Genomic DNA, 47,759 nt, shown 5'->3' on the forward strand with positions numbered 1-47,759 from the left:
ACACCCGGTCCCATTCCGAACCCGGAAGTTAAGCCCTTCAGCGCCGATGGTACTGCATGGGAGACTGTGTGGGAGAGTAGGACACCGCCGGACATTTTGTGAGGAAGGCCCCGCCGTTCACGGCGGGGCCTTTCGCATTTCCGGGGTCAGTCCCAGTGGCCTGCCGCGGCGGCCTCCGTGACGTAGTCCTCGAACGGCCTGGGCGGCCGGCCGAGGGCCTGGTCGACGCCGTCGGACACCGTCGCCTCCCGGTCGTCGCGGATGTTCGCGAGGAGACCGGCGAGCATCTTCGCGGTCCCAGCGGGGACGCCGTTCGAGGCCAGCCTTTCGGCGAAGACCTCCGGGGTGACGTCGACGTGCCGGACCGTGCGCCCAGCGGCTTTGCCGATGAGCTCGGCGGCCTCGGCGAAGCTGATCGCCCGCGGTCCGGTCAGCTGGTAGGTCCGTCCGCTGTGCTTGTCGTCGGTGAGCGCGTCCGCTGCGACCTCGGCGATGTCCTCGGCATCGACGAACGGAGTGCGGCCGTCGCCGGTCGGCACGGCCAGGGTGCCGCTGAGGACCCACGGCTTCCAGAACGACTCGCTGAAGTTCTGCGCGAACCAGCCGGGGCGCAGGATCGTCCAGCCGACACCCGATCCGCGCACGGCCCGTTCGGCGGACTTGAGGGGATGGTCGTCGGCGGCCTCGCCCACCCCGTGGGCGGAGAGCAGGACGAGGCGCCGCACGCCGGCGGAGACCGCCTCGGTCACGAACGCGGGGATGCGCGCCTCGCGGTCCGGGACCGGCTGGAGGACGGGCTCCAGGAGGTAGACGGCGGTGGCGCCGTCGAGGGCGGCCGGCCAGGTCGCCGGGTCGCCGAGGTCGACGGTCACGTCGCTTCCCGTGCGGGACGCGGTGCGGACGGAATGGCCGGCGGCGCGCAGCCGCCGGACGATGCGGCGTCCGGTCTTCCCGGTGGCGCCGAGGATGAGTGTGGTTTCCATGGCTCCTACGCAACCGCATCAGGCGTAGACGATCCATGAGAGAACGTCTCGGATACCTTTGTCATCGTCTAGCGTGGTGCGGCATGGACGTCCTGAGCGATCTGCTGCATCGGGCGCGTGCGGGGGATGCGCTGGTCAGGCAGCTGGTCCAGCGTCCGCCATGGGCGCTGACCTTCGACGACACGGCTGCGCTCACGGTGGTCGCCACGCTCGGAGGCCATGCGGCGGTCCGGCTGGAGGGGTCCGCCGCAGCGCCGGTCCGCCTCGGCGCGGGCGACATCGCCCTCATCACCACGGCCGGCGAATACACGATCGCGGACGACCCGTCCACCCCCGCCCAGGTCGTGATCCGGCAGGGGAAGAAGTACCGGGCCGACAGCGGCGATCCGGTCGCGGGTGCGGAGTGGAACCTCGCTCCCCGCACCTACGGCGACGGGCTGCCCGGTGCCACCGTCATGCTGCGCGGCGCCTACGAGCTGCACGGCGACGTGGGAGGGCGCATCCTGGAGATGCTTCCCGAGGTGGCGGTCGTCCCGGCCGGACCCCGGACGCGGGGCGCGCTCGATCTGCTCGCCGCCGAGGTCGGCCGCGACGAACCCGGCCAGGACGCCGTCCTGCACCGGCTGCTTGACCTGGTGCTCGTCCTGGCGCTGCGGGCCTGGTGCGCGCGGCCGGAGTCGGAGCTGCCGTCCTGGTACCGGGCGCTGGCGGATCCGGCGATCGGCGACGCGCTGCGCCTGCTGCACGGGGACCCGGCGCGGCGCTGGACCGTCGCCGCGCTCGCCGCCGAGGCCGGGATGTCCCGCGCGTCGTTCGCGGCGCGCTTCACCGGGCTGGTGGGCGAGCCGCCGCTCACGTACCTCACCGGATGGCGGATGACCCTCGCGGCCGACCTGCTGCGCGACACCGACGCGACGGTGGCGGCGGTGGGCCGCGAGGTCGGCTACGAGGACGCGTTCGCCTTCAGCGTGGCCTTCAAGCGCGCCCGGGGCGTCAGCCCGTCCCGCTGGCGGCGCGGGACGGGCTGACCCGGTCGGCTGCTCGGGCGGGGTGTCAGGTGAGGACGTCGAAGATCGCCTCGGCGCTGTCGCGGTTCTTGTAGAGGTTCCAGGCCGCGTCGGCGAGGTCGTCCGGGGCGAGCGTCCCGACGGTCATGCCGCCGAGCCGTTCCGACTCCGCGAGGAACATGCGGTGGATGTCGCCGCGCTCGATGAGGCCGCCGATGGTGAGGGTGCCCGCGTACACGCCTTGGTCCGCCAGCGCGGCGTTCAAGGTGATCGCGTAGTTGCGGAGGGCGGCGGACGAGATCGCCAGGTTCCCGATCATCGGCAGCGGGACGACCGAGCTGAGGCCGCCGGCGAACAGCAGGGCGCCGTCCCCGCGCTCCAGCATGCCGGGCAGGACCGCGCGGACCGCGTCGATGGCGGGGTACACCCAGCCCATCGCCTCCTGGGCGGCGGGGACGTCCGTCTCCGTGATGGGTGCCGGGCGGGCGGCCGGGTCGGCCGCGCCGGGACCGTAGTAGAGGACGTCGATGGCGCCGTGCCGCGCGGTGATCGCGTCGAGGGCGCCGAGCAGGCCGTCGCGGTCGCGGACGTCCGCCGGGTGGGACGTCGCCTCGATGCCGGCGGACGCCAGCGACGCGAGGTAGCCGGAGTGGCGTGAGGCGTTGCGGGAGACGAGGGCGATCGCGTGCCCCTCGCGGCCGAACCGGTGGGCGATCGACATGCCGAGCCCGGGGCCGGCGCCGATGACGACGGTCGTCGCGGTCATGGTCGGGACCTCCAATAAGTTGAGGAGACCCTCAAGTTAGCCGAAAGTCGAGAGTTTCCTCAACTTCGTAGGATGGCGGCATGTCCAGGAGCAGGCCGGCGCGGGCCGACGCCGCGCGGAACCGCGAGAAGCTGGTGGCGGCCGGGGCGCAGGTGTTCGGGGACCGCGGCCTCGACGCACCGCTGGAGGAGGTCGCGCGCCGCGCCGGGGTCAGCATCGGCACGCTCTACAACCACTTCCCCGCACGTCAGGACCTCTTCGACGCGATCTTCCCCGTCCGGCTGGCCGAGCTCGACCGGCTCGCCGCGGCGGCGCTGGACGATCCCGATCCCTGGTCGGGGTTCGCCGCCTTCATCGAAGGGATCGTCGCGCTCCAGGCGGAGGACCGGGGGCTGAACGACGTGCTCGCGCGCCGCTTCCCGCCGGCGTCCGAGCTGAGCGAGGCGTGCCACCGCGGATTCGAGCACCTGGCCGCGATCACCGAGCGGGCCAAGGAGGCCGGGCGGCTGCGGAGTGACTTCGAGGTCACCGACCTGGTGCCGCTGATGTGGGCGATGTCCCAGATCATCCGCGAGTCGGGGGACGCGATGCCCGCCGTCTGGCGCCGGTTCCTGGGGGTCTACCTCGACGGGCTGCGCGCGGGCGCGGCGCATCCGCTGCCCGCTCCCGCGCTGTCACCGGAGGAGATGGCCGAGTTCATGGGCCGCGGCTGATCAGCGAGCCTGCTCCAGGGCGCTCAGGAGCTCCTGGACGGCATCGAGCTCGTCCTCCCCGAAGACACGGATGCCCTCGCGGCGCAGGAGGGCCGTCGTCACGCCGGTTCCGGGGACGGACGCGCCCGAGAACGTGCCGTCGTACACGCGGCCGCTGCCGCACGACGGGCTGCCCTCCTTCAGGAGCGCGATGCGGGCGCCGGCGCGCTCGGCGGCGGCCAGCGCGAGGCGGGCGCCCCGCAGGAACGCGGCGGTCACATCGGTGCCGGCCTCGGTGACGACCCGCGCGGTGCCGTCGAGGACGGCGCCGCCGTCGCCGCCGACGATCTCGGCGGGCGGCCGGGGGACCGGCAGCCCGCCCGACACCTCGGGACAGAACGGCACGAGCCGGCCCTCCGCGCGCCACCGCTCGAAGAGGCCGCCGCCTACGGGCTTGGCGGCCCCGTCGTATCGGACGGGCCGTCCCGCGAGGCAGGAACTGACCAGTATGCGCTCCACGCCTTTCAGCCTATGCGGGGACGCGGAGACGTCTTGCGCCCCCCTGATCCCCGGCGAATAGTTGTGGGCATCCCCCGTCGATTAGGAGCCCGGCATGGTCCTTCTCGGCCGTCGACTCCCGGAGACGCCTTCCGAGGGACGTCCCCGGGGCTCGGTCCTGGTGTCCTGGCTGACCACCACCGACCACAAGGTGATCGGATACCTGTATCTGACCACGTCGTTCGTCTTCTTCCTGCTGGCCGGCCTGATGGCGATGGTGATGCGGGCGGAGCTCGCCTCACCGGGCCTGCAGATCGTCTCCAACGAGCAGTACAACCAGCTGTTCACGATGCACGGCACGGTGATGCTGCTGCTGTTCGCGACGCCGCTCTTCGTCGGTTTCGCGAACGTGGTGATGCCGCTGCAGATCGGGTCCCCGGACGTGGCGTTCCCGCGCCTCAACATGCTGAGCTACTGGCTGTTCCTGTTCGGCGGCGCCATCGTTTTCGCGTCGTTCGTCTCGCCGGGCGGCGCCGCGGGTTTCGGGTGGACGGCGTACGCGCCGCTGAACAGCGCGCTGCGGTCGCCCGGAATCGGCGGCGACATGTGGATCATGGGGCTGGCGCTGTCGGGATTCGGCACGATCCTCGGCGGCGTCAACTTCATCACCACGGTCATCGGGATGCGGGCGCCGGGAATGACGATGTTCCGGCTGCCGATCTTCACCTGGAACGTGTTCCTGACGAGCCTGCTCGTGCTGATGGCGTTCCCGGTGCTGGCGGCGGCGCTGCTGTGCCTGGAGGCGGACCGCAGGCTCGGCGCGCACGTGTTCGACGCGGCGTACGGGGGCGCGCTGACCTGGCAGCACCTGTTCTGGTTCTTCGGGCATCCCGAGGTGTACATCATCGCGCTGCCGTTCTTCGGCATCGTCACCGAGGTCATCCCGGTGTTCAGCCGCAAGCCGCTGTTCGGCTATTTCGGGATGGTCGGCGCCACGATCATGATCGCCGGGCTGTCGATGTCGGTGTGGGCGCACCACATGTTCACCACGGGGCAGGTCCTGCTGCCGTTCTTCTCGTTCATGTCGTTCCTCATCGCCGTGCCGACCGGGGTGAAGTTCTTCAACTGGGTCGGGACGATGTGGCGCGGCCATCTCAGTTTCGAGACGCCGATGCTGTTCGCCGTGGGCTTTCTCGTGACGTTCCTCTTCGGCGGGCTGACGGGCGTCATCCTGGCGTCGCCGCCGCTGGACTTCCAGGTGCAGGACTCCTACTTCGTGGTGGCCCACTTCCACTACGTCGTCTTCGGCACGGTCGTGTTCGCGATGTTCTCCGGCTTCTACTTCTGGTGGCCGAAGATGACGGGGAAGATGCTGAACGAGGCGTGGGGGAAGGTCCACTTCTGGACGCTGTTCATCGGTTTCCACACGACGTTCCTCGTCCAGCACTGGCTCGGCGCGGAGGGGATGCCGCGCCGCTACGCCGACTATCCCAAGGAGTTCACCACGCTGAACCGGATCTCCACCGCCGGTGCGTTCCTGCTCGGGATCTCGACGCTGTTCTTCATCTACAACGTGTACCGGACGTCGCGCCGCGGCACGCGGGTGCAGGTGGACGATCCGTGGGGGTTCGGCAATTCGCTGGAATGGGCGACCTCATGTCCGCCGCCGCGGCACAACTTCACGTCCATCCCGCGGATCCGCTCGGAAAGGCCCGCCTTCGACCTCCACTACCCGAAGGCCCCCGAGGCCGCGCCGGACGAGACGGCCTGACACGGACGCCATGCCACGGAAACGGGGAACGTGAAGCGGTGGACGCCGACGCAGTGCATGCCCGCGCGCGGGGGTGGGGCGCGCGCGGGCGGGGCGGCTACTTGGCGATGCGGCTGACGGCGATCTGCGCGACGCGTACGGCGGCGGCCGGGTTGAGGCGGACGCCGCGCCAGGCGAGGCGGCCGTGCGCGGGGGCGACGATGAGCGCCTGGTTCTTGGCGACGCCCTTCATGATGTCGCGGGCCAGCTTCTCGGCCGTGTAGAGGCGCGGCGACGCCTTCGCGATGTCGCCGGTCGCGTTGCCGCTCAGCTGCGTCTCGGGCAGGTCCGGGTTGACGTTGTGCAGCAGCGGGGTGTCGACGAAGCTCGGGCAGACCACGCTGACCTTGACACCGCGCCCGGCGGCCTCGGCGCGCAGGCCGAGCGACAGGCCGACGACCGCGTGCTTGGTGGCGGTGTAGGGGATGCCGATCGGCATCGGGACGAGCCCGGCGAGCGAGGCGGTGTTGACGATGTGCCCGCGGCCCTGCTCCAGCATGATCGGGTACGCGGCGTGCACGCCGTGCACGACGCCCTTGAGGTTGATGTCGATCGCGCGGTTCCAGTGGTCGAGGGTGAGCTCCTCGGCCAGCCCGCCGATCGCGATGCCGGCGTTGTTGAAGACCAGGTCGAGCCGGCCGTTCTCCGCCTTCACGCGCTTGTAGAGGTCGGTGACGGCCTCGGCGTCGGTGACGTCGAGGGGGGCGGAGGACGCCTTGCCCTTGCCGAGGGTGTTCAGCTTGTCCGCGACGGCCGCGGCGCCGTCGGCGTTGATGTCGCTGACCACGACGGTGTCGCCGCGCGCCACCAGGGACGTGGCGATCGCACGGCCGATGCCGGATGCGCCTCCGGTCACGATCGCGATGCTCATTCTGCGCGCTCCGCTCGATGCGTCTAATTGGATGTTGTGTTCAATTGCGGGATTGTACGGGGTGGGACGGTCGGGCCGACACTCACCCGGCTACGGAACGGGGACCGCCGGCTCGTCGTCGCGCCCCTCCACCGTGAAGTCGCGCGGGTCGAGGCGGCGCGTCCGCAGCCAGTAGTTCACCGTCGACGCGGGCCAGGCGGCCCGGTTCACGCCGTTGCGGTCCAGGTACCAGCTGTCGCAGCCGCCGGACACCCAGACCGCGCCCTCCGACTTGCGCTGCACCCAGGCGTTGAACCGGTCCTGCACGGACGGCTTCACCGAGATCCGCGCCCCGCCCGCCGCGTCCAGCATCGCCAGGCACTGCAGGACGTAGCGGACCTGCGCCTCGATGATGAAGATCATCGAGTTGTGGCCGAGGCCGGAGTTCGGGCCGAGCAGCAGGAACAGGTTCGGGAAGCCCTTCACCGCGACGCCGAGATGCGCCTCGATGCCGTCCTTCCACGCGTCCTGGATCTTCAGCCCGTTCCGGCCCGTGATCCGCGCGTTCTCGAACGCGTCGGTGACGTGGAACCCGGTGCCGAAGATGATCGCGTCGACCTCGTGCTCCCGGCCGTCGCGCGTGACGATCGAGTGCTCGCGGACCTCGGCGATGCCCTCGGTGGTCAGCTCCACGTTGGGCCGCATCAGCGCCGGGAAGTAGTCGCTGGACACCAGCGTCCGCTTGCAGCCCATCGTGTAGTCGGGGGTCAGCTTGCGGCGCAGTTCGGGGTCGGGCACCTGGCGGGCGAGGTGCCACTGCGCGATCGAGCTCGCGGCCTTGAGCAGGCGCGGGTTCTTGAACCCGAGGACGAAGCTCTCCTGGAGCAGGTAGATGCCGTTGCGGTAGCCGCGCTGGAACCCCGGGACGCGCCGGAACAGCGCCTTCTCCAGCCCGGTCACCCTGCGGTCCGGCTTCGGCATGATCCACGGCGGCGTCCGCTGGAACACCGTCAGCGATCCGGCCCGCTTCGCGATCTGCGGGACGAACTGGATCGCGGACGCGCCCGTGCCGATCACCGCGACGCGCTTGCCGGTCAGGTCGTAGGAGTGGTCCCACTCGGCCGAGTGGAACGTCGTGCCCTCGAAGGACGCGAGGCCGGGCAGGTCGGGGACGTTCGGCTGGTGCAGCGGGCCCATGCCCGCCGCGAGCGCCCGCCCCCGGACGATCTCGCCGGGCTCGGCGCCCGCGCCCTCGACCGACAGCTGCCAGGTGTCGGTGGCGTCGTCGTACTCGGCGGCGGTGACCTCGGTGCCGAACCGGATGTGCTGCTCCAGCTCGTACTTGCCGACGATGTCCTTGATGTACCGCAGCAGCTCGCCCTGCTTGGGGAACATCCGGGACCAGTCGTTCTTCGGCTCGAACGAGTAGGAGTACAGCAGCGACATGATGTCGCAGGCGCAGCCGGGATAGGTGTTCTCCCGCCAGGTGCCGCCGACCTCGTCCGCCTTCTCCAGGATGACGAAGTCGTGCACGCCGGCCTTCTTCAGCCCGATCGCCATGCCGAGGCCGGAGAAGCCCGTCCCGATGACGACGACCTTGTACGGCCCGCCGCGTCCCGCCGCCGGCGTCACCACGGCGTTCCGGCGCGCGGCGGGACCGTCGTCCGGCCCCGCCGCGCCGGCGCCGTTCGCGCGGGCGCCGTTCGCCCCGGCCATCGCTCAGGCGGCCTTGGGCTCGTCGACGGGGCGCCGCGTCCCCGGCCGGTCCCAGATGCCGAACGCCTTCCAGACCCGCTTGTTCACCGGGTCGATGACGCCGAGCTCGGCCATCAGGTCGCGGATCTTGCCGACCGAGTTGGCGATCTCCGCCTGCGAGGCGGGGCTCTTGTAGGCCTGCCGGACGACGTCCTTGGGGATGTTGAAGTGCCGCACCATCGGCCCGGGCGGGGACAGCATGATCCGCGCCATCACGCCGAGCACGATGGGGGTCGCGAAGCCGAGGATCCGGCGGCGCGCCGGGTTCATGGTCGGGATCCGGTGCTTGAGGTAGTGGCGGGCGAAGGAGATGTGCCGCGCCTCCTCCGCGATGTGGATCTTCATGATGGTCTCTTCGAGCGGGTGCTTGATGTGCCCGCCCTTGAGGGACTTGCGCTGCACGTAGTCGATCGGGTCCTCGCCGCCCAGCACGAACACGAAGAACATCTCCGTGCTGACGAGCGGGATCCACGGCGCGGCCTGCGCGATGAGGCTGAGCGAGCGCGGCATGCCGCGGATCGGCATCTTCGTCCGGTTCACGAACTCCTGGAACATCATCCCGTGGTGACATTCCTCGGTCGTCTCGTGGTAGACGTACCGGAACTCCGGCCGGCCGTTCGGCAGCCGGTAGGCGTAGTTCAGCAGCCCGCGCTTGAGCAGGTTCTCGAACTGCAGGCCGATCTTCATGGCGGTGGCGACGCGCCACAGCCCGATCTGCGCCTGGATCTCCGGCGGCTGCGACCGGTACCACTCGGTTTCGCCGAGCCGGTCGAACTGCGGCAGCACCCAGCGCGGGTCGTTCTTGTCGACGACGAAGTCCGGGTCGTCCCACGGGATGTCGGCGTAGGCCTCCCAGTGCTTGTCGACCGACGCCTTGTTCAGGCGGTCGACGACGCCGAGATACGACTTCCTGTCCTTGACCTGCTCGCGGACCTCGTCGGCGAGTTCGGTGGGGGCTTTCGGCATGTGAGGCGCTCCCTCGGGGGTGGTGCGGCCTGCGGGGGCCGGGGGTGACTCTGCGGGGCTAGGAGGTGCCCGCGGCGGTGGTCGCGGGCCGTTGCGGTGGCGCGCCGCCGGTCTCGCCGTCCGGTGCCGGTGCGGGCGCGGGTTCCGGTGCGGGGGCGGAGGCGGGCGCGAAGTCGGGGGCGGGGCCGCCGGGCTCCGGGACGATCAGCCGGGCGATCTCCTTCACCTGGCGGAGCACCGCGGCCTGGTTGCCGCGCGCGTCGTCGTCCAGGGCGTTCTGGATCGACAGCCCGACGAACATCGCGAACAGGCCGCGCAGCATCGTGTCGGTGAAGTCGGGCGGCAGCGTGTTCGCGGGGAACAGCTTCTCGAAGGTCTCGGCGATGGTCTGCAGGATCCGCTCGTTCAGGTCGACACAGAGCGGGCGCAGCTCCTCGTCGGTGCGGGCCGCGACCGCCAGCTCCATCAGGGCCTTGGCGGGTCGGCCGCGGAAGACCTCCCAGAGCAGGTCGAGCGCGCCGGTGACGTCGCGGCGCTCCTTCGGCAGCACCGCGAACGCCGTCTCGTACGCCATGCGCTGCGCCTCCAGCAGGTGCTCCAGCGCCGCGGCGACCAGGATCATCTTGGTCGGGTAGTGGTGCTGCTGAGCCCCGCGCGAGACGCCCGCGCGGCGGGCCACCTCGGTGGTGGACGTGCCGGACCAGCCGAGGTCCACCAGGCACTCCATGGTGGCCTCGAGGAGCCGGGCCTGCGTGCGCGACCGGCGTTCCTCCTGGGTCCGGCGCGTACCGCTGCTGTGGCGCCGGCGCCGGCGGCTGCTCACTGACACGCCTCCGACGGTACGAGCACACTTACAAGCAAGCAAGCCTGCTTGTATGTTGCCCGCATCACAATTGGACAACGCGTCTTATTGATCTTCCGGCGGGGACGTACCCCCAGTGGGGTACCCGGCCCGGCTCCGCTGCCGCCCCCGTCGTACGCGCGGGCGCGCCGGTGCCGCCTCCGGGGTAGGCGCGGTGCCTCTCGCTGCCGGACGACGCGGGCCGTACCGGCGCGTGACGATCCCGGCCATGGGAAACGCGGCAGAGGCAAGACGAACCATCGGCGAGGCGGACGCGGCAACGGGCGGCGCCCGCACGGAACGGCTCACCAAGGTCTACGGGACCGGCGACATGGCGGTGCGCGCGCTCGACGAGGTGAGCGTGGCGTTCCCCGCCGGGCGCTTCACCGCCATCATGGGCCCGTCCGGCGCCGGCAAATCGACCCTGATGCACTGCGTGGCGGGCCTGGAGGACGCCACGTCCGGGAAGGTCTACGTGGGCGACGAGGAGCTCGGGGCGCTCTCGGACCGGCGCCTGACCCGGCTGCGGCGCGAACGCATCGGGTTCGTGTTCCAGGCGTTCAACCTGCTCCCGACGCTCACCGCGAAGGACAACATCGTCCTGCCGATGACGCTGGCCGGCACCCGTCCCGACCGGGAATGGCTGGACACCGTGGTGCGGGTACTGCGGCTGGGGCAGCGGCTCACGCACAAGCCGTCGGAACTGTCCGGCGGGCAGCAGCAGAGGGTGGCGCTGGCGCGCGCGCTGGTCACCCGTCCGCAGATCGTGTTCGCCGACGAACCGACCGGCAACCTCGACTCGCGTACGGGCGCCGAGGTGCTCGACCTGCTCCGCGGCGCCGTCGACGACCTCGGCCAGACGGTCGCGATGGTCACCCACGACCCGGTCGCGGCCGGCTACGCCGACGCGGTCGTGTTCCTCGCGGACGGGCGCGTCGTCGACGTGATGGACGGGCCCACGGCCGACCGGGTCCTCGACCGGATGCGCGGGCTGGGGGACCGGCCATGACTGGGCTCGTCTTCAAGGAGCTGTGGGGTCGCAAGCGCCGCATGGCCGGCTCACTGGTCGCGGTGTTCCTCGGCGTGACGTTCCTGACCGGCACGCTGGTGCTCGGCGACACGCTCGCGTCCAGCATCGACGGCTACTTCTCCGGCGCCTACGGCAGGAGCGACGTCAGCGTCCGCAACGCCACCAAGGTGAGCGACGCGCCGTGGGGCGCGCGGGGCCAGATCGACGCGTCCGTGCTGGGGAAGGTGCGCGCGGTGGACGGCGTTGCGAACGCCGAACCCGTCATCCAGGGCTCCGGGCAGCTGCTCGCCAAGGACGGCACGACCATCCCGTCCCGCGGCCCGAGGACCGCCGGGAACTGGCTGAACGACCCGAAGCTGAACCCCTACCGGCTCGCCGAGGGACGCGCGCCGCGCGCCCCGGACGAGGTCGTCATCAACAAGATGTTCGCCGACGAGGGCAAGCTGAAGGTCGGCGACCGGACGGCCGTCCTCACGCCCGAGCGCGTCCCCGTGACGGTCGTCGGGATCAGCAGGTTCGGCTCCGAGGACGCGTTCGGCGAGACGTCGTTCACCGCGTTCAGCCTGGAGGGCGCGCAGCGGTACGTCGCGAAGACCCCCGGCCGCATCAGCGGCGTCTCGATCCGCGCCTCCGGCGGGGTGAGCCAGGACGAGCTGGCCGCGCGCATCCGCCCGGTGCTGCCCGCCGGGACCGAGGCCGTCACCAACCGCGCCCAGGTCGACGAGGGCATGACCGCCGTCCAGGACGGCTTCCTCAAGACGTTCCGGATCGTGCTCGGCGCGTTCGGCGGGGTGGCCCTGTTCGTCGCGGCGTTCAGCATCCACAACACGTTCGCGATCACGATGGCGCAGCGGACCCGCGAGTCCGCGCTGCTGCGCGCGCTCGGCGCGGGCCGCCGCCAGGTCCTCACCGTCGCCGCGATCGAGGCGCTGGTGATCGGCGGCGCGGCGACGCTGGCCGGGCTCGCCGGCGGGTTCGGCTTCGCCGCGCTGCTCCGGCTGCTGTTCACGACCTTCCGGATCGGGATCGCGATGGAGGGGCTCACCGTCTCCGCGACGACGCTGCTGGTCGCGGTCCCGGCCGGGCTGCTGGTGACGCTCGTCGCGGCGCTCGGGCCCGCGCTGCGGGCGTCCCGCGTGCGGCCCCTGGCGGCGCTGCGCGAGGTCGCAGCGGAACCGTCCCGGGTGTCCGACACCCGCGTGATCGTCGGCGGGGTGTTCGCGGCGGTGGCCGCCGGCACGGTCGTGCTGGGCGCGTCCGGCGGGCAGGTCGCGATGGCCGCCGCCGGCGCGGTGCTCGGCCTGGTCGCGATGGTCGTGCTCGGGCCCGCCGTGGCGAAACCGGCGGCCGCCGTCGCCGGCGCCCCGGCCGCGCGGCTGCGCGGCGTGCCCGCCGCGCTGGCCCGCGGCAACGCGGCGCGCAGCCCGCGCCGCACCGCCGGCGCCGCGACCGCGCTGATGATCGGCGTCGGCGTCGTCACCCTGCTCACGGTGTTCGTCGGCTCGCTGCGCGCGTCCCTCGAGGACGGCGTCGCCGGGTCCTTCACGGGCCCGCTCGTCGTGGACGGCGGCGGCAACGAGACCGGCGGCTTCGCCCCGCGCCTCGTCGACGAGGCGGGCCGGCTGCCGGAGGTGCGCGGCGTCGCCGGGCTCGGCACCGGCGGCATGCGGGTCGGCGGCCGCGTCGCGACCGTGTCCGTCGGGGACCCGTCGGCGCTGCGCCGGGTCCTCGACCTGGACGTCTCGCAGGGCTCGCTCGCCGGCCCCGGCACCTTCGCGGTCTCCAAGAAGATCGCCGACGACCGCGGCTGGCACGCCGGCTCCCGCGTCGGCCTCACCTTCGCCGACGGCGCCGCCCAGCAGGTCACCGTGGGCGCCGTCTACGACCGGACCGACCTGACCGGCGACTACCTCGTGCCCTGGACGATCTGGGACGCCCACACCGAGCAGCCGCTCGTGACCAGGGCGTTCGTCGACCTGAAGCCCGGCGCGTCCGTCGCGGCGGCGCGGCGCGCCCTCACCGCGCTCGCCGGGCCGTACGGGGCGCCCGAGGTCGAGACCCGCGACGCGTTCGTCACGGCGCAGACGTCCGACATGAACGGGTTCATCGCCGTCGTCTACGGGATGCTCGCCCTCGCGATCATCATCGCGCTGCTCGGCATCGCCAACACCCTGTCGCTGTCGGTGCACGAGCGGACCCGCGAGCTCGGCCTGCTGCGCGCCGTCGGCGCGACCCGGGCGCAGATCCGCTCGATGGTGCGCTGGGAGTCGCTGATCGTCGCGCTCTTCGGCACCGCCGGCGGGCTCGGCCTCGGCGTGTTCCTCGGCTGGGGGCTCGGCGCCGCGCTCGGGAACCCGTTCGCCGCGCCGCCCGTCCAGCTGGCGGTGATCGCGCTGGTCGGAGCCGTCGCGGGCGCGCTCGCCGCGATCAGGCCGGCCCGCCGCGCCGCCCGCCAGGGGATCCTCGCCTCGATCGCCGCGCCGTGATCACGCTCGCCGGAGCCCGCCCGCCAGGCCCTGCGGGGCGGGCTCCCGGGCGGATTCCGGCACCGCGGCGCGGATATTGTGTGTCCATGCAGGTCAACCAGTCGGGCAAGCTGACCAACGTCTGTTACGACATCCGCGGGCCGGTGCTGAAGCGCGCCAAGCAGCTCGAGGCCGAGGGCCACAACATCCTCAAGCTGCACATCGGCAACCCCGCCCCCTTCGGGTTCGAGGCTCCGCCGGAGCTGCTCCAGGACATGATCCGCAACCTTCCGGAGGCGCACGGCTACAGCGACTCCAAGGGCATCCTCCCCGCCCGGCGCGCCATCGTGCAGCGGTTCGAGGACAACGGCGTGACCGGCCTGGACGTCGAGGACGTCTACCTCGGCAACGGCGTGTCCGAGCTGATCGTGATGACCCTGCAGGCGCTGCTCAACGACGGCGACGAGGTGCTGATCCCGGCGCCCGACTACCCGCTGTGGACGGCGTCGGTGTCGCTGTGCGGTGGCACCCCCGTCCACTACCTGTGCGACGAGGCCGCCGACTGGGCGCCGAGCCTGTCCGACATCGAGGCGAAGATCGGCGACCGGACCCGGGCGATCGTGCTGATCAACCCCAACAACCCGACCGGGGCCGTCTACCCGCGCGAGGTGCTGACCCAGATCGTCGAGCTCGCCCGCCGCCGCAACCTGATCATCTTCGCGGACGAGATCTACGACCGGATCCTCTACGACGACGCCGTGCACGTCCCGGTCGCCTCGCTCGCGCCCGACCTGCTGTGCCTGACCTTCGGCGGGCTGTCGAAGAACTACCGGGTCGCCGGGTTCCGGTCCGGGTGGGTGGTGCTGTCCGGGCCGAAGGAGCACGCCGAGTCCTACATCGAGGGCCTGGACATCCTCGCCAACATGCGGCTGTGCCCCAACGTCCCCGGCCAGCACGCGATCCAGGCCGCGCTCGGCGGCTACCAGAGCATCGACGACCTCGTCCTGCCCGCCGGCCGGCTCGGCGAGCAGCGCGACCGCGCCTGGAAGCTGCTCAACGACCTGCCCGGCGTCAGCTGCGTCCGCCCCAAGGGCGCGCTCTACGTGTTCCCGCGGCTCGACCCGGAGATGTACCCGATCGAGGACGACATGCGCTTCGCCCTCGACCTGCTCGAACAGCAGAAGATCCTCGTCGTGCAGGGCACCGGGTTCAACTGGCCGTCCACCGACCACTTCCGCGTCGTCACGCTGCAGTACGCCGACGACCTCGAAGAGGCCGTCGGCCGCATCGGCGAATTCCTCGGCGCCTACCGCCGCTGACGGGCCGTCACGACCCGGACGCGGCGGCGTCCAGGCGCCGCAGCGCGCCGCGCACCACGTCCGGGTCGGTCGTCGCCCAGAACGGCGGCAGCGAGTTCTTCAGGAAGCCGCCGTAGCGCGCCGTCGCCAGCCGAGGGTCGAGCACGGCGACCACACCGCGGTCGTCCATCGACCGCAGCAGGCGTCCCGCGCCCTGCGCCAGCAGCAGCGCCGCGTGCGTCGCGGAGACCGCCATGAAGCCGTTGCCGCCGCGCGCGGCCACCGCCCGCGCGCGCGCCGACGACACCGGGTCGTCCGGGCGCGGGAACGGAATGCGGTCCATGATGACGAGCTGGAGGGAGGGGCCGGGGACGTCCACGCCCTGCCACAGCGACAGCGTCCCGAACAGGCACGTCCGCTCGTCCTCCGCGAACTGCTTGACCAGCAGGGACGTGGAGTCCTCGCCCTGGCACAGCAGCGGGTGCGACAGGTGGTCCTTCAGCTCGTCGGCGGCCTGCCGGGCGGCCCGCATCGAGGAGAACAGGCCGAGCGTCCGGCCGCCCGCCGCCTCGATCAGCTCGGTGATCTCCGTCAGGTACGCGTCGGCGAGGCCGTCCCGTCCGGGCTGCGGCAGGTGCCGCGCCACGTACAGGATGCCGGACTTCGGATGGTCGAACGGCGAGCCGACGTCCAGGCCCGACCAGATGATCTCCTTGCCGTCCTTGTCCGCGTCCTTGCCGTCGGTGGCGGTCTGCGCGAGGCCCTCGGCGGCCGTCTTTGCGTCCTTCGGCGCGTTCTCGCCGAGCGGCGGCAGCCCCCACTGCCGCGCCAGCGGCTCGAACGACCCGCCCAGCGTGAGCGTCGCCGACGTCAGTACGGCCGTGCGCTGCTCGAACAGCGTCGTCCGGAGCAGCCCCCCGACCCCGATAGGCGCGACGTGCAGCGCCGGCGGACGCTTTGGGCGCCCGTCCTGGACGAACGGCTTCTCCAGCCACACCACGTCGAACCGCTGCGACATCTCGGGCTGGAACGACTCCAGCATCCGGACCGCCGTGTCGTGCAGCTCCTCCAGGGACGACCGCGCCGCCTTGCGGGCGGCCATGTCACCGGGGTCGGCGTCCTTCTTCTCCGGCCCGATCGCCGTGACGCAGGCGTGCAGGGCGTCCCGCGTGGCCGCGAGCGTCGTGCCCAGCGCGGAGGGCAACACGTCCATGCGCCCCGCGGGCAGGTCCTCCAGCAGGACGGCGAGCCCCTCCGCGGACTCCTTGAGCCGGTCGGCGACGCCCTCCTCGACCAGCCGCCCGCAGCGCCGCGCCGCCATCTCCACGCCGGCCGCGCTCAGGTCGCCCGTCGCGACGGACGTCACCCGGTCGACCAGCTCGTGCGCCTCGTCGACGATCACCACGTCGTGCTCCGGCAGGACCTGGAACTCCTCCAGCGCGTCGATCGCCAGCAGCGCGTGGTTGGTGACCACGATGTGCGCCTCGCCCGCCTCGGCGCGGGCCAGCTCGGCGAAGCACTCCGTCCCCTGCGGGCAGCGCTGCGCGCCCAGGCACTCCTTCGCGGTGACCGCCACCTGCCGCCACGCCTGCTCGCTCACCCCGGGGACCAGCTCGTCCCGGTCGCCGGTCGTGGTCTCCTCGGCCCACTCGTTCAGCCGCTTGACCTGGCGTCCCAGCGTGGACAGCTGCTGCGGGTCGAACAGCCCGCCGCCGCCCTCATCCTCGTCCGGCGCGCCCGTTTGGACCCGGTGCAGGCACAGGTAGTTGCGCCGGCCCTTGAGGATCGCGAACTTCAGCTCCCGGCCGAGCAGCGGGTTCAGCGCCTCGGCCAGCCGCGGCAGGTCGCGGTCGACGAGCTGGCGCTGGAGCGCGATCGTGGCGGTCGACACCACCACGGTCGTCTGCTTCTCGACCGCGTACCGGATCGCCGGGACGAGATAGGCCAGCGACTTGCCCGTCCCGGTGCCCGCCTGCGCCGCGACGTGCTCGCCCGACGCGATGGCCTTCTCCACCGCGCCGGCCATCTCCACCTGACCGGGGCGCTCGGCGCCCCCGATGGCCTCGACGGCGGCGGACAGCAGGGTTGGCATGTCCGGAATCTGGGTGTCGCTGTCGGTCAGCAGATCAGGGGCGGGCACGTCGCCCAACGCTACAGCCCGCGGCGGACACCCGCGTCCGGACGCGGAGACGAGCACCGCGCGACCGGCCGGTCATCTCCGTGGCCGCCCCGCACCGGCCGGTCCGGGGGCGGTGCCGGGCCTGCGCGGGATCATCATCGACCTGTGGCCGGTCCGGTTAACGCCCTTTGCGGCGGGTCGGCCAAGATAGGGGCCGTGTCTGCTGAAAGAGAAGTCCTGACCTGGGAGTTGTTCGGCACCGCCGGACGTGAGCTGGCCCAGGAGATCGCCGCCAGCGGTTACCGGCCCGACCTGATCCTGTCCATCGCCCGCGGCGGGCTGTTCGTCGCCGGCTCCCTCGGCTACGCGCTGGACGTCAAGAACCTCCACGTCATGAACGTCGAGTTCTACACCGGCGTCGACCAGCGCCTCGACCTGCCGGTGATGCTCCCGCCCGTGCCGAACGCCGTCGACCTGTCCGGCGCCAAGGTTTTGGTCGCCGACGACGTCGCCGACACCGGCGCGACGCTCAAGCTCGTCCGGGACTTCTGCGCCGACCACGTCGCCGACGTCCGCTGCGCCGTCGTCTACGAGAAGCCGCACTCGACCGTCAAGTGCGAGTACGTCTGGCGGCACACCGACCGCTGGATCAACTTCCCCTGGTCGACCGAGCCCCCCGTCGTCAGCCGGCCGCAGCAGATCCTCGACGCCTGAGGTTATCCACATTCTCGGCGGCGCTTTCACCCTCCGGGCGCGGCTGCCAGTGTCGAGGGCATGACAGCACTGGTCATCCGCTCCGCTCAGGACGCCATCTCCGCCGTTCCCTACCTGCTGGGGTTCCACCCGTCCCGCAGCCTCGTCGTCATCGGCTACGACGGCCCGCACGGGACCTGCGCGGTCCGGCTCGACTTACTGGTTCCTGCCGGGGCCGGTGAACGCATCGCCGGGCTGCTCTCCGGCAACGGGTTCCGCAAGGCGCTGCTGCTCGGCTACGGGCCGGCGGACGAGGTCGAGGGCTCCGCCGGCTCCACGGCCGCCGCCCTCACCGCCGCCGGCCTGGACGTCCTGGAGTCCGTCCGGGTCTGCGACGGCCGCTGGTGGTCCCTCACCTGCACCGACGCCTGCTGCCCCGCCGAAGGCACGCCCTACGACATCTCCACCAGCCTCATCGCCGCGCAGGCCACCCTCGCCGGGCACGTCGCGCTCGCCGACCGCGACGAGCTCGTCCGGTCCGTCCAGCCCGTCGAGGGACTCGCCCGCGAGTCCATGCGCCGCGCCACCGAACGGGCCGAGAGACGCTTCCTGCGCTGGGCCCGGGAACCTGGGCCCCGGTTCCGGTCGCGGACCACCGAGGAGGGCCTCGACCACGTCCCCCGCGTCCTCGCCCGGGCCCGCGGCGGCACCCGGCCCACCGACGACGACGTCGCCCGGCTCGGCTTCCTCCTCACCGACCTGCGCGTCCGCGACGAGGCGTGGATCCGCATCGACGAGGACGCGCCCGCCGCCGACATCGCCTTCTGGCGGGACGTCCTCCGCCGCGTCGAGCCGCCCTACGTCCCGGCCCCCGCGTCGCTCCTGGCGTTCGCCGCCTACACCGCGGGCGACGGCGGCCTGGCCAACGTCGCCCTGGAGCGCGCTCTGGAGGCCGACCCCTCGTACTCCATGGCCGTCCTGCTGCGCAGCCTCATCGACGCCGGCATCCCTCCTGCCCAGGCCCGCATCGGCATGACGCCCGGCCAACTGGCGGCCGCCTACCACGACGAACCGACCCAAGAGGCCGGCTGACCCCTCGTTACCTCGCGACGCGTGGAGCGCGGGTGGTGTTGCGAGGGGACACCGGCTCGGGTTACCTAGGAGAATTAGGGAGTTACTTTGAAGGCATAGGCATGTGAGGGGGCCCGATGGCGCGGGCGGGGCTGAGCGCCGAGCGCGTGACGCGGGCGGCGGCGGAGCTGGCGGACGAGGTCGGCTTCGACAACGTGACGGTGTCCGCGCTCGCGCGCAGGTTCGGCGTCAAGGACGCGAGCCTGTACTCGCACGTCAAGAACGTGCAGGACCTCAGGACCCGGGTGGCGGTGCTGGCGCTCGCCGAGCTCGCGGACAGGGCCGCCGACGCGCTCGCGGGCCGCGCGGGCAAGGACGCCCTGGTGGCCTTCGCGGGCGCCTACCGGGCGTACGCGAAGGAGCATCCGGGGCGCTACACCGCGGCGCGGCTCCGGCTCGACCCCGAGACGGCGGCCGCCAGCGCCGCGGGCCGGCACTCGGAGATGATGCGGGCCATCCTGCGCGGCTACGACCTGGCGGAGCCCGACCAGACGGACGCCGTGCGGCTGCTGGGCAGCGTGTTCCACGGCTACGTGAGCCTGGAGGAGGCGGGCGGGTTCGACCACTCGCGCGCGGCGCGCGATGTCGACGCGTCCTGGCACCGGACCCTGGACGCCGTCGACGCCCTCCTCCGCCGCTGGCCCCCCACCTGACACCCCGACACGGGCCGTCTCGCACGGGCCGTCTCGCACGGGCCGTCTCGCACGGGCCGTCTCGGCACCGGGCGTCTCGGCGCCGGGCCTCTTAGGCCGGACCGCTTGGCCCGAGAGCCGGGGCCGGGCGTTCAGGGCCGGGCGGCTCGGGACTCGGGGTCTCGAGCCGGATGGCCTGGGCGGACGGGTCAGGGGCGGACGGCTTGGCCGGGGGTGCCGGGGTCGATGCGGCGGTCGCGGTTGCGCTCGTTCCAGGCGCGCATCCGCGGCGGGTAGCCGACGATCTGGACGTCGTAGGCGGGGACGCCGAGGTCGCGGGCGACCTTGCCGATGACCTTGGGGGAGCCGACGCGGCGGCGGGTCCACTCGCCGTCGTGGGCGACCGCGACCGCGGTGGTGTCGGTGGCGAAGGTCTCCGGCTCGACGTAGAACTCGACGCCCCGGCGGTCGCGGGCGAAGGAGATCAGCGCCTCGATGTCGGCGGCCGTGGCCTCGCGGTCGAGCTTGGCCACCGTCTGGCCGCGGTGCCGGCGGATGCCGAAACGGTCCCGGAACCTCATCGCCTGTCCTGTCGTCGGGCGGCCCCGGAGGGGGAACGGGACCTGTGGGGTGTCTGCGGACAACGAACACGCGGCGCGGCCGGGTTCCCGACACAGCGGCGGCGTCCCCGGCGAGCCGGGCACAGCACCCTAGACTGGCCGGGCCTGGGAGATCAACAGCGGGGGGTGTTGATGGACGGGCCGATCGTGGTCCGGCGGGCGGCCGCCGCCGTGCTCGCGGCCACCGTGTGCGGGGCGCTGAGCACCCTGGGCCCGGGGCCGCGGCGGGTGGGGCTCGCTTCGGCGTCCGCGCCGGCCGGGGGGACCGGGCACGCCGGCCGCAAGAGCGCGCCGCGCGGTCCCGCGCCGCCCGCCGCACCGGCGCGGGTGGACTGCACGCGGGCCAAGTGCGTGGCGCTGACCTTCGACGACGGGCCCGCCGAGGGCACGGGCCGGCTGCTGGACATCCTCGCCGCGCACCATGTGCGGGCGACGTTCTTCATCGTCGGGGAGCAGGCCGCGAAGTTCCCCGAGCTGGTGCGGCGCGAGCACGAGGCCGGGCACCAGGTCGCCGACCACAGCTACACGCACGCCGACCTCGGCCGGGCGCCCACGAAGAAGATCATGTCGGAGCTGACCCGGACCCAGGAGGCGATCCGGCGGGCGTCCGGGGTCACGCCGACCATGCTGCGGCCGCCGTACGGGTCGCTGTCGAAGCGGCTGACCGGCATCGCCACGCGGATGGGGATGGCGCAGGTGCTCTGGACGGTCGACCCGCTCGACTGGGAGCACCGGGACACGAAGTACGTCGAGCGGCGCGTGCTGAAGGCGGTCAAGCCCGGCTACATCGTGCTGATGCACGACATCCATCCGACGACCGTCGCGGCCATCCCGGCGATCATCGAGAGGCTGGCGGCGCAGGGGTACTCGTTCGTGACGGTGCCGGACCTGTTCGGCGGCACGCTCACCCCAGGGAAGGAGTACCTCCGGCTCGACTCAGGGGATCGTCAGGGTCTTCCCTGATGGCCCGCGGCGGGCGCGCCGCCGAGCATGGAGGCATGGACAGCAGTGACGCGGTGGGGCGGTTGCGGGTCTCGGACGCCGAACGGGACGCGGTCGTCCGGCGGCTCCAGGACGCGTACGCCGAGGGCAGGCTCGACCACGACGAGTTCGACATGCGCGCGCATCTGGCGATGACGGCGAAGACGCGCGACGACCTCGCGGCGGTGACCCGGGATCTGGAGCCGGTGCGGGGGCGCGCGGGAAGCGGTCTGGAACTCGCGGAGCCGACCGGGGAGGACCGGATGCTGGCCGCGGTGGCGCACGCGGTCGCGGTGCCGACGCTGTTCGTGGGCCCGCTGGTGCTGATGCTGGTGAGCGGCAAGCGCTCGGAGTACATCCGGCGGCAGGCGATGGAGGCGCTGAACCTCCAGGTGACGCTGCTGCTGATCACGATCGTGACGTTCGGCGTCGGGGGAGCGCTGTACGCGGTGACGTGGATCCTGTCGGCGATCGCGGCGGTCTTCGCGCTCGCCGGGCACGGCTTCCGCTACCCGTGGATCCTGCGGCTGGTGAAGTAGCGGCCCGCGGACGGCCCGGGCGGGTTTGTCGGCGCGCAGGGGCGGGGAAAGGTCAACGTTGGCCGCCCCGCCGGCGGCCTGCCCCGAGGAACCGGACCGCACATGATCATCGCCGTGGCTTTATTCCCCTCCCTACCTGTGATGACCCTAACGTCCGGGTTATGTGGACGGTACATGGGATCATGGATTAACTATGCAAGGGAGGGGTAGATGACGGAGCTTGCGCTCAAGGGCGATCACCAGCGGGCGGTGGAGGCGCTCAGGCGATCGTACGAGGCGATCCCGGCCGGCACGCCGGTGCGGCTGGCGAAGAAGACCTCGAACCTGTTCCGGTGGCGCGACCCCTCGGCGGCCCCGGGGCTGGACGTGTCCGGCTTCGACCGGGTGCTCAGCGTCGACGCGGACGAGCGGACCGCGCAGGTCCAGGGGATGACCACCTACGAGGACCTGGTCGACGCGACCCTTCCGCACGGGCTGATGCCGACGGTCGTCCCGCAGCTGAAGACGATCACGCTGGGCGGGGCGGTGACGGGGCTCGGCATCGAGTCGACGTCGTTCCGGGACGGCCTCCCGCACGAGGGCGTCCTCGAGATGGAGGTGCTGACCGGCGACGGCCGGATCATCACCGCGACGCGCGACAACGAGCACGCCGACCTGTTCTACGGCTTCCCGAACTCCTACGGGACGCTCGGCTACTCGCTGCGGCTGAAGATCGAGCTGCGGCCGGTGCGGCCGTACGTCCGGCTGCGGCACCTGCGGTTCGGGGACGCGGCGGAGCTCGCGAAGGCGATGGGCGAGATCACCGAGTCCGGGGTGTACGAGGGCGAGACCGTCGACTTCGTCGACGGTACGGTCTTCGGCCCGGACGAGCAGTACATCACGCTCGGCTTCTTCGCCGACGACGCGCCCTACACCTCCGACTACACCGGCCAGGGGATCTACTACCGGTCGATCCAGGAGCGCTCGGTCGACTTCCTGACGGTGCGCGACTACATCTGGCGCTGGGACACCGACTGGTTCTGGTGCTCGGGCGCGTTCGGCGTGCAGAACCCGACCGTCCGGCGGCTGTGGCCCGACAAGTACAAGCGGTCCGACGTGTACCGCAAGATGGTCGCCTACGACCGGCGCCACCAGCTCCTCGCGCGCGTGGAGCGGTGGCGCGGGCTGCGCCCGCGCGAGGACGTCATCCAGGACATCGAGGTGCCCGTCGAGCGGCTGCCGGAGTTCCTGGAGTTCTTCCACGACAAGATCGGGATGAGCCCGATCTGGCTGTGCCCGCTGCGCGCGAAGGAGCAGTGGCCGCTGTACCCGCTGGAGGTCGGCCGCCCGTACGTGAACGTCGGCTTCTGGGGGACGGTCCGGCTGCCTCCGGGCCAGATCCCCGAGTACCACAACCGGCTGATCGAGCGCGCGGTCGCCAAGCTTGACGGCCACAAGTCCCTGTACTCGACCGCTTTTTACAGCAGGGACGAGTTCTGGCGGTACTACGACGGGGAGACCTACCGGCGGCTCAAGGGGGAGTACGACCCCGGCGAGCGGCTGCTGGACCTCTACGACAAGTGCGTGCGCGGACGCTGACCGGCGTCCGCGGTTTCGGGGGGTGTGCCCCGGAGGGGCCGGCGGTCGACCACCGTCGTCCCGTCCGGGGCGAAGAGACAGGAGGATCAAGATGACGCTGGCCAGGGTCTTCGAGCAGCTCGCCGGGGCTGAGGCGCCAGTGGAGTTCACGGCGTACGACGGTTCGCGGTCGGGCGTGCCCGGCGCGCCCATCCGGTTCGACGTGCGCTCGCCCTACGCGGTGTCCTATCTGGTGCACTCACCGGGGGCGCTGGGGCTGGCCCGCGCGTACGTCACCGGCATGATCGACGTCAGCGGCGACATGATCGAGGCGCTGACGACGATGCAGCAGGTGCTCAGCGACGTGACGCCGCGCGACAAGCTGCGGATCGTGGGCGGGGTGCTGGGGGACCCGCTGCTGCGCGCGGCGATGTCACGGCGGCTGGACCCGCCGCCGCAGGAGGCCCCTTTCAGCCGCATCCCCTCGTGGCTGCGGCACTCCAAGCGGCGCGACGCGAAGGCGATCTCGCACCACTACGACGTGTCCAACACGTTCTACGAGTGGGTGCTCGGGCCGTCCATGGCCTACACCTGCGCCTGCTTCCCCGAGGAGCACTCGACGCTCGAGGAGGCGCAGTTCCACAAGCACGACCTGGTGGCCAAGAAGATCGGCCTGAAGCCGGGGATGCGGCTGCTGGACGTGGGCTGCGGCTGGGGCGGCATGGTGATGCACGCCGCCAAGGAGTACGGCGTGAAGGCGCTCGGCGTGACGCTGTCGAAGCAGCAGGCCGAGTGGGCGCAGAAGGCCATCGCGGACCGGGGCCTGTCGGACCTGGCGGAGGTCCGGCACATGGACTACCGGGACGTGACGGAGACGGGCTTCGACGCGATCAGCTCGATCGGGCTGACCGAGCACATCGGCAAGAAGAACCTGCCGTCGTACTTCTCGTTCCTGTACGGGAAGCTGAAGCGCGGCGGGCGGATGCTGAACCACACCATCACCCGCCCGGACAACCTGGCGCCTCCGCGCAAGGAGAACGGGTTCATCAACCGGTACGTGTTCCCGGACGGTGAGCTGGAGGGCCCGGGCTACGTCCAGCAGCAGATGAACGACGCGGGTTTTGAGATCCGGCACCAGGAGAATCTGCGCGAGCACTACGCGCGGACGCTCACGGGCTGGTGCCGGAACCTGGACGAGCACTGGGACGAGGCCGTCGCCGAGGTCGGCGAGGGCACCGCCCGGGTGTGGCGGGTCTACATGGCGGGCTGCGTGCTCGGCTTCAACCAGAACTGGATCCAGCTGCACCAGACCCTCGGTGTGAAGCTCGACGAGGACGGCAACAGCCACATGCCGCTGCGTCCCGACTGGGGCGTGTGACGGCGCCAGGGCTCCCGCGAATCGGCGGTGGCGGGCCGGCCGGGTCATCCGGCCGGCCCGTCGCCGTCTTCGGCCGCCGATGCCGTCTTCGGCCGTAGCCGTCGTCTTCAGCCGCCGAGGGCGGCTTCCAGCCGGGCGAGCCAGGCGTCGACGGGGCCGAGGGTGAGCAGTCCGCTGCCGGCGCCCGCGAGCTCCCCGGCGGCGGGCCGGAGGCGGTCGCGGCCGCGCCGCAGGGCGGGCGGGTCGCCGAGCCGCAGGGCGGCCGTGGCCTCCAGGCAGCACGTCGCCTCGTACATCAGGTCGGCGGGCGGCTCCGGCAGGGCGTGCAGTGCCGCTCGGGCCTCGCCGTCCTGCCCGGCGTCCAGCAGGGCGAGCGGCTCGGCCCATGGACGGTACGGCCCCCAGTCGTCGGCCAGGTCGACCTCGAACGGCTCGCTGTGGGCCGGGTCGCGGGGATCGAGCAGGCGGGGATCGAGCAGGCGGGCGCTGAGCAGCGCGAACGGGAGCAGCCCGTCGGACAGGCCGGGCATTCCGGCCCCGTCGAGGGTCTTCGCCGCCGCCCGGTAGGCCGCCTCCATCTCCGTGACCGGAGCCCGTCCGGACGCGGCCAGGCGCAGGGCCTCGTACCACCGGGTGAACACGCCGACGAGCGGGCGCTCGTGGCGCTCGGCCAGCTTGTCGGCGGCGGCCGCGTGGCCGTCGGCCGCCGCGAAGTCGCCGAGCGCGGAACGCGCCTGGAGCCGGACGAGGTGGCCGAGGACCTCGAAGGTCGCCATCCCGTGCCGGGCCGACAGCCCTACCAGCTCGGCGCCGATGGCGTCGCGGCGGGCGGCGAGCCCGGCCCGCGTGCACGACTGCATGAACGCGCCGTTCAGCGCGAACGCCAGCACCGCCGGATCGTCCAGGTCGCGGGCCATCGCCTCGGCCTCGGCGGCGGCCTCCGGGCCCCGCGGCGACCGGGTGCCGCGCATCTCCAGCGCGATCGTGGCGAGCAGCCGCGCCCGCGTCGCGTCGTGCGCCGGACCCGCCGGGAGCCGGGGCAGGACGCGTTCGGCCGCCTCGACGATCCGCCGCGCGCCCTCCGGGTCGTCGCCGCGCGTCCAGATCGCCGGGACGTCGTAGGCGCCGATCACCCGGGCGGTCAGCTCCGGGTCGCCGAACTCCTCCGCCGCGGCGACGGCCGCCGGCCGGTGCTCGCGGGTGGCCTCCAGCCCGCCGCCCCCGCTCAGCGCCAGGTCGCGCAGCAGGCCGACCGTCGACTCCAGCCGCGCGCGGGCCCCGGCCGCGACCGTCCGGTCGTAGTCGGCCGCCGCGCGCGTCCACAGCCGCGCCGCCGCCGACTCCGGCTCGGCGGGACGGTCCAGCTCCGGGGCCTGGGCGAGCACGTCCGCCTCCATCCGCCGCAGCTCCGGGCCGGGGTCGAGGCCGAGCTGCCCGGCCAGGATGCCGCGGGCCCGGCGCAGCACCGCCAGCGCGTCGGCCTGTCGGCCCGTCCGGTACAGGGCGAGCGCCAGCAGCCGCCAGCCCGATTCGCGCCACGGATGCTCGCTGACGTGCGCGTCGAGGTCGGGGACCGTCTCGGCGGCCAGCCCGGCGTCCAGCCGCGCCTGCGCCCGCCGCTCCACCGCGTGCAGCCGCAGCTCGGCCAGCCGGGAACGCTCCGCGCGGGCCCAGGGCTCCTCGGCGAAGTCGGCGTAGGCGGGGCCCCGCCACCGGCCGAGCGCCTCGTCCAGCAGGTGCTGCGCGCGGCCGGGCGGCAGGCCGGCGGCGTCGGACACGGCCTGCTCGAACCACCAGGCGTCCACCTGGCCGGGCCCGGCGCGCAGCGCGTACCCGGGGCCCTCGGTCACCAGCAGCCGGGACGGCGTGCGGGGCGGACGGCCGGGCTCCAGGGCCCGGCGCAGCGCGGCCACGAACGTCCGGACGGCGCCGACCGCGCCCTCCGGCGGGACGTCCCACAGATCGTCGACGAGCAGCCCGACCGGGACGACGCGCCGCCGGGCGACGATCAGCCGGGCCAGGACCGCCCGGTGCCGCGGCCCCTTCAGCGCGATCGGGTCGCCCGCGGCGTCCCAGGCCGTCACCGGCCCCAGCACCCCGAACACGACCCCCACCGGCCCGCCCCTCCCCAGGAACTCCCTCGAAGCTCACGCTAGCGCGCTGACCGGATGCTCATTCGCGCCCGGCAACCTGTGGACAACGGTTCGAGAGAGCTTTCGAGAGAGTTGAGGACGACCTCATGACCACGACCATCAGCGGTTTCGACTACCGGCGCGTGCCCGTCGCCGACGGCGTGTCCCTGAACGCGGCGGTCGGCGGCTCGGGCAGCCCGATCGTGCTGCTGCACGGGTTCCCGCAGACGCACCTGATGTGGCGGCACGTCGCCGCCGACCTCGCCGCGGACCACACCGTGATCTGCCCGGACCTGCGCGGATACGGCGCGAGCGACAAGCCGGAGGAGGACGGCCCGGACACCTACTCCAAGCGCACCATGGCGGCCGACGTCGTCGCCCTCGCCCGCGCGCTCGGGCACGAGCGCTTCGCGCTGGCCGGGCACGACCGCGGCGCCCTGGTCGCCTTCCGCGCCGGCCTGGACCACCCGGACACGATCACGCACCTGGCCTGCCTGGACGTGCTGCCGACCCTGGAGATGTGGGACGCGATGCACGGGGTGAGCGCCGCCGTCGGCTTCCATCTCTTCCTGATGGCGCAGCCGCCCGGCCTGCCCGAGCAGATGATCGCCGCGACCGCCGACGCGTTCTTCGGCCACTTCCTCGACGCCTGGGGCACGGCCCCGGAGGCGATCCCCGCCGACGTCCGCGCCGCCTACCTGGACGCCTGCCGGGCCGCCGTCCCGTCGATCGTCGCGGACTACCGCGCGTCCGCCGGCATCGACGTGACCCACGACCAGGCCGACCGCGACGCCGGCAACCGGCTGCGGATGCCGGTCACCGTCCTGCAGCAGGACTGGGGTGCCGCGCTCGGCTACGACGCGCGGGCGCTGTGGTCGCGGTGGGCGCCCGACCTGGTGCACGGGACGGTGGACCACGGCCACTTCATGGCCGAGCAGGCGCCCGCCGAGATCGCCAAGGCCCTCCGCGACCTGGTCGGCCGCTGAACCGCCGGCCGAGCGTCGGCCGAGGAGCCGTTCACATGGCCCCCTGGCCGGCGCCGACGGTCAGGCGGACAGCCAGTCGAGGATGCGGCGGTTGACGTCGTCGGGGCGGTCCAGTTGGAGGAAGTGGCCGCCACCGGGGACGAGTTCCGCGCGCGACCCGGCGGGGAGCCCCGCCAGGACGCCGCTGAGATCGTCCCCGGGGGCGACGATGTCGGCGCCCAGGCAGCCGTCTTCGGCGCCGTGCAGGTACAGGACGGGCCGGACACCGACCGAGGTGGCCGCCTTCTGCTCGGCCGCATAGCGTTCGATGTGGCGCGACGTGTCGAGCATGGCGCGGTAGTAGCCGAGCGCGGCCGACAGGTTGTCCGGCGTGGCGAGGCACTCCATGACGTGGTCGACGTCCTCGGCGGCGTAGCCGGTGTCCTTGGGGGACCAGTCGCGCCACAGGCCCTCGATGAAGGCGCGGTTCACGGCGGCCTCCGCCAGGGGCGTCTGGAACACGAAGATGTAGAACGAGCGCTTGAGCTGCTCGTAGTCGAAGAAGGCCGTCGCCATGACCGCGATGGGCGGGACGGACATGGCGACGGCCTTGCGCCAGCGGTCGGGGGCCGCCGCGGCGGCGCCGTAGGTGGCGAAGGCGCCCCAGTCGTGCCCGATGACGACGGCGTCGGAGCCGCCGCCGAACGCCTCGTGCAGCGCGTTGGCGTCGGCGGCGAGGGCGCCGCCCTGGTAGGCGCCGTCCTCGGGGACGGACGTGGGCGCGTACCCGCGCATGAAGGGCGCGACCGCGCGGTAGCCGGCGGCGGCGAGCTCGGGGAGCAGGTGCCGCCAGGTGTGCGCCGAATCCGGGAAGCCGTGCAGGCACAGCGCGAGCGGGCCGCTCTCGGGCCCGGCCGCGAGGTAGCCGAATTCCAGGCCGTTCGCCTTGACCGAACCGGTCGTGATGTCGCCCATGCGGTGTTCGCCTCCTTGATCCCGGGGCGACGCTACCCCGGCCGCCGTCCGGCGGTGCGGCCGGGGGTCGCGGCCAGGTGAGCACATCGCTACGGATACATGTGTCTGAATACGTATTTACATCGAATTTCGTCGTCGCTTAGCATCATCACAACTGGATCGCTCGCATCTGCGTGCGTCCTCGGGTCGTAGCAAGGGAAGCGTGATGACGGAGCCGGACGTGACCAGCCAGCAGAACGAACCGATGCAGAGGGCGGCCCGCGACCACCTGTGGATGCACTTCGCCCGGCACTCGGCGTCCCAGGACGGCGGCGAGATCCCGATGATCGTCCGGGGGGAGGGCCCGTACGTCTACGACGCGGCGGGCCGGCGCTACCTCGACGGGCTGTCCGGCCTGTTCACCGTCCAGGCGGGGCACGGGCGCGAGGAGCTCGCGCAGGCCGCCGCCAAGCAGGCCGCCGAGCTGGCCTACTTCCCGATCTGGTCGTACGCGCACCCCAAGGCCGCCGAGCTGGCCGAGCGGCTGGCCGGGCTGGCGCCGGACGGCCTGGACCGGGTGTTCTTCACGACCGGCGGCGGCGACGCCGTGGAGAGCGCCTGGAAGCTCGCCAAGCAGTACTTCAAGCTGACCGGCAGGCCCGCCAAGCACAAGGTGATCAGCCGCGCGGTCGCCTACCACGGAACCCCGCACGGCGCGCTGTCGCTGACCGGGCTCCCCGGCCTGAAGGCGCCGTTCGAGCCGCTGGTGCCGAGCGCGTTCCGGGTGCCGAACACCAACATCTACCGGGCGCCCGAGCACGGCGACGACCCGGAGGCGTTCGGCCGCTGGGCCGCGGACCGGATCGAGGAGGCCATCGAGTTCGAGGGCGCCGAGACGGTCGCGGCGGTGTTCCTGGAGCCGGTGCAGAACGCGGGCGGCTGCTTCCCGCCGCCGCCCGGCTACTTCGAGCGCGTCCGCGAGATCTGCGACCGGCACGACGTGCTGCTGGTGTCGGACGAGGTGATCTGCGCGTTCGGCCGGCTCGGCACGATGTTCGGCGCGCAGCGGTTCGGCTACACGCCCGACATCATCACCTTCGCCAAGGGCGTGACGTCGGGGTACGCGCCGCTCGGCGGGATGCTCGTCGCCGACCGGCTGTTCGAGCCGTTCCGGCACGGCACGACGATGTTCGCCCACGGCTACACCTTCGGCGGGCACCCGGTGTCGGCGGCGGTGGCACTGGCGAACCTCGACCTGTTCGAGCGCGAGGACCTGCTCGGCCACGTCATGCGCAACCGCGACGCGTTCCGGGCGACGCTGGAGCGGCTGCGGGACCTGCCGATCGTCGGGGACGTCCGCGGCGACGGCTACTTCTACGGCATCGAGCTGGTGAAGGACCGGGACACGCGGGAGACCTTCGACGAGGAGGAGTCGGAGCGGCTGCTGCGCGGCTTCCTGGACAAGGCGCTGTACGAGGCGGGTCTGTACTGCCGCGCCGACGACCGCGGCGACCCGGTCGTCCAGCTGGCGCCGCCGCTGACCTGCGACCAGACGCACTTCGACGAGATCGAGCAGATCCTGCGCTCGGTGCTGACGGAGGCGTGGGCACGCCTGTGACCCGTCCGGGCGCCCTCTTCCCGCGCCCATGCCGGGGGCGGGGAGGGGGCGTCCGGAGGCGGAACGATCCACGGCGAACGTGCGGAACCGCCCCGGAACCGCCCCGGAGCCGTCCGGAACGGTCTAGGCTCGGGCTGCGGTGTGATGCGGGTCACCGCGCCGTCCGGTGTCGGTCGCGCACTTTACTTTGAGACAGTGCATGTAAACCGAATCGCGTTCGGACGAGGTGAAAGCACGTGCTCAACGTCGAGGACATCAACCTGACGGACTGGGAGTTCTGGCGCCGCCCGCACGACCAGCGGCACGAGGCGTTCAAGGCGCTGCGATGGCATCCCGAACTCGTCAGGTTCGAGGAGCCCGACATCGTCATCGCGCCGCAGGGGCCGGGGTACTACGCCCTCACCCGGCACGCCGACGTCGTCGAGGCGTCCCGCCGCCCGCAGGACTTCTGCTCGGGCCGCGGCGCGATCAGCATCCCGGACATGCCGGGCGACATGCACGAGTACTTCGGCTCGATGATCAGCATGGACGACCCCCGGCACGCCAAGATCCGCCGGATCGTGTCCCGGGCGTTCTCGCCGCGGATGATCCAGCGGTTCGAGGATCGCGTCGAGGCGGTCGCCGCCGAGATCGTCGGGAACGTCGCCGCGGGCGGCGGCAGTGGCGACTTCGTCGCGGACGTGGCCGCCCGGCTGCCCCTGAAGATCATCTGCGACATGATGGGCATCGCGGAGGACGAGTACCGGACCGTCCTCGACGCGACCAACGTCATCCTCGCTGGCAACGACGCCGAGTTCGTCCCCGCCGGCGACCCCGAGCAGCTCGCGCTCGCGCTGCTGAACGCGGGCGAGACGCTGCGCGGCCTGGTCGAGGAGCTCGGCCGGAAGCGCCGCGAGGACCCCACCGACGACCTCACGTCCGCGCTGGTCAACGCCAACATCGACGGCGAGTCGCTGACCGACCAGGAGCTGGGCTCGTTCTTCATCCTGCTCGTCGTCGCCGGGAACGAGACGACCCGCAACGCGATCGCGCACGGGCTGGACCTGCTCACCCGCAACCCCGACCAGCGCGCCCTGCTCACCGAGGACTTCGAGGGCCGGATCGCGGGCGCCGTCGAGGAGATCGTCCGGTACGTCTCGCCGGTCATCTGGATGCGCCGCACCGCGACCCGCGACACCACGCTGAACGACCACGAGATCAAGGAGGGCGACAAGCTCGTCCTCTACTACTGGTCGGCGAACCGGGACGAGTCGGTCTTCACCGACCCGGAGAGGTTCGACATCCTGCGCGACCCCAACCCGCACGTCGGGTTCGGCGGCCCCGGCCCGCACTTCTGCCTGGGCGCCCACCTGGCGCGGCGGGAGATCACCGTGATGTTCCGCGAGCTGCTCGCCAAGGTCCCCGCGATCAGGGCCGGCGAGCCCGACCGGCTGGAGTCCAACTTCATCAACGGGATCAAGCGGCTGCCGTACACGATCTGACCGGAGCCGCCGGACGCTGTGGCGGGTGCTTCGGCGGCTTTGTCCGGGATCGCGGCAACCGGTGGTCGACGGCTCGGTGAACGTTGCGCGACGTCCCGCCGGCCCCGGCCCCGGCCCGGTTAACGTGCGAAGAGGCCCAGTTCCGCACGTTCCGGGAGCGCCCGTGCCCGAGACCGACCCGACCGCCGAGCCGCGCGCGGCCCGGGAACGGGGCGACCGGCTCGCCGCCGACAACGCGGCCGTCCGGCTGCGCCTCGCCGAGCTGGAGCGCGAGCGGGCCGACCGGGACGAGCAGATCGAGCGGCTGATCGGCGCGCTCAACGAGGCGGCCCGGCGGATCGGCGACCTCGACCGCCGCCGGGCCCTCGCCGAGCACCGCGCCGAGCGGGCCGAGTGGGAGCACGAGGCGCTGCGGGCGCGGCGCTGGTCACGGCTCGGGCCGGCGCTGACCGCGCTGCGCGGGCGCCCGGCGGCGCCGGGCTCGTACCAGCGCGTCCGGGAGGCGCTGCGCCCCCTTCCCCCGCCGCCCGAGCCCCCCGGGGAGCCCGCGCGGACCCGCCGTCCCGACGTCCTCGTGGCCGAGACCGAGCCGATCGAGGTGACGCCGCCCGCGGCGCCGGACGGCCCGGTGAACCGGCCCGGCCTCGTCGCGGCCGTCGTCCTCGGACCCGTCCTGGAGGCGAACCTCCGCTACGAGTGGACGCAGGTCACCGCGTCCGGCGGCTGGCGGGAGGCGTTCGAGGAGCGGCCGCCGGGGCTGCTGCTCGTGGAGTCGGTCGGGACGGCCCTGCCCGTCGCGGAGATGGCGGAGTGGTGCCGGGAGCGCGGCGTCCCCACCGCCTACTGGGACACCGGCGCCGGTCTCGGCGACGCCGCCGGGCACTTCGACCACGTCTTCACCGTGGACGCGGCGGCGGTGCCGGAGCACCGGCGCAGCCTCGGCCACGACCGCGTCCACCACCTGCCGTTCGCCGCGCAGCCCCGCCTGCACAACCCGACGCGCGTCCAGGACCACGGCCGCTACCCGCTGCTGTACGAGGGCGAGTACGACCAGGCCGCGGAACCGCTCATCGCGCCCGCGCCCCGGCTCGGCGCCCACTTCTACGCCACCGGCTTCCCCCGCCTGTACCGGCAGCGGGTGGCGCCTCCGCGCCCGTACGCGGAGGCCGTCGCGATCCGCAAGCGGTTCCGCGTGCTCATCGCGCCCGCGCCCCGCCTGGCGTACGAGGCGGCGGCGGCCGGCGTCCCCGTCATCCATCACCGGGCGGACGCGAGCCCGCTGTTCGGCCCGGCGGCGGAGGACACCAAGGCGGCCCAGCGCAGCCTGCGCGCGCTCCTGCGGGCCCCGGAACTACGCGACCGGCAGGCGCATCTGGCGCTGCGGCGGGTGCACGCCCGGCACACCTACCGGCACCGGGTCGACGCCCTGCTGGAGCGCCTCGGAACCGGCCCGGCGCCGGCGGCGCCGCCGACGGTGTCGCTCGTCCTGTCCACCTGCCGGGCCGAGCAGATCGCCTCCTCGATCGAGCAGATCGCGGCGCAGACCTGGCGGCCCCTGCAGCTCGTGATGATCCTGCACCGCCTCGACCTCGATCCCCGGGACGTGGAGAAGCGGGCGATCGCCGCCGGGATCGACGACGTCGTCGTCCGAAGCGCCGACGCGTCCCTGTCCCTGGGGGAGTGCCTCAACCTCGGCATAGAGGCCGCCGACGGCGCGTACATCGGCAAGATCGACGACGACGAGCTGTACGGGCCGCACTACGTGTCCGACCTGCTTCCCGCCTTCTCCTACACGGACGCCGGCGTCGTCGGGAAGCTCGCCCACTACGCGCTGCTGGAGTCCATAAACGCGACCGTGCTGCGCTACCCCGAGCACGAGCACCGCTATGTGGACGTGGTGCGCGGCGGGGCGCTGCTCGGCGACGGCGACCTGATGCGCACGTACCGGTTCGCCGACCGCGGATGCGGCGAGGACACCGACCTCTTCCGGCGGCTGCGCGCGGACGGGGTCCGGGTGTACGCGGCCGACAGGTTCTCGTTCGTCACCGTCCGGCACGCGGACGCCACCCGCCACACCTGGCGGCCCACCGACCTGGAGCTCCTCGACTCCGGCCGGCTGGTGTTCTACGGCCTGCCCAAGGAGCACATCCTCTTCTGACCCGCCACTACCAGGGCACCGGCCCGTCCTCGGCGATGAACGCGCCGTTCGGTGCGGTGCCGGTCGCCGCCCCGGCGATCACGGCCGCGCCCTGCGCCGGCGTCCGGGGACCGGTGCGCCCGTTCAGGTCGGTGGCGCAGTACCCGGGAGCGGCCGCGACCACGGTGACCGGGGTGGCGGCCAGTTCCTTGGCGTAGGCGACAGTGACGGCGTTCAGCGCCGTCTTGGACGTGTTGTAGGGAAGCAGGTTGACGCGGTTCACGGGGGCGGACGGGTCGCTGTGCAGCGTCAGCGAGCCGAGTTCGCTGGAGACGTTGACGATGCGGGCGGCAGGGGAGCGGCGCAGCAGCGGGAGCATCGCGTTGGTGACGGCGACGACGCCGAACACGTTCGTCTCGAACGCCGCCCGGACCTGGGCGACCGTCGTCCGGCTCGGCGGGGTGGAACGGCGCGGGTCGGAGGCGTCCGTCGAGGTGATCCCGGCGTTGTTGACGAGGATGTCCAGCCGCCCGTACTCGGACCCGATCCGGTCGGCCGCGGCCGTGACGGTGTCCTCATCGGTGACGTCGATGCGGATGAACCGGGCGTCGAGGCCCTCGCCCGCCAGTTCCGCGGCGGCCTTCTCGCCGAGCTCCTCGGATCGCGCGCCGATCAGCACCGTCCTGCCGCCGGAGCCGAGGATGCGCGCCGTCTCGAAGCCGATTCCCTTGTTCGCGCCGGTGACGAGCGCGATCTGTGCAGTGGTCATGCCTTCAGCCTGTGGCCGCCGCGCGCGCGTGAGGAGAGACCGCCCGAAGCTGGGATCGGCGGTACCACCCTCCGCGTGGCGGCCGCTCGGCGGCATCGGCCATGCTGGAACGCATGGACAGGCAGGAGTTGGCCGCGTTCCTACGCTCGCGCCGGGCCCGCGTACGACCGGAGGACGTCGGGCTGAAGGCGGGGACGCGGCGGCGGACGCCGGGCCTGCGCCGGGAGGAGGTCGCCCAACTGGCCGGGATGTCGGTGGACTACTACATCCGGTTGGAACAGGGGCGCGGCCCGAGGCCGTCCAGGCAGATCCTCGCCGCGCTGGCGCGCGCGCTGAGGCTCACCGATGACGAACGCGGCCACCTCTACCATCTGGCGGGCGAGGCGCCGGAACCCCCGGCAGGGCCGTCCCGGGAGGTCCCGCCAGGCATCCTGCACCTGCTGGAGCGGCTGGACGACACGCCCGCCTACGTCCTGAACGCCCGCCACGACATCCTCGCCTGGAACCCCCTGGCGGCGGCGCTGATGACGGACTTCGCCGCGCTGCCGCCCGAGGAGCGCAACGTCATCCGGTGGCTGTTCACCGGTCCGGCCGCCGCCCGGTACGACACCGACGCGTACGTGGCGGAGCTGGCGGGCGACTCGGTCGCGGACCTGCGCGCCGCCGCCGGCCGCTACCCGGGCGACCCCGGCATCGCCGAGCTGGTCGCGGAGGTGTCCGCGCGCAGCCCGCTGTTCGCCCGCCTGTGGGACTCGGGGGAGGTGGGCATCAGGCGCAGCAGCCGCAAGCGCATGGTCCACCCGGTCGTCGGGCCGCTGGAGCTGCACTGCGACGTCCTGTACGTGCCGGAACGCGACCAGCGCGTGGTCCTCTACACCACCACGCCCGGCACGCCGTCGCACGAAGCCCTCAAGACCCTGCGCGAAGCCGGGCGGGACGCGCTCGCCGCACGCTGAACCGCGAGCGCGCCGCGCCGCGACCGGCCCCGCGACCGGCCCGGCGAGAGAGTCACCAGGGGACGGGCTGCCCCGGCTCCTCGGCGCCGCCCTGGAAGGCGCCGTTCGGGCCGTCCTCGTCCAGCGTCGCCAGCAGCACGACCTCCGCCGCGCCCTGCACTGGCGTGCGGAACCCGCTGTTGCCGTTCAGGTCGGTGGCGCAGTAGCCGGGGTTGGCGAGGTTCACCTTGATCGCGGTGTCCGCCAGCTCCTTGGCGTAGGCGATCGTGACGGCGTTCAGCGCCGTCTTCGACGAGTTGTACGCCAGCAGGTTGAACGGGAAGAAGGGGCTGGACGGGTCGGTCAGCAGCGTCAGCGAGCCGAGTTCGCTGGAGACGTTGACGATGCGGCCGGCGGGGGAGCGGCGCAGCAGCGGGAGCATCGCGTTGGTGACGGCGACGACGCCGAACACGTTGGTCTCGTAGGTCTCGCGCATGCCGGCGAGCGAGGTCTCGCTCGGCGGGCCGTACGCGGAGGCCGGCGAAATGCCGGCGTTGTTGACCAGGACGTCGAGCCGCCCGTGCTCCTCGCCGATCCGTTCGGCGGCGGCCTCGGCGCTCGCGGCGTCCGTCACGTCGATCCGGACGAACCGGGCGTCGATCCCCTCGCCGGCCAGGAGGGACGCGGCCTTCTCGCCGCGTTCGGGATCGCGGGCGCCGACCAGGACGGTCATGCCCCTCCCGCCGAGGAGGCGGGCGGCCTCGAAGCCGATCCCCTTGTTGGCTCCGGTGATGAGCGCGATCTGCGTGGTGTTCATGGCGTCACCGTGCCGCCGGCGGGCGGGCGGTGGGAGAGACCGCTCGAAGCTGGGATCGGCGATACCACCTTGGAGGCGGCCGACCGTCCGTTTCGTCCGCCATGCTGGAAGGCATGAACAGGCAGGAGACGGCCGCGTTCCTGCGTTCGCGCCGCGCGCGCGTGCAACCCGCGGACGTAGGGCTACAGGCGGGGGTGCGCCGCCGGACGCCTGGCCTTCGCCGGGAGGAGGTCGCCCGTCTAGCCGGGATGTCGGTGGACTACTACATCCGGTTGGAACAGGGGCGCGGCCCGAGGCCGTCCAGGCAGATCCTCGCCGCGCTGGCGCGCGCGCTGAGGCTCTCCGATGACGAGCGGAGCCACCTGTACAACCTCGCCGGTGAACGGCTCGGCCCGCCGCCGGGACCTCCTCAGGAAGTGCCGGCGGGCATCCTGCATCTGCTCGAACGGCTCGACGACATCCCCGCCTACGTTCTGGACGCCAAATACGACGTCCTCGCCTGGAACGACATGGCGGCGGCGCTCATCGTCGACTTCTCGAAGATCCCGCCAGGCGAACGCAACCTCGTGCGGGCCTTCTTCCTCCACCCCGACGCCTGCCTCATCGAGGACGACGACGAATACGGGAAGTTCGCCCAGCAGAGCGTCGCCGATCTGAGGACGGCGGCCGGGCGCTACCCGCGCGTCCCCGGAATCGCGTCGCTCGTCGACGAGCTGAAAGGCGGGAGCGAGCTTTTCCGGCGGCTATGGGACCGGCACCAGGTCGAGGTACGGCGCGGCTCCAGGAAACGTATGCGGCACCCGGTCGTCGGCGAGCTCGAGGTGTTCTGCGACGTCCTCGTCGTGCCGGACCGGGACCAGAAGGTCGTCCTCTACAGCGCCACGCCCGGCACCCCGGCGCACGAGGCGTTGAAACTGCTCCGCGTCATCGGCACCCAGGACCTCACCTCCGGCTGACGCTTCCGCCGACGTGCGGTGAGCGGTCGTGATGGGACGCCCCATCACGAGCGCTCACCGCGGGCCAGGACATCCGGGGCTCAGCGCAGCTCGCGCTTGAGGATCTTGCCGGTGGCGGTCATCGGGAGCTCGTCGCGGAACTCCACGATGCGCGGGTACTTGTAGTTGGCGAACTGCTCCTTGCCCCACGCGATCAGTTCGTCCTCGGTCACCGTGGCGCCCGGCCTGCGGATCACGTACGCCTTGACCTCCTCGCCGTGGCTCGGGTGCGGGACGCCCACCACGGCGGCCAGCGAGACGTCCGGATGGGTCATCAGGACCTCCTCCAGCTCCCGCGGGTACACGTTGTAACCGCCCCGGATGATCATGTCCTTGGAGCGGTCGATGATGTAGTAGTAGCCGTCCTCGTCGCGGCGGGCCACGTCGCCGGTGCGGAACCAGCCGTCCTTGATCGCCTCGGCGGTCGCCTCGGGCCGGTTGTAGTAGCCCTTCATGATGTTGTGGCCGCGCACGGCGATCTCGCCGGGGCCCTCGCCCTCGACGTCCTTCCACTCGTCGTTGACGAGCTTCATCTCCACGCCCCAGACCGGCAGCCCGATCGAGCCCGGCTTGGTCGGCCGGTCCGGCCGGTTGAACGAGCAGACCGGCGAGGTCTCCGACAGCCCGTAGCCCTCCAGGACGTTCATCCCGAACTTCTCCCGGACGCCCTTGATGACCTCCATGGGCAGCGCCGCGCCGCCCGACACCGCGACCCGCAGGTTCTCCCGGATCGTCGCGACGTCCTCGGGGGAGGTGTCGTCGCTGAGCAGCGCCCAGTACATGGTCGGGACGCCGGCGAAGATGTTCACCTTCTCCTTCACCATCAGCGCGACCGCCTCCTTGGCGTCGAACCGCGGCTGCATGACGAGCGTCCCGCGCCGGTAGAACCCGACGTTCATCACGCACGTCTGCCCGAAGATGTGGAACAGCGGCAGCGTCACCAGCGACGTGTCGTGCAGCGTCCGCGCGAACAGGGTGTCGTCGACCATCGCGTTCATCAGCAGGTTGCCGTGCGTGAGCTCGGCGCCCTTCGGCTGGCCCGTCGTCCCGCTCGTGTAGATGATCACCGCGGTGTCGGTGCCCTCGGTCCGCTCGGTGTCGAACGTGTCCGGCTGCCCGGCGAGCGCCGCCCAGAACAGCTCGGCGCCCTCGATGGGCGACTCGGTCGCGGCGGGGTTCGCCGGCAGCAGGAAGAAGTGCTCGCAGCCCTCGGCCTGCTCGAACCCGGCGCGGCCGGCCTCGCCGAGCGGCAGCTGCGGCGTGCCCTCGAAGCAGAAGAACGCCTTCGCCTCGGAGTCGCCCAGGTGGTAGGCGATCTCGCGCGGCTTGAGCAGCACGTTCAACGGGACGACCACCGCGCCCGCCTTGAGCGCCCCGAAGTACACCATCGGGAAGTACGGCAGGTTCGGGCTGGACAGCGCCACCTTGTCGCCGGGGCGGACGCCGCGCGACCGCAGCAGGTTCGCGACCTGGTTCGCGACCGCGTCGACGAAGGAGTACGAGAGCCGCAGGTCGCCGAAGACCACGGCGTCGCGGTCGGGGGTCTCCCTGGCGGCGTCCTCCAGCAGCACGGACAGGTTGAGCATGGCACTCCTCGCGCGGAACGGTGACCGGCCGGTTGGTTACCGAGGAGTCTATGACCAGGTGGCCAGGTGGCCAGGTGGCCAGGCGGGACGCGGGGTCCCGCCCGGCCACCTGGGGCGGGCGCCTGGAGCGGGGCGGCCCGCCGGAGGGGGGTCGGTCACGGCCGTGCGGCCGCCGCGGAGATCAGCCGAAGTCCACGTCCGAGCACTGGTAGAAGGCGTTGCCGGTGTCGGCGATGTCCCACACGGCGAGGATCATGTGCCGGCCGTGCTTGGCGGGCAGCGTGCCGCTGTGGCTGACGTCGTAGGGCGGCTGCTTCCCGCCGTAGTTGACCTGGAGGAAGGGCGCGGTGTCGAGCTGCGCCCGGGTGAGCGGCTGGGCGGGGTTCCAGCCGTCCCTGGTGATGAAGTAGCGGAACGAGGTGGTGGCGTGGGCGGCGGTCAGGTGCCAGGTGAAGGTGTACGGTCCGCTGGACACCCTCGTGGCGGGCCAGGTGCCGCCGCGCGGGTCGTCGAGCGGGGCCCAGCGGCTGTCGCCGGCCGCGCAGATCGTCCCGTCGGCGGGACCGGACTGGGGGAAGCCCTTGGGGCCTTCCGTGCTCTGCGGCTCCCACTGGATGGGGCCGCAGTTCTTGACCACGCCCTGCTTGCACAGCAGTGCCCGGCTGGGCGGGGTGCTGGTGTAGCCGTGGGCGAGCGCGGGAGCCGCGGTCAGGACCGAGGCGCCGACGCCCACGGCGGCGGCGACGGCGAGGCCGGCCCTGCGGGGCATGCGGGGCGTGCGGAATCGGCGGGGCATACGCGATCCTCCTTGGCGGGGGGTGGGTCGGAGTCGGCAGCCGCTCACGAGGCGGGCGGGTGGGAGCGCCCGTCCGCCTTCTAATAGGAAACTTTCCTGTTTGAGAGGATCGACGATCCCGCGCCGCGCGTCAAGCCCCTCCAGCGCGCCGGATCCGGGCACCCCGTCCGGCCGCCCGCGCCCGCAGGACCCCGCGTGAAGGCTTGCGGTTGCGCTACTCTTGATGTATGTCGGCCAGGCTGCTCCTTCAACGACCACGTTGACGCATCGACGTCGACGTGGTGGCCCCTCCTTCGCGAGGGGTCGTTTCATGTGACGGACGGCCCGTTGGCCCTGTGACCCCAGATGGAGACCGGAGCGGAAGCGTGAGCAGCGACGAGCAGTACGACCCACGGGCGGTTCAGGACAAGTGGCAGGCCCGCTGGGCGGAGCTCGACCCCTTCGCGGCCGAGGACAAGGACGACGGCCGCGAGCGGCGCTACGCGCTGGACATGTTCCCCTACCCCAGCGGCGACCTGCACATGGGCCACGCCGAGGCGTTCGCCATCGGCGACGTCGTGGCCCGGTACTGGTTCCAGCGCGGCCACAACGTCCTGCACCCCATCGGCTGGGACTCCTTCGGCCTGCCCGCCGAGAACGCCGCGATCAAGCGCGACTCGCACCCCGCCGAGTGGACCTACGCCAACATCGAGACGCAGGCCGCCTCGTTCCACCGGTACGCCCCGTCCTTCGACTGGACGCGCCGCCTGCACACCTCCGACCCCGAGTACTACAAGTGGACGCAGTGGCTGTTCCTGCGCTTCTACGAGCGGGGCCTCGCCTACCGCAAGGGCGGCCACGTCAACTGGTGCCCGAAGGACCAGACCGTCCTGGCCAACGAGCAGGTCGTCGGCGGGCACTGCGAGCGGTGCGGCGCGCTGGTCGAGAAGCGCGTGCTGACCCAGTGGTACTTCAAGATCACCGACTACGCGGACCGGCTGCTGGACGACATGGCGCAGCTGGAGGGCAAGTGGCCCGAGCGCGTCCTGCTGATGCAGCGCAACTGGATCGGCCGCTCCACCGGCGCCGACGTCGACTTCGTGATCGAGGGCCGGGACGAGCCCGTCACCGTCTACACCACCCGTCCCGACACCCTGTTCGGCGCCACGTTCATGGTCGTCGCCGCCGACGCCGCGCTGGCCGAGGAGATCTGCCATCCCGACCAGCGGGCCGCGTTCGAGGCCTACCGCGAGGAGGTCTCCCGGGAGAGCGAGATCGAGCGGCTGTCCACCGAGCGCGAGAAGACCGGCGTGTTCCTGGGCCGCTACGCCATCAACCCGGTCAACGGCGAGCGGCTGCCGGTCTGGGCGTCGGACTACGTGCTGGCCGAGTACGGGCACGGCGCGATCATGGCGGTCCCCGCGCACGACCAGCGCGACCTGGACTTCGCGCTGAAGTTCGGGCTGCCGGTCCGCGTCGTCGTGGAGACCGGGCTGCCCGACCCCGCCGAGACCGGCATGGCCACCCCCGGCGACGGCCGGCTGGTCAACTCCGGTCCCATCGACGGGCTGGCCAAGGGCGACGCCATCGCGCGCATCATCGAGGTGCTGGACGAGCGCGGAACCGGACGCGCCTCCGTCAACTTCCGGCTGCGCGACTGGCTGGTGTCCCGGCAGCGGTTCTGGGGCTGCCCGATCCCGATCGTGCACTGCGAGGCGTGCGGGGAGGTCCCCGTCCCCGACGACCAGCTGCCCGTCCGGCTGCCGGACGGCCTGCGCGGCGCGGACCTGGCGCCCAAGGGCACCTCGCCGCTGGCCGCCGCGTCCGACTGGGTGAACGTGGCGTGCCCCAAGTGCGGCGGCGCCGCCAAGCGCGACACCGACACCATGGACACCTTCGTCGACTCGTCCTGGTACTACTTCCGGTACTGCTCGCCGGGGTACGAGGACGGCCCGTTCGACGTCGAGAAGGTCCGCCGGTGGATGCCGGTCGACCAGTACACCGGCGGCGTCGAGCACGCCATCCTGCACCTGCTGTACAGCCGGTTCTTCACCAAGGTCCTGTACGACATGGGCATGGTCGACTTCACCGAGCCGTTCACCCGGCTGCTGAACCAGGGCCAGGTGATCCTGAACGGCAGCGGGATGTCGAAGTCGACCGGCAACCTGGTCGACCTGGGCGACCAGATCGCCGAGTTCGGCGTGGACGTCGTCCGGCTGGCGATGCTGTTCTCCGGCCCGCCGGAGGACGACATCGACTGGGCCGACGTGTCCCCGCACGGCATGTCGAAGTTCCTGACCCGGGTGCACCGCATCGCCGCCGAGGTGTCCTCCGCGCCCGGCGCGGACCCGGCGTCCGGCGACACCGAGCTGCGCCGCGCCACCGCCCGCACCGTCGACGAGGCCACGAGGATGGTCGAGACGCAGCGGTTCAACGTGGCGATCGCGCGGATCATGGAGCTGGTCACCGCGACCCGCCGGGCGATCGACTCCGGCCCCGGCGCCGCCGACCCGGCCGTCCGCGAGGCCGCCGAGGCGATCGCGGTGCTGCTGTCGCTGTTCGCCCCCTACACCGCCGACGAGGCGTGGGAGCTGCTGGGACGCACCGCGCCGGTGATCCGCGCGGGCTGGCCGCAGGCCGACCCGGCGCTGCTGGTGGAGGAGTCGGTGACCTGCGTCGTGCAGGTCGCCGGCAAGGTCCGCGACCGGCTGGAGGTGCCGCCCGGCATCGCCGGCGAGGAGCTGGAGCGGCTGGCGCTGGCCTCGGCCAAGGTCCAGGAAGCGCTGGGCGGCGCGGAGATCGCCAAGATCATCGTCCGCGCCCCCAAGATCGTGAACATCGTCCCGAAGCGCTAGCGGACACCAGGGCGGCACGCTGAGGCGGCCGCGGGGATCGTCTCCCGCGGCCGCCTCTCAGCGTCGCCACCGCGCCCTCATGGGGCCGCGTGCGCCCCTGTGGGGGCGCCGCGCTACATCTTGCGCAGGACCGCCACCACGCGGCCGAGAACGGACGCCTCGTCGCCGGGGATCGGCTCGTAGGCGGAGTTCTGCGGCATCAGCCAGATGTGGCCGTCCTTGCGCTTGAACGTCTTCACCGTCGCCTCGCCGTCGATCATGGCGGCGACGATGTCGCCCTGCTCGGCGACCGGCTGCTGGCGGACCACGACCCAGTCACCGTCCGCGATCGCCGCCTCGATCATCGAGTCGCCGGTGACCTTCAGCAGGAAGTGGGTGCCCTCGCCGACGAGCTGCTTGGGCAGCGTGAAGACGTCCTCCACGGCCTCCTCGGCCAGGATCGGGCCACCGGCGGCGATCCGGCCGACGAGCGGGACGTAGGCCGGCGCGGGCCGCGTCGCGGTCTGCTGGCCGCCCACCGCCTCGTAGGAGTCGGGCTCGGTGCGGACCGGCGTCGCGCCGGGGACCCGCACCTCGACCGCGCGCGGGCGGTTCGGGTCGCGCCGCAGGTACCCCTTGCGCTGCAGGGCCCGGAGCTGGTGCGACACGCTGGAGGTGCTGGTCAGGCCGACCGCCTCGCCGATCTCGCGCATCGAGGGCGGGTACCCCCGGCGCTGGACGGAGTCGCGGATCACCTCCAGCACCATGCGCTGCCGCTGGGTCAGGCCCGTCTCGTCCATGGGCCCGTCGGGCAGCTCCCGGACCTTGCTCATCGCTCGTCGCCTCCCGGGCGCCTCGATCCGTCACTCCTTGTCATGAACGCTATCGCGTCCGGACGAAATGATCAAACAATTGTTCGAAGATGTGCTCGCGTTTCGCCGGTGTGCTGCGGTACAACATCGTACAGGCGTTCGATCGAAAATTCATTCGAAGTCGAGGAGGGTGGAGATGCCCGATTCGCCGTCCGGTGAACGCGCCCCGCTGCGGCTCACCCGCCGCGGGCGGGCGGTCCTGGTCGCCTTCGCCGCCGCCGTCACGCTCGCCGCCCTCTGGCTGGACGGCGGCACCGGCGCCTTCGCGGGCGGCCGCGCCGACCACCACGGGCGCTCCGGGCACGTCCGGACCGCCGTCGTCGAGCCCGGCGACACCCTCTGGGGCATCGCCGCCGCCGCCGACCCCGGCGCCGACCCGCGCGTCACCGTGCAGCGGATCATCGACCTCAACGGGATGGGCGGCGACCCCACCGTACAGCCGGGCCAGCGGCTCGTCCTGCCCGGCTGACCCGTTCCGGCCCGCCTCCCGGCGCCTCCCGCGGCGACACGCCCGGGGCCGGAATCCGATCGTCCGACGTGACCTGGATCTACGCGGCGGATGTGACGCGGGTCTACTCCTGAGGCCGCGGATCAGGTTGCGTAGCCCTGCGCCGAGCCGTACGGTTGACCACAACATCTAGTAGTCACACCGATGTAAGTCACCTATATATGGCGGGTCGTGGGTGTGACTCGTTTCCGTCAGGGGAGGGATAGCGCGTGCACTGCCCGTTCTGCCGCAACCCTGACACCAAAGTGATCGACAGTCGCGCCACCGATGACGGCGGCGCCATTCGGCGCCGCCGCGCGTGTGCGGAATGCGGCAAGCGATTCACCACGCAGGAGAATGTGCTCGTGATGGTGGCCAAGCGCAGCGGGGTCACCGAGCCGTTCTCCCGGGAAAAGATCATCGCCGGGGTGCGCAGGGCCTGCCAGGGCCGCCCGGTGGACGAGGATGCGCTCGCGAAGCTGGGGCAGCGGGTCGAAGAGGCGATCAGATCGTCCGGATCCGCGGAAATCCCCTCGCACGAGGTCGGCCTCGCGATCCTGGGGCCCCTTCGTGAACTCGATGAGGTCGCCTATCTGCGATTCGCCTCGGTCTACCGGAGCTTCGAGTCGCTGGACGACTTCGCCAAGGAGATCGAGGCGCTGCGGAAGGCCGGTTCCTCGGGGGAGCCCGGCCCGCCCCGGTAGGGGCGGTTCCGGAAATACGAGAAAGCACATAGTGAAGGCGCCTCCGCACGGGCATGGCCCGGGCGGCGGCGGAGTTGTTCCTGTACAGGGCCCGGCGGGAGGGCCCGGGAGGGGGAAGGCATGACGGAGACGGTCAGCGGCCCGGCACGGCGCGGCAAGGGGGGCCGCAAGGGGCTGAAGGTGGAGCGGATCTTCACCACGCCCGGCGTCCACCCCTACGACGAGCTGCGCTGGGAACGCCGCGACGTCGTCATGACCAACTGGCGCGACGGCTCGGTCAACTTCGAGCAGCGCGGTGTGGAGTTCCCCGACTTCTGGTCGCTGAACGCCGTCAACATCGTCACGTCCAAGTACTTCCGCGGCGCCGTCGGCACCCCGCAGCGCGAGTGGAGCCTCAAGCAGCTCGTCGACCGCGTCGTCGGCGTGTACGTCCGGACCGGCCTCGAGCACGGCTACTTCGCCACCGAGCAGGACGCCGAGGTCTTCGAGCACGAGCTGAAGTACGCGCTCGTCCACCAGATGTTCAGCTTCAACTCGCCGGTCTGGTTCAACGTCGGCACCAAGTCGCCGCAGCAGGTGTCGGCCTGCTTCATCCTGTCCGTGGACGACACGATGGAGTCGATCCTGGACTGGTACAAGGAAGAGGGCGTGATCTTCAAGGGCGGCTCGGGGGCCGGCCTGAACCTGTCGCGCATCCGCTCCAGCAAGGAGCTGCTGTCCTCCGGCGGCACCGCCAGCGGCCCCGTGTCGTTCATGCGCGGCGCCGACGCGTCCGCCGGGACGATCAAGTCGGGCGGCGCCACCCGCCGCGCCGCCAAGATGGTCGTGCTGGACGTCGACCACCCCGACATCGCCGAGTTCATCGAGACCAAGGCGCGCGAGGAGGACAAGATCCGCGCGCTGCGGGACGCCGGGTTCGACATGGACCTCGGCGGCAAGGACATCGGCAGCGTCCAGTACCAGAACGCCAACAACTCCGTCCGGGTCTCCGACGAGTTCATGCACGCCGTCGAGTCCGACGGCGAGTTCGGGCTGCGCGCCCGGATGACCGGCGAGATCGTCGAGAAGGTCAAGGCCAAGGAGCTGTTCCGGCTCATGGCCCAGGCCGCCTGGGAGTGCGCCGACCCCGGCATCCAGTACGACGACACGATCAACGACTGGCACACCAACCCCGAGTCGGGCCGGATCACCGCGTCCAACCCGTGCTCGGAGTACATGTCGCTGGACAACTCGTCCTGCAACCTCGCCAGCATCAACCTGCTGAAGTTCCTCACCGACGAGGGCACCTTCGACGTCGCGAAGTTCGTCAAGCTCACCGAGCTGATCATCACGGCGATGGACATCTCCATCACCTTCGCCGACTTCCCGACCGAGAAGATCGCGCAGACCACCCGCGACTACCGGCAGCTCGGCATCGGCTACGCCAACCTGGGCGCGCTGCTGATGGCGACCGGCCACGCCTACGACTCCGAGGGCGGCCGATCCCTCGCGGCGGCCATCACCTCGCTGATGACCGGCGTCGCCTACCGCCGCTCCGCCGAGATCGCCGGCGTCGTCGGCCCGTACGAGGGCTACGCCCGCAACGCCGAGGGCCACAAGCGGGTCATGCGCAAGCACGCCGCCGCCAACGACGACATCCGCACCCTCGACGAGATGGACAAGGCGATCCACGCCGCCGCCGCCAAGCAGTGGCAGGAGTGCCTGAAGACGGGCGAGAAGCACGGCTACCGCAACGCGCAGGCGTCGCTGCTGGCCCCGACCGGCACCATCGGCCTGATGATGGACTGCGACACCACCGGCATCGAGCCGGACCTCGCGCTGGTGAAGTTCAAGAAGCTCGTCGGCGGCGGCTCGATGCAGATCGTCAACCAGACGGTGCCGCGCGCCCTGCGCAAGCTCGGCTACCAGCAGGAGCAGATCGAGGCGATCGTCGAGTACATCGGCGAGAACGGCCACGTCGTGGACGCGCCCGGCCTGCGGCCCGAGCACTACGAGGTGTTCGACTGCGCGATGGGCGAGCGGGCGATCAGCCCGATGGGGCACGTCCGGATGATGGCGGCGACGCAGCCGTTCCTGTCCGGGGCGATCTCCAAGACCGTCAACATGCCGGAGCAGGCCACCGTCGAGGACATCGAGAAGGTGTACTTCGAGGGCTGGCGGCTCGGCCTGAAGGCCCTGGCGATCTACCGCGACAACTGCAAGGTCGGCCAGCCGCTGTCGGCCGCCGGCAAGAAGGAGGAGGCCAAGACCGAGGCCGCCCCCGCGGAGGCCGGCGCGGCGGCGACGCGCCCCGTCCGCAAGCGGCTGCCGAAGCAGCGGCCCGCCACCGTCACCCGGTTCTCCGTCGCGGGCGCCGAGGGCTACATGACGGCCTCGTCCTACCCGGACGACGGTCTCGGCGAGGTGTTCCTCAAGCTCGGCAAGCAGGGCTCCACCCTCGCCGGCGTGATGGACGCGTTCTCCATGGCGATCTCCATCAGCCTCCAGTACGGCGTGCCGCTGGAGACCTGGGTGGAGAAGTTCACCAACATGCGGTTCGAGCCCGCCGGGATGACCGACGACCCCGACATCCGCATGGCCACCTCGGTGATGGACTACATCTTCCGCCGCCTGGCGCTGGACCACCTGCCCTACGAGGAGCGCGCGGGCCTCGGCATCTTCACCGCCGAGGAGCGCGCGATGCAGGCCAACGGCGAGGACCCGGCCACCCTCCACGCCGAGGAGGAGATCGAGCACGAGACGCTCGCGCAGTCGGCGGAGATCGCCCGTCCGGCGGCCCCGGCGCCCGCGCCCGAGGCGCGCTCGTCGATGGAGGTCATCGAGAGCCGCCAGGGCCGCACCGCCGACGCGCCGCTCTGCCTCACCTGCGGCACGAAGATGCGCCCGGCGGGCAGCTGCTACGTCTGCGAAGGCTGCGGCTCCACCAGCGGCTGCAGCTGATCCGGGGTAAGGCCGCGGGGCACGCGGCGTCCGGCGTCCGGACGCCGTAGGCGCCGGTCACGGGCGGTGGCGGGACGAGTCGTCCCGCCCCCCCCCCCCCCCGGGGGGGCGGGGCGGGCCCGCGGGTGCGCCCCGGGGCCGGACCCG

General features: G+C 72.2%; 39 protein-coding genes and 1 rRNA gene. 24 read left to right on the plus strand and 16 right to left on the minus strand.

The features are described 5' to 3' along the window. A 5S ribosomal RNA gene (gene rrf, locus ABT299_RS40560) occupies positions 1–93 on the plus strand; the annotation flags it as partial. A gap of 53 nt (positions 94–146) precedes the next feature. On the opposite strand, the gene ABT299_RS40565 is transcribed toward rrf, so the two are convergent. Further along, positions 147–983 carry an SDR family oxidoreductase gene (locus tag ABT299_RS40565; RefSeq protein ID WP_500254008.1) on the minus strand — a complete coding sequence of 279 codons (837 nt, stop codon included), beginning with the start codon at positions 981–983 and terminating at the stop codon, positions 147–149. Between the two features lie 83 nt (positions 984–1,066). Here ABT299_RS40565 and ABT299_RS40570 point away from each other — a divergent pair, with 83 nt between their 5' ends. Next, positions 1,067–2,011 (plus strand): AraC family transcriptional regulator, encoded by a 945-nt coding sequence (locus ABT299_RS40570; protein WP_190868837.1) that lies wholly within the window; start codon positions 1,067–1,069, stop codon positions 2,009–2,011. 25 nt (positions 2,012–2,036) lie between these two features. Here the strand turns inward: ABT299_RS40570 and ABT299_RS40575 are convergent, their stop codons facing one another. Next, complete coding sequence (locus tag ABT299_RS40575) at positions 2,037–2,756, minus strand: SDR family NAD(P)-dependent oxidoreductase (protein ID WP_500254009.1); 720 nt, start codon at positions 2,754–2,756, stop codon at positions 2,037–2,039. A gap of 80 nt (positions 2,757–2,836) precedes the next feature. On the opposite strand from ABT299_RS40575, the gene ABT299_RS40580 reads away from it, so the two are divergent. Beyond that, positions 2,837–3,469 carry a TetR/AcrR family transcriptional regulator gene (locus ABT299_RS40580; protein WP_190868835.1) on the plus strand — a complete coding sequence of 211 codons (633 nt, stop codon included), beginning with the start codon at positions 2,837–2,839 and terminating at the stop codon, positions 3,467–3,469. Here the strand turns inward: ABT299_RS40580 and ABT299_RS40585 are convergent, their stop codons facing one another. Next, positions 3,470–3,967, minus strand: a complete 498-nt coding sequence (locus ABT299_RS40585) for a 2-thiouracil desulfurase family protein (protein WP_500254010.1) — start codon at positions 3,965–3,967, stop codon at positions 3,470–3,472. A gap of 94 nt (positions 3,968–4,061) precedes the next feature. Between ABT299_RS40585 and ctaD the strand changes: the two genes are divergently transcribed. Continuing rightward, complete coding sequence (ctaD, locus tag ABT299_RS40590) at positions 4,062–5,717, plus strand: aa3-type cytochrome oxidase subunit I (protein WP_500254011.1); 1,656 nt, start codon at positions 4,062–4,064, stop codon at positions 5,715–5,717. 97 nt (positions 5,718–5,814) lie between these two features. Here ctaD and ABT299_RS40595 read toward each other — a convergent pair whose 3' ends face one another. The 4 genes from ABT299_RS40595 to ABT299_RS40610 all read right to left on the minus strand — a co-directional run bounded on the left by ABT299_RS40595 (position 5,815) and on the right by ABT299_RS40610 (position 10,156). After that, positions 5,815–6,627, minus strand: a complete 813-nt coding sequence (locus ABT299_RS40595; protein WP_190868832.1) for an SDR family NAD(P)-dependent oxidoreductase — start codon at positions 6,625–6,627, stop codon at positions 5,815–5,817. Between the two features lie 90 nt (positions 6,628–6,717). Continuing rightward, positions 6,718–8,322 carry a flavin-containing monooxygenase gene (locus ABT299_RS40600; RefSeq protein ID WP_500254012.1) on the minus strand — a complete coding sequence of 535 codons (1,605 nt, stop codon included), beginning with the start codon at positions 8,320–8,322 and terminating at the stop codon, positions 6,718–6,720. Between the two features lie 3 nt (positions 8,323–8,325). Then, the gene (locus ABT299_RS40605) at positions 8,326–9,327 is read right to left on the minus strand and encodes an AurF N-oxygenase family protein (protein WP_190868830.1); all 1,002 of its coding nucleotides are present in this window, start codon (positions 9,325–9,327) and stop codon (positions 8,326–8,328) included. A 58-nt stretch (positions 9,328–9,385) separates the two neighbouring features. After that, on the minus strand, positions 9,386–10,156 hold the full coding sequence (locus tag ABT299_RS40610) for a TetR/AcrR family transcriptional regulator (protein WP_387029544.1): 771 nt from the start codon (positions 10,154–10,156) through the stop codon (positions 9,386–9,388). 241 nt (positions 10,157–10,397) lie between these two features. On the opposite strand from ABT299_RS40610, the gene ABT299_RS40615 reads away from it, so the two are divergent. From ABT299_RS40615 to ABT299_RS40625, 3 genes are all read left to right on the plus strand, one after another. Beyond that, on the plus strand, positions 10,398–11,177 hold the full coding sequence (locus ABT299_RS40615; protein WP_500254013.1) for an ABC transporter ATP-binding protein: 780 nt from the start codon (positions 10,398–10,400) through the stop codon (positions 11,175–11,177). After that, positions 11,174–13,684: an ABC transporter permease gene (locus tag ABT299_RS40620; protein ID WP_500254014.1), complete on the plus strand. Its 2,511-nt coding sequence runs from the start codon at positions 11,174–11,176 to the stop codon at positions 13,682–13,684. Before ABT299_RS40615 ends, ABT299_RS40620 begins: the two co-directional genes overlap by 4 nt. Before the next feature lie 86 nt (positions 13,685–13,770). Continuing rightward, a complete protein-coding gene (locus ABT299_RS40625) occupies positions 13,771–14,982 on the plus strand; it encodes a pyridoxal phosphate-dependent aminotransferase (protein WP_190858151.1) in 1,212 nt (403 codons plus the stop codon). 7 nt (positions 14,983–14,989) lie between these two features. Here the strand turns inward: ABT299_RS40625 and ABT299_RS40630 are convergent, their stop codons facing one another. After that, the gene (locus ABT299_RS40630) at positions 14,990–17,053 is read right to left on the minus strand and encodes an ATP-dependent DNA helicase (RefSeq protein WP_500254026.1); all 2,064 of its coding nucleotides are present in this window, start codon (positions 17,051–17,053) and stop codon (positions 14,990–14,992) included. Between the two features lie 243 nt (positions 17,054–17,296). On the opposite strand from ABT299_RS40630, the gene ABT299_RS40635 reads away from it, so the two are divergent. From ABT299_RS40635 to ABT299_RS40645, 3 genes are all read left to right on the plus strand, one after another. Next, on the plus strand, positions 17,297–17,794 hold the full coding sequence (locus ABT299_RS40635) for a phosphoribosyltransferase (protein ID WP_151544774.1): 498 nt from the start codon (positions 17,297–17,299) through the stop codon (positions 17,792–17,794). Positions 17,795–17,854: 60 nt separating this feature from the next. Then, the gene (locus tag ABT299_RS40640) at positions 17,855–18,865 is read left to right on the plus strand and encodes a DUF4192 domain-containing protein (protein ID WP_500254015.1); all 1,011 of its coding nucleotides are present in this window, start codon (positions 17,855–17,857) and stop codon (positions 18,863–18,865) included. Positions 18,866–18,981: 116 nt separating this feature from the next. Beyond that, positions 18,982–19,557, plus strand: coding sequence for a TetR/AcrR family transcriptional regulator (locus ABT299_RS40645; RefSeq protein ID WP_500254016.1), 576 nt, complete (start codon positions 18,982–18,984; stop codon positions 19,555–19,557). 188 nt (positions 19,558–19,745) lie between these two features. Here the strand turns inward: ABT299_RS40645 and ABT299_RS40650 are convergent, their stop codons facing one another. Continuing rightward, on the minus strand, positions 19,746–20,117 hold the full coding sequence (locus ABT299_RS40650; protein WP_190858145.1) for a hypothetical protein: 372 nt from the start codon (positions 20,115–20,117) through the stop codon (positions 19,746–19,748). 171 nt (positions 20,118–20,288) lie between these two features. Between ABT299_RS40650 and ABT299_RS40655 the strand changes: the two genes are divergently transcribed. The 4 genes from ABT299_RS40655 to ABT299_RS40670 all read left to right on the plus strand — a co-directional run bounded on the left by ABT299_RS40655 (position 20,289) and on the right by ABT299_RS40670 (position 24,611). Continuing rightward, entirely contained in the window at positions 20,289–21,119 is an 831-nt protein-coding gene (locus ABT299_RS40655) for a polysaccharide deacetylase family protein (RefSeq protein ID WP_500254017.1), read from the plus strand. 35 nt (positions 21,120–21,154) lie between these two features. Then, positions 21,155–21,676, plus strand: a complete 522-nt coding sequence (locus ABT299_RS40660) for a DUF1707 and DUF4870 domain-containing protein (protein ID WP_190858143.1) — start codon at positions 21,155–21,157, stop codon at positions 21,674–21,676. Between the two features lie 210 nt (positions 21,677–21,886). After that, positions 21,887–23,254 (plus strand): FAD-binding oxidoreductase, encoded by a 1,368-nt coding sequence (locus tag ABT299_RS40665; RefSeq protein WP_190858141.1) that lies wholly within the window; start codon positions 21,887–21,889, stop codon positions 23,252–23,254. A gap of 91 nt (positions 23,255–23,345) precedes the next feature. Continuing rightward, complete coding sequence (locus ABT299_RS40670) at positions 23,346–24,611, plus strand: SAM-dependent methyltransferase (RefSeq protein WP_190858138.1); 1,266 nt, start codon at positions 23,346–23,348, stop codon at positions 24,609–24,611. A gap of 107 nt (positions 24,612–24,718) precedes the next feature. On the opposite strand, the gene ABT299_RS40675 is transcribed toward ABT299_RS40670, so the two are convergent. Next, positions 24,719–26,725, minus strand: coding sequence for an AfsR/SARP family transcriptional regulator (locus ABT299_RS40675; protein ID WP_500254018.1), 2,007 nt, complete (start codon positions 26,723–26,725; stop codon positions 24,719–24,721). Between the two features lie 125 nt (positions 26,726–26,850). Between ABT299_RS40675 and ABT299_RS40680 the strand changes: the two genes are divergently transcribed. Beyond that, entirely contained in the window at positions 26,851–27,729 is an 879-nt protein-coding gene (locus ABT299_RS40680) for an alpha/beta fold hydrolase (RefSeq protein ID WP_387029563.1), read from the plus strand. 60 nt (positions 27,730–27,789) lie between these two features. Here ABT299_RS40680 and ABT299_RS40685 read toward each other — a convergent pair whose 3' ends face one another. After that, the gene (locus tag ABT299_RS40685; protein WP_387029565.1) at positions 27,790–28,683 is read right to left on the minus strand and encodes an alpha/beta fold hydrolase; all 894 of its coding nucleotides are present in this window, start codon (positions 28,681–28,683) and stop codon (positions 27,790–27,792) included. A gap of 205 nt (positions 28,684–28,888) precedes the next feature. Between ABT299_RS40685 and ABT299_RS40690 the strand changes: the two genes are divergently transcribed. From ABT299_RS40690 to ABT299_RS40700, 3 genes are all read left to right on the plus strand, one after another. Then, positions 28,889–30,280, plus strand: a complete 1,392-nt coding sequence (locus ABT299_RS40690; RefSeq protein ID WP_190858130.1) for an aspartate aminotransferase family protein — start codon at positions 28,889–28,891, stop codon at positions 30,278–30,280. A gap of 236 nt (positions 30,281–30,516) precedes the next feature. After that, the gene (locus ABT299_RS40695; RefSeq protein WP_190858128.1) at positions 30,517–31,761 is read left to right on the plus strand and encodes a cytochrome P450; all 1,245 of its coding nucleotides are present in this window, start codon (positions 30,517–30,519) and stop codon (positions 31,759–31,761) included. A 163-nt stretch (positions 31,762–31,924) separates the two neighbouring features. Then, a complete protein-coding gene (locus tag ABT299_RS40700) occupies positions 31,925–33,919 on the plus strand; it encodes a glycosyltransferase family protein (protein WP_500254019.1) in 1,995 nt (664 codons plus the stop codon). A 7-nt stretch (positions 33,920–33,926) separates the two neighbouring features. Here ABT299_RS40700 and ABT299_RS40705 read toward each other — a convergent pair whose 3' ends face one another. Then, entirely contained in the window at positions 33,927–34,667 is a 741-nt protein-coding gene (locus ABT299_RS40705) for an SDR family oxidoreductase (protein WP_500254020.1), read from the minus strand. A gap of 113 nt (positions 34,668–34,780) precedes the next feature. On the opposite strand from ABT299_RS40705, the gene ABT299_RS40710 reads away from it, so the two are divergent. After that, positions 34,781–35,623, plus strand: a complete 843-nt coding sequence (locus tag ABT299_RS40710; protein ID WP_387029575.1) for a helix-turn-helix transcriptional regulator — start codon at positions 34,781–34,783, stop codon at positions 35,621–35,623. A 52-nt stretch (positions 35,624–35,675) separates the two neighbouring features. On the opposite strand, the gene ABT299_RS40715 is transcribed toward ABT299_RS40710, so the two are convergent. Continuing rightward, positions 35,676–36,419 carry an SDR family oxidoreductase gene (locus tag ABT299_RS40715; protein WP_500254021.1) on the minus strand — a complete coding sequence of 248 codons (744 nt, stop codon included), beginning with the start codon at positions 36,417–36,419 and terminating at the stop codon, positions 35,676–35,678. Between the two features lie 113 nt (positions 36,420–36,532). Between ABT299_RS40715 and ABT299_RS40720 the strand changes: the two genes are divergently transcribed. Next, entirely contained in the window at positions 36,533–37,375 is an 843-nt protein-coding gene (locus tag ABT299_RS40720; RefSeq protein WP_500254022.1) for a helix-turn-helix transcriptional regulator, read from the plus strand. A gap of 80 nt (positions 37,376–37,455) precedes the next feature. Here ABT299_RS40720 and ABT299_RS40725 read toward each other — a convergent pair whose 3' ends face one another. Further along, positions 37,456–39,000: a long-chain-fatty-acid--CoA ligase gene (locus ABT299_RS40725; RefSeq protein WP_190858115.1), complete on the minus strand. Its 1,545-nt coding sequence runs from the start codon at positions 38,998–39,000 to the stop codon at positions 37,456–37,458. A 181-nt stretch (positions 39,001–39,181) separates the two neighbouring features. Continuing rightward, the gene (locus ABT299_RS40730; RefSeq protein WP_500254023.1) at positions 39,182–39,796 is read right to left on the minus strand and encodes a lytic polysaccharide monooxygenase; all 615 of its coding nucleotides are present in this window, start codon (positions 39,794–39,796) and stop codon (positions 39,182–39,184) included. A gap of 365 nt (positions 39,797–40,161) precedes the next feature. Between ABT299_RS40730 and leuS the strand changes: the two genes are divergently transcribed. Further along, positions 40,162–42,630: a leucine--tRNA ligase gene (gene leuS, locus ABT299_RS40735; protein WP_500254024.1), complete on the plus strand. Its 2,469-nt coding sequence runs from the start codon at positions 40,162–40,164 to the stop codon at positions 42,628–42,630. A 113-nt stretch (positions 42,631–42,743) separates the two neighbouring features. Here the strand turns inward: leuS and lexA are convergent, their stop codons facing one another. Beyond that, positions 42,744–43,442, minus strand: coding sequence for a transcriptional repressor LexA (gene lexA, locus ABT299_RS40740; RefSeq protein ID WP_387029585.1), 699 nt, complete (start codon positions 43,440–43,442; stop codon positions 42,744–42,746). Positions 43,443–43,617: 175 nt separating this feature from the next. On the opposite strand from lexA, the gene ABT299_RS40745 reads away from it, so the two are divergent. The 3 genes from ABT299_RS40745 to ABT299_RS40755 all read left to right on the plus strand — a co-directional run bounded on the left by ABT299_RS40745 (position 43,618) and on the right by ABT299_RS40755 (position 47,612). Then, positions 43,618–43,950 (plus strand): LysM peptidoglycan-binding domain-containing protein, encoded by a 333-nt coding sequence (locus tag ABT299_RS40745; RefSeq protein WP_190858110.1) that lies wholly within the window; start codon positions 43,618–43,620, stop codon positions 43,948–43,950. A gap of 248 nt (positions 43,951–44,198) precedes the next feature. Beyond that, a complete protein-coding gene (gene nrdR / locus ABT299_RS40750; RefSeq protein ID WP_151592730.1) occupies positions 44,199–44,672 on the plus strand; it encodes a transcriptional regulator NrdR in 474 nt (157 codons plus the stop codon). 120 nt (positions 44,673–44,792) lie between these two features. Beyond that, positions 44,793–47,612: a vitamin B12-dependent ribonucleotide reductase gene (locus ABT299_RS40755; protein ID WP_500254025.1), complete on the plus strand. Its 2,820-nt coding sequence runs from the start codon at positions 44,793–44,795 to the stop codon at positions 47,610–47,612. Positions 47,613–47,759: the final 147 nt, after the last annotated feature.

Source organism: Spirillospora sp. NPDC000708, assembly GCF_040299565.1.
Lineage (GTDB): Bacteria > Actinomycetota > Actinomycetes > Streptosporangiales > Streptosporangiaceae > Spirillospora.

Bases quoted from the DNA above. Each gene is read 5' to 3' on its own strand.
- ABT299_RS40565 (WP_500254008.1), bottom strand. From the start codon at position 983: ATGGAAACCACACTCATCCTCGGCGCCACCGGGAAGACCGGACGCCGC.
- ABT299_RS40570 (WP_190868837.1), top strand. From the start codon at position 1,067: ATGGACGTCCTGAGCGATCTGCTGCATCGGGCGCGTGCGGGGGATGCG.
- ABT299_RS40575 (WP_500254009.1), bottom strand. From the start codon at position 2,756: ATGACCGCGACGACCGTCGTCATCGGCGCCGGCCCCGGGCTCGGCATG.
- ABT299_RS40580 (WP_190868835.1), top strand. From the start codon at position 2,837: ATGTCCAGGAGCAGGCCGGCGCGGGCCGACGCCGCGCGGAACCGCGAG.
- ctaD (WP_500254011.1), top strand. From the start codon at position 4,062: ATGGTCCTTCTCGGCCGTCGACTCCCGGAGACGCCTTCCGAGGGACGT.
- ABT299_RS40595 (WP_190868832.1), bottom strand. From the start codon at position 6,627: ATGAGCATCGCGATCGTGACCGGAGGCGCATCCGGCATCGGCCGTGCG.
- ABT299_RS40600 (WP_500254012.1), bottom strand. From the start codon at position 8,322: ATGGCCGGGGCGAACGGCGCCCGCGCGAACGGCGCCGGCGCGGCGGGG.
- ABT299_RS40605 (WP_190868830.1), bottom strand. From the start codon at position 9,327: ATGCCGAAAGCCCCCACCGAACTCGCCGACGAGGTCCGCGAGCAGGTC.
- ABT299_RS40615 (WP_500254013.1), top strand. From the start codon at position 10,398: ATGGGAAACGCGGCAGAGGCAAGACGAACCATCGGCGAGGCGGACGCG.
- ABT299_RS40620 (WP_500254014.1), top strand. From the start codon at position 11,174: ATGACTGGGCTCGTCTTCAAGGAGCTGTGGGGTCGCAAGCGCCGCATG.
- ABT299_RS40625 (WP_190858151.1), top strand. From the start codon at position 13,771: ATGCAGGTCAACCAGTCGGGCAAGCTGACCAACGTCTGTTACGACATC.
- ABT299_RS40630 (WP_500254026.1), bottom strand. From the start codon at position 17,053: ATGCCAACCCTGCTGTCCGCCGCCGTCGAGGCCATCGGGGGCGCCGAG.
- ABT299_RS40640 (WP_500254015.1), top strand. From the start codon at position 17,855: ATGACAGCACTGGTCATCCGCTCCGCTCAGGACGCCATCTCCGCCGTT.
- ABT299_RS40645 (WP_500254016.1), top strand. From the start codon at position 18,982: ATGGCGCGGGCGGGGCTGAGCGCCGAGCGCGTGACGCGGGCGGCGGCG.
- ABT299_RS40650 (WP_190858145.1), bottom strand. From the start codon at position 20,117: ATGAGGTTCCGGGACCGTTTCGGCATCCGCCGGCACCGCGGCCAGACG.
- ABT299_RS40655 (WP_500254017.1), top strand. From the start codon at position 20,289: ATGGACGGGCCGATCGTGGTCCGGCGGGCGGCCGCCGCCGTGCTCGCG.
- ABT299_RS40660 (WP_190858143.1), top strand. From the start codon at position 21,155: ATGGACAGCAGTGACGCGGTGGGGCGGTTGCGGGTCTCGGACGCCGAA.
- ABT299_RS40665 (WP_190858141.1), top strand. From the start codon at position 21,887: ATGACGGAGCTTGCGCTCAAGGGCGATCACCAGCGGGCGGTGGAGGCG.
- ABT299_RS40670 (WP_190858138.1), top strand. From the start codon at position 23,346: ATGACGCTGGCCAGGGTCTTCGAGCAGCTCGCCGGGGCTGAGGCGCCA.
- ABT299_RS40680 (WP_387029563.1), top strand. From the start codon at position 26,851: ATGACCACGACCATCAGCGGTTTCGACTACCGGCGCGTGCCCGTCGCC.
- ABT299_RS40685 (WP_387029565.1), bottom strand. From the start codon at position 28,683: ATGGGCGACATCACGACCGGTTCGGTCAAGGCGAACGGCCTGGAATTC.
- ABT299_RS40690 (WP_190858130.1), top strand. From the start codon at position 28,889: ATGACGGAGCCGGACGTGACCAGCCAGCAGAACGAACCGATGCAGAGG.
- ABT299_RS40705 (WP_500254020.1), bottom strand. From the start codon at position 34,667: ATGACCACTGCACAGATCGCGCTCGTCACCGGCGCGAACAAGGGAATC.
- ABT299_RS40710 (WP_387029575.1), top strand. From the start codon at position 34,781: ATGGACAGGCAGGAGTTGGCCGCGTTCCTACGCTCGCGCCGGGCCCGC.
- ABT299_RS40715 (WP_500254021.1), bottom strand. From the start codon at position 36,419: ATGAACACCACGCAGATCGCGCTCATCACCGGAGCCAACAAGGGGATC.
- ABT299_RS40720 (WP_500254022.1), top strand. From the start codon at position 36,533: ATGAACAGGCAGGAGACGGCCGCGTTCCTGCGTTCGCGCCGCGCGCGC.
- ABT299_RS40725 (WP_190858115.1), bottom strand. From the start codon at position 39,000: ATGCTCAACCTGTCCGTGCTGCTGGAGGACGCCGCCAGGGAGACCCCC.
- ABT299_RS40730 (WP_500254023.1), bottom strand. From the start codon at position 39,796: ATGCCCCGCCGATTCCGCACGCCCCGCATGCCCCGCAGGGCCGGCCTC.
- lexA (WP_387029585.1), bottom strand. From the start codon at position 43,442: ATGAGCAAGGTCCGGGAGCTGCCCGACGGGCCCATGGACGAGACGGGC.
- ABT299_RS40745 (WP_190858110.1), top strand. From the start codon at position 43,618: ATGCCCGATTCGCCGTCCGGTGAACGCGCCCCGCTGCGGCTCACCCGC.
- ABT299_RS40755 (WP_500254025.1), top strand. From the start codon at position 44,793: ATGACGGAGACGGTCAGCGGCCCGGCACGGCGCGGCAAGGGGGGCCGC.